This is a genomic window from Arthrobacter gandavensis (assembly GCF_015355785.1).
Classification (GTDB): Bacteria; Actinomycetota; Actinomycetes; order Actinomycetales; family Micrococcaceae; genus Arthrobacter_B; species Arthrobacter_B gandavensis_A.
Window position 1 is genome coordinate 491,685 of sequence record NZ_JADKYW010000006.1, and the last position, 57,671, is coordinate 549,355.

Annotated in this window: 52 protein-coding genes (2 of these 52 cut by a window edge); 11 read left to right on the forward strand and 41 right to left on the reverse strand. The window is 66.1% G+C overall.

The genetic code is table 11. From position 1 onward, the window contains the following. From ITX31_RS14065 to ITX31_RS14100, 8 genes are all read right to left on the reverse strand, one after another. A protein-coding gene (locus ITX31_RS14065) for an isoprenyl transferase (RefSeq protein WP_228529354.1) crosses the window boundary here: on the reverse strand, positions 1-445 show its 5' portion. The gene continues 353 nt to the left of window position 1, outside the view; 445 of the gene's 798 nt are visible here — the first part of the coding sequence; its start codon is at positions 443-445; its stop codon lies off the left edge, out of view. Positions 446-447: 2 nt separating this feature from the next. After that, positions 448-1,200 (reverse strand): DNA repair protein RecO, encoded by a 753-nt coding sequence (gene recO / locus ITX31_RS14070; RefSeq protein ID WP_194784019.1) that lies wholly within the window; start codon positions 1,198-1,200, stop codon positions 448-450. A gap of 119 nt (positions 1,201-1,319) precedes the next feature. After that, positions 1,320-3,068: a 2-isopropylmalate synthase gene (gene leuA, locus ITX31_RS14075; RefSeq protein WP_194784020.1), complete on the reverse strand. Its 1,749-nt coding sequence runs from the start codon at positions 3,066-3,068 to the stop codon at positions 1,320-1,322. A 178-nt stretch (positions 3,069-3,246) separates the two neighbouring features. Continuing rightward, the gene (locus ITX31_RS14080) at positions 3,247-4,776 is read right to left on the reverse strand and encodes an LCP family protein (RefSeq protein WP_194784021.1); all 1,530 of its coding nucleotides are present in this window, start codon (positions 4,774-4,776) and stop codon (positions 3,247-3,249) included. A gap of 112 nt (positions 4,777-4,888) precedes the next feature. Continuing rightward, on the reverse strand, positions 4,889-5,818 hold the full coding sequence (era, locus tag ITX31_RS14085; RefSeq protein ID WP_194784022.1) for a GTPase Era: 930 nt from the start codon (positions 5,816-5,818) through the stop codon (positions 4,889-4,891). Further along, positions 5,811-7,118: a hemolysin family protein gene (locus tag ITX31_RS14090; RefSeq protein WP_416354832.1), complete on the reverse strand. Its 1,308-nt coding sequence runs from the start codon at positions 7,116-7,118 to the stop codon at positions 5,811-5,813. Before ITX31_RS14090 ends, era begins: the two co-directional genes overlap by 8 nt. 20 nt (positions 7,119-7,138) lie before the next feature. After that, complete coding sequence (gene ybeY / locus ITX31_RS14095) at positions 7,139-7,612, reverse strand: rRNA maturation RNase YbeY (protein WP_194784024.1); 474 nt, start codon at positions 7,610-7,612, stop codon at positions 7,139-7,141. Next, the gene (locus ITX31_RS14100; protein ID WP_194784025.1) at positions 7,609-8,646 is read right to left on the reverse strand and encodes a PhoH family protein; all 1,038 of its coding nucleotides are present in this window, start codon (positions 8,644-8,646) and stop codon (positions 7,609-7,611) included. Before ITX31_RS14100 ends, ybeY begins: the two co-directional genes overlap by 4 nt. Positions 8,647-9,033: 387 nt before the next feature. Between ITX31_RS14100 and ITX31_RS14105 the strand changes: the two genes are divergently transcribed. Next, the gene (locus ITX31_RS14105; RefSeq protein WP_194784026.1) at positions 9,034-9,954 is read left to right on the forward strand and encodes a GerMN domain-containing protein; all 921 of its coding nucleotides are present in this window, start codon (positions 9,034-9,036) and stop codon (positions 9,952-9,954) included. Between the two features lie 10 nt (positions 9,955-9,964). Here the strand turns inward: ITX31_RS14105 and ITX31_RS14110 are convergent, their stop codons facing one another. From ITX31_RS14110 to hrcA, 3 genes are all read right to left on the reverse strand, one after another. Continuing rightward, positions 9,965-10,747: a 16S rRNA (uracil(1498)-N(3))-methyltransferase gene (locus ITX31_RS14110; RefSeq protein ID WP_194784027.1), complete on the reverse strand. Its 783-nt coding sequence runs from the start codon at positions 10,745-10,747 to the stop codon at positions 9,965-9,967. Positions 10,748-10,762: 15 nt separating this feature from the next. Beyond that, positions 10,763-11,902: a molecular chaperone DnaJ gene (gene dnaJ, locus ITX31_RS14115; protein WP_194784028.1), complete on the reverse strand. Its 1,140-nt coding sequence runs from the start codon at positions 11,900-11,902 to the stop codon at positions 10,763-10,765. A gap of 92 nt (positions 11,903-11,994) precedes the next feature. Beyond that, positions 11,995-13,008 carry a heat-inducible transcriptional repressor HrcA gene (gene hrcA, locus ITX31_RS14120; RefSeq protein ID WP_194784029.1) on the reverse strand — a complete coding sequence of 338 codons (1,014 nt, stop codon included), beginning with the start codon at positions 13,006-13,008 and terminating at the stop codon, positions 11,995-11,997. 172 nt (positions 13,009-13,180) lie between these two features. Between hrcA and ITX31_RS14125 the strand changes: the two genes are divergently transcribed. Continuing rightward, entirely contained in the window at positions 13,181-14,023 is an 843-nt protein-coding gene (locus tag ITX31_RS14125) for a DUF3097 family protein (RefSeq protein WP_194784030.1), read from the forward strand. Positions 14,024-14,177: 154 nt separating this feature from the next. After that, positions 14,178-14,603, forward strand: a complete 426-nt coding sequence (locus tag ITX31_RS14130) for a DUF4870 domain-containing protein (RefSeq protein ID WP_194784031.1) — start codon at positions 14,178-14,180, stop codon at positions 14,601-14,603. A gap of 86 nt (positions 14,604-14,689) precedes the next feature. Here ITX31_RS14130 and hemW read toward each other — a convergent pair whose 3' ends face one another. Beyond that, positions 14,690-15,919, reverse strand: coding sequence for a radical SAM family heme chaperone HemW (gene hemW / locus ITX31_RS14135; RefSeq protein WP_194784032.1), 1,230 nt, complete (start codon positions 15,917-15,919; stop codon positions 14,690-14,692). Further along, positions 15,916-17,769, reverse strand: coding sequence for a translation elongation factor 4 (gene lepA, locus ITX31_RS14140; RefSeq protein WP_194784033.1), 1,854 nt, complete (start codon positions 17,767-17,769; stop codon positions 15,916-15,918). Before lepA ends, hemW begins: the two co-directional genes overlap by 4 nt. Positions 17,770-17,989: 220 nt before the next feature. On the opposite strand from lepA, the gene ITX31_RS14145 reads away from it, so the two are divergent. Continuing rightward, positions 17,990-18,562: a type II toxin-antitoxin system PemK/MazF family toxin gene (locus ITX31_RS14145; protein ID WP_194784034.1), complete on the forward strand. Its 573-nt coding sequence runs from the start codon at positions 17,990-17,992 to the stop codon at positions 18,560-18,562. Between the two features lie 187 nt (positions 18,563-18,749). Beyond that, the gene (gene rpsT, locus ITX31_RS14150; protein ID WP_055241021.1) at positions 18,750-19,010 is read left to right on the forward strand and encodes a 30S ribosomal protein S20; all 261 of its coding nucleotides are present in this window, start codon (positions 18,750-18,752) and stop codon (positions 19,008-19,010) included. 196 nt (positions 19,011-19,206) lie between these two features. Here the strand turns inward: rpsT and holA are convergent, their stop codons facing one another. Then, entirely contained in the window at positions 19,207-20,214 is a 1,008-nt protein-coding gene (holA, locus tag ITX31_RS14155) for a DNA polymerase III subunit delta (protein WP_323745693.1), read from the reverse strand. Between the two features lie 252 nt (positions 20,215-20,466). Between holA and ITX31_RS14160 the strand changes: the two genes are divergently transcribed. Then, positions 20,467-21,777 (forward strand): TetR/AcrR family transcriptional regulator, encoded by a 1,311-nt coding sequence (locus ITX31_RS14160; protein WP_194784036.1) that lies wholly within the window; start codon positions 20,467-20,469, stop codon positions 21,775-21,777. Between the two features lie 42 nt (positions 21,778-21,819). On the opposite strand, the gene ITX31_RS14165 is transcribed toward ITX31_RS14160, so the two are convergent. From ITX31_RS14165 to ITX31_RS14210, 10 genes are all read right to left on the reverse strand, one after another. Beyond that, complete coding sequence (locus ITX31_RS14165; protein ID WP_194784037.1) at positions 21,820-22,458, reverse strand: ComEC/Rec2 family competence protein; 639 nt, start codon at positions 22,456-22,458, stop codon at positions 21,820-21,822. Further along, positions 22,455-24,206 (reverse strand): ComEC/Rec2 family competence protein, encoded by a 1,752-nt coding sequence (locus ITX31_RS14170; RefSeq protein WP_194784038.1) that lies wholly within the window; start codon positions 24,204-24,206, stop codon positions 22,455-22,457. Before ITX31_RS14170 ends, ITX31_RS14165 begins: the two co-directional genes overlap by 4 nt. Positions 24,207-24,593: 387 nt before the next feature. Next, the gene (locus ITX31_RS14175) at positions 24,594-25,616 is read right to left on the reverse strand and encodes a ComEA family DNA-binding protein (RefSeq protein ID WP_194784039.1); all 1,023 of its coding nucleotides are present in this window, start codon (positions 25,614-25,616) and stop codon (positions 24,594-24,596) included. Positions 25,617-25,720: 104 nt separating this feature from the next. Then, positions 25,721-26,854: a DegV family protein gene (locus ITX31_RS14180; RefSeq protein ID WP_194784040.1), complete on the reverse strand. Its 1,134-nt coding sequence runs from the start codon at positions 26,852-26,854 to the stop codon at positions 25,721-25,723. A 2-nt stretch (positions 26,855-26,856) separates the two neighbouring features. Further along, entirely contained in the window at positions 26,857-29,358 is a 2,502-nt protein-coding gene (gene leuS, locus ITX31_RS14185; RefSeq protein WP_416354833.1) for a leucine--tRNA ligase, read from the reverse strand. A gap of 275 nt (positions 29,359-29,633) precedes the next feature. Then, positions 29,634-30,587, reverse strand: a complete 954-nt coding sequence (locus tag ITX31_RS14190) for an SDR family oxidoreductase (protein WP_323745695.1) — start codon at positions 30,585-30,587, stop codon at positions 29,634-29,636. Between the two features lie 11 nt (positions 30,588-30,598). Beyond that, the gene (locus ITX31_RS14195; RefSeq protein WP_194784042.1) at positions 30,599-31,525 is read right to left on the reverse strand and encodes a bile acid:sodium symporter family protein; all 927 of its coding nucleotides are present in this window, start codon (positions 31,523-31,525) and stop codon (positions 30,599-30,601) included. After that, a complete protein-coding gene (locus ITX31_RS14200; protein WP_194784043.1) occupies positions 31,525-32,940 on the reverse strand; it encodes a flavin-containing monooxygenase in 1,416 nt (471 codons plus the stop codon). Before ITX31_RS14200 ends, ITX31_RS14195 begins: the two co-directional genes overlap by 1 nt. A 142-nt stretch (positions 32,941-33,082) precedes the next feature. After that, the gene (gene glpK / locus ITX31_RS14205) at positions 33,083-34,606 is read right to left on the reverse strand and encodes a glycerol kinase GlpK (RefSeq protein ID WP_194784044.1); all 1,524 of its coding nucleotides are present in this window, start codon (positions 34,604-34,606) and stop codon (positions 33,083-33,085) included. Between the two features lie 45 nt (positions 34,607-34,651). Next, complete coding sequence (locus ITX31_RS14210; RefSeq protein WP_194784324.1) at positions 34,652-35,395, reverse strand: MIP/aquaporin family protein; 744 nt, start codon at positions 35,393-35,395, stop codon at positions 34,652-34,654. Positions 35,396-35,657: 262 nt separating this feature from the next. Between ITX31_RS14210 and ITX31_RS14215 the strand changes: the two genes are divergently transcribed. From ITX31_RS14215 to ITX31_RS14225, 3 genes are read left to right on the forward strand one after another with little or no spacing between them, the layout of a single operon-like run. Beyond that, positions 35,658-36,494 carry an aldo/keto reductase gene (locus ITX31_RS14215; RefSeq protein ID WP_194784045.1) on the forward strand — a complete coding sequence of 279 codons (837 nt, stop codon included), beginning with the start codon at positions 35,658-35,660 and terminating at the stop codon, positions 36,492-36,494. Continuing rightward, positions 36,494-37,417, forward strand: a complete 924-nt coding sequence (locus ITX31_RS14220) for an alpha/beta fold hydrolase (protein ID WP_194784046.1) — start codon at positions 36,494-36,496, stop codon at positions 37,415-37,417. The genes ITX31_RS14215 and ITX31_RS14220 overlap by 1 nt, the downstream gene beginning before the upstream one ends. Continuing rightward, positions 37,414-38,520, forward strand: coding sequence for a glycosyltransferase family 4 protein (locus ITX31_RS14225; protein WP_194784047.1), 1,107 nt, complete (start codon positions 37,414-37,416; stop codon positions 38,518-38,520). The genes ITX31_RS14220 and ITX31_RS14225 overlap by 4 nt, the downstream gene beginning before the upstream one ends. Here ITX31_RS14225 and ITX31_RS14230 read toward each other — a convergent pair. Further along, positions 38,517-39,530: an NADP-dependent oxidoreductase gene (locus ITX31_RS14230; RefSeq protein WP_194784048.1), complete on the reverse strand. Its 1,014-nt coding sequence runs from the start codon at positions 39,528-39,530 to the stop codon at positions 38,517-38,519. The two genes, ITX31_RS14225 and ITX31_RS14230, sit on opposite strands and share 4 nt — an antisense overlap. A gap of 166 nt (positions 39,531-39,696) precedes the next feature. Here ITX31_RS14230 and ITX31_RS14235 point away from each other — a divergent pair, with 166 nt between their 5' ends. After that, positions 39,697-40,206 carry an Hsp20/alpha crystallin family protein gene (locus tag ITX31_RS14235; RefSeq protein ID WP_228529357.1) on the forward strand — a complete coding sequence of 170 codons (510 nt, stop codon included), beginning with the start codon at positions 39,697-39,699 and terminating at the stop codon, positions 40,204-40,206. 3 nt (positions 40,207-40,209) lie between these two features. Here ITX31_RS14235 and ITX31_RS14240 read toward each other — a convergent pair whose 3' ends face one another. The 13 genes from ITX31_RS14240 to pyrR form a co-directional block, all read right to left on the reverse strand. Further along, positions 40,210-42,357, reverse strand: a complete 2,148-nt coding sequence (locus tag ITX31_RS14240) for a primosomal protein N' (protein WP_194784050.1) — start codon at positions 42,355-42,357, stop codon at positions 40,210-40,212. Between the two features lie 4 nt (positions 42,358-42,361). Continuing rightward, entirely contained in the window at positions 42,362-43,588 is a 1,227-nt protein-coding gene (metK, locus tag ITX31_RS14245; RefSeq protein WP_323745696.1) for a methionine adenosyltransferase, read from the reverse strand. Positions 43,589-43,630: 42 nt separating this feature from the next. Next, complete coding sequence (coaBC, locus tag ITX31_RS14250; RefSeq protein ID WP_194784051.1) at positions 43,631-44,890, reverse strand: bifunctional phosphopantothenoylcysteine decarboxylase/phosphopantothenate--cysteine ligase CoaBC; 1,260 nt, start codon at positions 44,888-44,890, stop codon at positions 43,631-43,633. A gap of 33 nt (positions 44,891-44,923) precedes the next feature. Next, positions 44,924-45,184, reverse strand: a complete 261-nt coding sequence (gene rpoZ, locus ITX31_RS14255; protein ID WP_055241005.1) for a DNA-directed RNA polymerase subunit omega — start codon at positions 45,182-45,184, stop codon at positions 44,924-44,926. A gap of 39 nt (positions 45,185-45,223) precedes the next feature. After that, positions 45,224-45,793 (reverse strand): guanylate kinase, encoded by a 570-nt coding sequence (gene gmk / locus ITX31_RS14260; RefSeq protein WP_194784052.1) that lies wholly within the window; start codon positions 45,791-45,793, stop codon positions 45,224-45,226. A 64-nt stretch (positions 45,794-45,857) separates the two neighbouring features. Further along, complete coding sequence (mihF, locus tag ITX31_RS14265) at positions 45,858-46,175, reverse strand: integration host factor, actinobacterial type (protein WP_194784053.1); 318 nt, start codon at positions 46,173-46,175, stop codon at positions 45,858-45,860. Positions 46,176-46,318: 143 nt separating this feature from the next. Beyond that, the gene (pyrF, locus tag ITX31_RS14270) at positions 46,319-47,182 is read right to left on the reverse strand and encodes an orotidine-5'-phosphate decarboxylase (protein WP_228529358.1); all 864 of its coding nucleotides are present in this window, start codon (positions 47,180-47,182) and stop codon (positions 46,319-46,321) included. Beyond that, a complete protein-coding gene (carB, locus tag ITX31_RS14275) occupies positions 47,175-50,471 on the reverse strand; it encodes a carbamoyl-phosphate synthase large subunit (protein ID WP_194784054.1) in 3,297 nt (1,098 codons plus the stop codon). Before carB ends, pyrF begins: the two co-directional genes overlap by 8 nt. Beyond that, positions 50,471-51,607 carry a glutamine-hydrolyzing carbamoyl-phosphate synthase small subunit gene (carA, locus tag ITX31_RS14280; protein WP_194784327.1) on the reverse strand — a complete coding sequence of 379 codons (1,137 nt, stop codon included), beginning with the start codon at positions 51,605-51,607 and terminating at the stop codon, positions 50,471-50,473. Before carA ends, carB begins: the two co-directional genes overlap by 1 nt. A gap of 38 nt (positions 51,608-51,645) precedes the next feature. After that, positions 51,646-52,161, reverse strand: a complete 516-nt coding sequence (locus ITX31_RS14285) for a hypothetical protein (RefSeq protein ID WP_194784055.1) — start codon at positions 52,159-52,161, stop codon at positions 51,646-51,648. Then, entirely contained in the window at positions 52,149-53,492 is a 1,344-nt protein-coding gene (locus ITX31_RS14290) for a dihydroorotase (RefSeq protein WP_194784328.1), read from the reverse strand. The genes ITX31_RS14285 and ITX31_RS14290 overlap by 13 nt, the downstream gene beginning before the upstream one ends. Positions 53,493-53,542: 50 nt before the next feature. Further along, positions 53,543-54,541, reverse strand: coding sequence for an aspartate carbamoyltransferase catalytic subunit (locus tag ITX31_RS14295; protein ID WP_194784056.1), 999 nt, complete (start codon positions 54,539-54,541; stop codon positions 53,543-53,545). After that, positions 54,538-55,119 (reverse strand): bifunctional pyr operon transcriptional regulator/uracil phosphoribosyltransferase PyrR, encoded by a 582-nt coding sequence (gene pyrR / locus ITX31_RS14300; protein ID WP_194784057.1) that lies wholly within the window; start codon positions 55,117-55,119, stop codon positions 54,538-54,540. Before pyrR ends, ITX31_RS14295 begins: the two co-directional genes overlap by 4 nt. A gap of 112 nt (positions 55,120-55,231) precedes the next feature. On the opposite strand from pyrR, the gene ITX31_RS14305 reads away from it, so the two are divergent. After that, on the forward strand, positions 55,232-56,425 hold the full coding sequence (locus ITX31_RS14305; RefSeq protein ID WP_194784058.1) for a PrsW family intramembrane metalloprotease: 1,194 nt from the start codon (positions 55,232-55,234) through the stop codon (positions 56,423-56,425). Between the two features lie 79 nt (positions 56,426-56,504). On the opposite strand, the gene nusB is transcribed toward ITX31_RS14305, so the two are convergent. The 3 genes from nusB to aroB form a co-directional block, all read right to left on the reverse strand. Continuing rightward, entirely contained in the window at positions 56,505-56,915 is a 411-nt protein-coding gene (gene nusB, locus ITX31_RS14310; RefSeq protein ID WP_091604577.1) for a transcription antitermination factor NusB, read from the reverse strand. Beyond that, positions 56,912-57,475 (reverse strand): elongation factor P, encoded by a 564-nt coding sequence (gene efp, locus ITX31_RS14315; protein WP_055240995.1) that lies wholly within the window; start codon positions 57,473-57,475, stop codon positions 56,912-56,914. The genes nusB and efp overlap by 4 nt, the downstream gene beginning before the upstream one ends. A gap of 71 nt (positions 57,476-57,546) precedes the next feature. After that, positions 57,547-57,671, reverse strand: partial view of a 3-dehydroquinate synthase gene (aroB, locus tag ITX31_RS14320; RefSeq protein ID WP_194784059.1) — the 3' end only. 997 nt of this gene lie beyond the right edge of the window; the window shows 125 of its 1,122 coding nt (coding positions 998-1,122); its start codon lies beyond the right edge, outside the window; its stop codon occupies positions 57,547-57,549.

Here is a 57,671-nt window from a genome sequence, read left to right on the forward strand (position 1 = left end):
TGCAGGCGGTGTTGTTCCGAGTTTGCTCTTCGGCGGCTTCGAGTTCCTTGATTACCGAGCCCCAGAGTCGGGGCCTGCGGCCTGACCAGCGGATGCGCACACCCCACTCGTCCAGCTGGTCCCGCTGCCGCCGCAGGACATCCCGGCTGAAGCCCATCAGGAATCGGACCTCTTCCGGGGAGCGTTTCCAGTTCTCCGTGGAGAAGGCATATACGGACACATGCTTGATGCCAATTTCGACGGCGCCCGCCATGACGTCAAGGAGCGCTGCTTCGCCTGCCCGGTGCCCTTCGGTGCGCGGCAGGCCGCGCTGGTTGGCCCACCGGCCATTGCCGTCCATCACGATCGCGACGTGTGCCGGAACCAGGTCACGGGGAACCGGCGGCGGGACCGCGCCGGACGGATGGGGCCACGGAGCAGCCGGAGAGTTGCGGGGAGGAACCAAAACTATACACGCTCCACATGTTGAAGGGACTTGACTACCCGTTCCAGGTGCCACTGCAGGTAGCTGGCCACCAGACCTGCGGACTCCCGCCGGGGCTGCGGACCGGAGGCATCTGCGTACGCCCAGTTGCCGCTGAGCAGTGCGGCAAGCAGCAGCATGGTCTCCGCTGACGGTGACGCCGAGCCCGGAGGCCGGCATGCCGGACACACGGCTCCGCCCAGCGGCGCGGAGAATGCGCTGTGCGGACCCGGTGCCCCGCAGCGGGCACAGTCGGTGAAGGACGGTGCCCAGCCGGCGGTGGACAGGGCCCGCAGCAGATATGAATCGAGAATCAGTTCCGGCGCATGGGCACCGCGACTCAGGGCGGCCATGGCTCCAATAACCAGATGATAGTGCGCATTCGCGGATTCGCCGTCGACGTCCGTCAGCCGTTCGGCCGTCTCTGCCACGGCCGCGGCCGCCGTATAGCGGGCGTAGTCGGCGGCGATGCCCGCACCATAGGCGCCCTTGGTCTGGACCTGGGTCACGATGTCCAGGTTGCGTCCATGCGAAAGCTGGAGGTCCACGACCATGAATGGTTCAAGGCGTGCCCCGAATTTGCTGGACGTGCGGCGCACGCCCTTGGCGACGGCCCGGACCTGGCCGTGGCTGCGCGTCAGGAGGATGACGATCCGGTCCGCTTCACCCAGCTTGTGGGTGCGCAGCACCACGCCCTCGTCACGGTAGGTCCGTGAAGCGAATGATTTAGTGGCCACGGACCCATTTTCCCACGCCGGGCTGCTTTTTCCTGCAGCACGGTGTTCCTGCAGGCCGGCACGCCCGGTACGCGGCTGCGTACCGGGCGCATTCGCCGGCTGGTCGCCGCGCGGGGACGCTAGTCTCCTGAAGCGTCGCGGATCGCCCGGTTCACGGCGGAGATGACGGCCTTCAGCGCCGAGAGGGTGGTGTTGGAGTCGATGCCAACGCCCCACAGCACGCGTTCGCCCACGGCGAGTTCAACGTAGGCCGCTGCCATTGCCTTGCCGCTGGCGGACAGTGCGTGCTCGGAGTAGTCCAGCAGGCGTACATCCACTCCGTCCTGGCTCAGGATCTGCAGCAGCGCATCGATGGGACCGGTACCGGAGGCCACGCGGCGCTGCTGCACGCCGCCGGCCCGCAGACTGGCGGTCAGCAGGAACGAACCGTTCTCCGCGGTATCCGCAGTGACAGAGGTGAGGGCGTAGTGGCCCCAGGGCTCGGCGCCGGTGGCCGGCGTGGTGGGCAGGTATTCGTCCTGGAAGACACGCCAGAGCTCGGCACCGGTGACTTCGCCGCCCACGGTGTCCGTGCGCCGCTGGATGACTCCGGAGAATTCGATCTGTGCCCGGCGCGGCAGGTCCAGGTTGTGCTCGTTCTTGAGCAGGTAGGCAACGCCGCCCTTGCCGGACTGCGAGTTCACGCGGATGACGGCCTCGTAGCTGCGGCCGATGTCCTTCGGGTCGATCGGCAGGTACGGCACGCCCCATTCCAGCTCGTCCACGGACTTCCCGGCAGCTGCGGCTTCCTTCTCCATGGACTCGAAGCCCTTCTTGATGGCGTCCTGGTGGGAGCCGGAGAAAGCTGTGAAGACAAGGTCTCCGCCGTACGGCGAACGCTCGGGCACGGGCAGCTGGTTGCAGTACTCGACCGTCCGGCGGATTTCGTCCATGTTGGAGAAATCGATCTGCGGGTCAACGCCCTGGCTGAACATGTTCATGCCAAGGGTGATCAGGTCCACGTTGCCGGTGCGCTCTCCGTTGCCAAAGAGGCAGCCTTCGATCCGGTCAGCTCCGGCGAGGTAGCCGAGTTCTGCCGCCGCGACGCCGGTTCCACGGTCATTGTGCGGGTGAAGGGAGAGGATGATCGCCTCACGGTTGGCGAGGTTGCGGTGCATCCATTCAATCGAGTCGGCGTAGACGTTTGGTGTTGCCATTTCCACGGTTGCCGGCAGGTTCAGGATCATCTGCCGGTCGGTGGACGCTTCAAGGACTTCTGCAACCGCATTTGAAATGCGCAGCGCAAAGTCCAGCTCCGTGCCGGTGTAGGACTCCGGTGAGTACTCGTATGTGACGTCGATGCCGCGCAGCTGTTCTTCATACTTCTTGCACAGGCGCGCACCGGTCAGCGCAATGTCCACGATCCCGTCCTGGTCGGTGTTGAAGACGACCTTGCGCTGCAGCACCGAGGTGGAGTTGTAAAGGTGGACAATCGCGCGGTCTGCACCTTCGAGGGCTTCGTAGGTCCGTTCGATGAGGTGCTCACGGGACTGGGTGAGGACCTGGATCGTGACGTCGTCCGGGATCCGGTCGCCCTCGATCAGCTGGCGGACAAAGTCGAAGTCCAGCTGGGAGGCGGAGGGAAATCCAACTTCGATTTCCTTGTAGCCCATGGTGACCAGCAGGTCGAACATCTTGTGCTTGCGCTCGGGCGTCATCGGGTCGATCAGGGCCTGGTTGCCGTCGCGGAGGTCCACCGCGCACCAGCGCGGAGCTTTGGTGATGACCTTGTCCGGCCACGTGCGGTCCGGCAGATCCACGCTGATCTGGTCCTGGAACGGAACATACTTGTGGATCGGCATGCCGGAGGGCTGCTGTGCGTTTCGCATAATGTCTGGAGTGGCCTTTTCTTGTAGAACTTTAGAAATGGTGGCCGGGCAACACAAACTCCGCAGCGAGGGTTCGGCCTAAACAGTGGGTTGCGTGGCCTCGCCGCGGCAGCTAAGAAGGAGGATCTCTGCGCGCACGTGCCCAGACTAGCACGCACGCCCAGGGGCTACTGAAAACTCAGTAACCGAAGGCCGACTGGCACGTAACCTGCGCAGCGGTCTGTCCGGAGAGCCCGCCGAGGCTGCCCGTGTCCTCCATGACATCGCCCTCGGCGAAGTCGCTTCCAACCTGCACGACGACGCCGCTGACCGCGGAGCTCACGGCAATCTGTGATGCGGGAATGTTCAGCGCTTCGGCCACTTTGAGGGCCATCGCGTCGAAGCCCGGTGCGAAGAAGACCTGGGTACCCGGCGTAGTCGAGGCAGACAGGCCGCCGGCCAGGGCCTGGGTGAACCCTTCGCTGAGCAGGTACTCGGCGAGCTCGGCGTCGCGTCCGCTCTCACTTCCGCTGATGCCGTCCAGGATGGTCACCGGAACGGCCGACGGATCAACTTCCGGTTCCGCGGGCGCGGGGCTGGCGGTCCCGGGCGTCGCCGTGCCGGGGGTTTCCGCTGCCGGTTCCTCTTCCGCTTCGGCGCCAACCGGCTGGTCCGCAACCAGGGCGTCGAACAGGGGCCTGGCTGCGTCTTCGTCGAGGACGAGGCGGTTGGGATCGAGTTCGTAAGGGACCACCGGGGCTGTCACGAATGCAACGTTCCCGAGGTCCACGTCCTTCATCCGGCCTGCGAGGGCGATGAGCGTGGAGATGTCGGTGAGCCCCTCGTCCACGGTGAGGTTCTTCGTCACGGTGTCAGCGATGGAGTACAGGCGGGGAAGGTTGTTCAGCGTGCCCTCGCCCTGGACTTTCCTCACCATGGAGGCCAGGAAGCTCTGCTGTGCCTTGATGCGGCCTTCATCGCCGCCGTCGCCGAAGCCGTGGCGGGTACGCAGGAACGCAAGTGCCTGGTCGCCCTGGACGCTGGACACACCTGCGGGAATGTTCAGGCCGGACAACGGGTCGTCCACCGGCTGGTTCACGCAGACTTCAACGCCGCCAAGGGTGTTGGACAATTCCTTCACGGCGTTGAAGTCAGCCATCATGAAGTGGTCAATGCTCAGGCCGGTCATCTCATTGATGGCCGCCACGGTGCAGCCGGGGCCGCCGTTGCCCAGCGCTCCGTTCAGCTGGGCAAGGTCCATTGCCTGAAACTGCAGCCCGGATTCAGGGTCCGTGCAGGCGGGCAGCGGCACGAGCAAATCGCGCGGGAAACTCACCACAGTCACATGGGAGCGGTCTGCCGCCATGTTCACGAGCATCATGACATCGGAGTTGTTGGAGTCCTGGCCGTCGCGGTTGTCGGTGCCCAGCACCAGGATCTGCATCGAATCGGTATTGGTGTCCGCCGGGAACTGAGCCTGATCCTGCCCAATGTTCAGAGGCTTGGTGTCAAAGTTGCTCTGCAGCCGCAGAAGCTGCACTCCTGCGAACACCAGCCCGGATACCAGGGTCAGGGACAGCAGCACCGCAACGGCGGCCAGCACGGGGTGTCCCCCGCGGGCCTTTCCGTTTCCCAGATGACGGCCGCCGGGTACGGCCGAAGGCTGGCGTCGGCTGGTAGCGGCAGATCCGGAGGGACCCTGACCTGTTGCGGCACGGCGTGATGGCATAGCCGTTCCCTCCCGTGGATCTGGTGCTGATGGCTTGCGAAATTGGATGAACAAAGTGTACGGGCTGCTGCTGGAAAGAAGCTTGGGACCCGTTCAGATGCGGCCTTGGCCGCTAGAATCCAAGCTTTACCAGCTGCTTGGGGTCCCGCTGCCAGTCCTTGGCAATCTTCACATGCAGGTCCAGGTAAACCCGGGTTCCCAGCAGTGCTTCGATGCCGCGGCGTGCATTCGTTCCCACTTCACGCAGGCGAGAACCGCCCCGCCCAATAATAATCGCTTTCTGCGACGGACGTTCAACATAGAGATTGACCCTGACATCCAACAACGGGTTCTCCTCGCTGCGGCCCTCACGGGGAACGATCTCTTCGACCACCACGGCCAGGGAGTGGGGCAGTTCGTCCCGCACACCCTCGAGCGCGGCTTCGCGGACAAGCTCAGCTACCATGACAGCTTCCGGTTCATCGGTCAGCTCGCCGTCCGGGTAGAGCGGTGGAGACGCCGGCATGCGGGAGGCAAGGACGTCCGCAACGGTGTCCACCTGGAAGCCGTCGGCGGCGGACACGGGAACGACGTCCGCCCATCCGTCCTCCCCAAGCACTTCGTTGCCCAGCGCCGTTACGGACATCAGCTGCTTCGCGAGGGCGGCGCGGTCAACCAGGTCAGTCTTGGTAACCAGGGCAACCACGGGCTTGTGCTTCAGTGCTGCCAGCTGATTGGCGATGTAGCGGTCACCCGGGCCCACGGCTTCGTTGGCGGGGAGGCAGAATCCAATCGCATCCACCTCGGCCAGCGTGTCCGCTACGAGGTCATTGAGCCGCTGTCCCAGCAGGGTGCGCGGCCGGTGGAGTCCCGGGGTATCCACCAGGATGAGCTGGGATGTTTCCCGGTGCACGATTCCGCGGATGGTGTGCCGGGTGGTTTGGGGCTTCGCCGAGGTGATGGCCACCTTTTGTCCCACCAGGGCGTTGGTCAGTGTGGACTTGCCGGCATTCGGCCGGCCAACGAGGGACACGAATCCGGCGCGGAACGTGGGTTCAGTCATTTCGGGGTACCAGTTCTGTTGTTTTCGGGCGGTCCGGGTGGGCCGCCGCCGTAGTATTGTCTTCGCCGTTTTCCGGCTGCCGCCAGGCAAGTACGTGGGAGACCCTATTGCGCCGCCCTTCCAGCCGCTCGGCGTGGAGCACGATCGATTCGACAACCACTTCGCTGCCCACGATCGGCACGCGGCCAAGGGCCTTCGCCAGCAGTCCGCCCACGGTGTCCACCTCGTCGTCTTCGAGGCTGATGTCGAACAGTTCGCCGAGGTCATCGATTCCGGCCTTGGAACTGAGCCGGTAGCGCCCGTCCCCCAGGTCTTCGATGTCCGGCCGCTCGGAGTCGTACTCGTCGACGATCTCTCCGACGATCTCTTCGATCAGGTCTTCCAGGGTGACCAGTCCGGCGGTTCCGCCGTATTCATCGATCACGACGGCCACGTGGGTGGATTCGCGCTGCAGTTCCTGCAGCAGCTCCCCCACAGCCTTGGATTCGGGTACGTAGCGGACCGGCCGGCACAAGCCGTCAACCACCTGGCTGCCCGCCTCAGGATCACGCCCGTGCATTTGGGCGGCTACGTCCTTGAGGTAGAGGATGCCGACGATCTGGTCCGCGCTGTCCTCGATGACGGGCACACGGGAGTAGCCCGACCGCAGGAAGAGGGACATCGCCTGCCGGAGAGTTGACCCTGAATCGATGCAAACCATGTCAGTCCTGGGAACCATCACGGACCGCACCTTGGTGTCGCCAAGTTCAAAGACTGAGTGGATCAGCTCCGCCTCGGTGTTCTCGATCATGTCCGCTTCGGAGGCACGGTCCAGCAGTTCGCGGAACTCCTCCTCCGTGAAGAAAGCAGCATCCGGGCCCTGCGTCCCGGGAGCGACTGCAGAGCCGATCTTCACGAGCCAGCCCGGGATGGGGCCGAGAATTGTGCGCAGGACGCTCACGAGCGAGGCGGTGAGGACTACGACGCCGGTGACGTGCCGCCGGCCGATCTGGCGCGGAGAGACCCCCACCAGCACGAAACCGACGCCGGCCATGGTGACCGTGGCAAGGAGCCCGGCCAGCCACAGGTTTTCGACGACCAGCTGGAAGGCCATGGCGACGGACACCGCCGTCGCCATTTCGAACCAAACGCGCCAAAACCGCAGCGCGTGCATGTGCGCCACGGGGTGCTGCAGTATCCGCTTCAGCGGTTTTCCGGCACGGCCGCTAAGCAGCGCTTCGGCTTCGTGTCGCGGGAGGTAGCCGTATGCTGCCTCGGCGGCGGTAAGGAGTCCGGCCAGCACCACGAAGGCGAGGGCCATGACCACTAGGACGCCTACGCTCAACTGCGTGTCTCCTTCGGGGCTTCCCTGCCCGTGTAGTCCGACAGAAGCCGGCGCTGGAGGCCGAACATTTCGGCTTCTTCCTCGGGTTCCGCGTGGTCGTAGCCAAGCAGGTGCAGGATGCCGTGGGTGGTCAGCAGCAGCAGCTCGTCTTCCAGGCCGTGGCCGGCGGTTTCAGCCTGGCGTGCCGCGACCTGCGGGCACAGGACAATGTCCCCCAGGACACCTGCCGGGGCAGGACGGCCCGGTGTGCCGGGGCGCAGCTCATCCATCGGGAAGGAGAGCACGTCGGTGGGCCCGGGAAGGTCCATCCATTCGATGTGGAGCTTCTCGATGGCGTCCTCGTCCACCAGGATGATTGAAAGTTCAGCTTCCGGATGGACGTACATGGCATCCAGCACGAACCGTCCCAGGCGGGCCAGCGCTTCCTCGTCCGCCGGCATGGCCGACTCGTTGTTGACCTCGATGCTCATCGCTTTCTCTCCTGCCCGGTGCTGTGCGAACCGGTGCGTGGACGGCGTTCTTCATCCCACTCGCTGTAGGCGGTCACGATGTCGCTGACCAGGCGGTGCCGGACGACGTCGGTGGCGGTGAGTTCGGAGAAATGCACGTCCTCGATGCCGTCCAGGATCTCGTGGACGATCCGCAGGCCGGAGGTGGTGGAACCGGGAAGGTCCACCTGGGTGACGTCACCGGTAACTACCATCTTGGATCCGAAGCCCAGGCGCGTCAGGAACATCTTCATCTGCTCGGGCGTCGTGTTCTGCGCTTCATCCAGGATGATGAACGCATCGTTGAGGGTGCGGCCGCGCATGTAGGCCAGCGGAGCCACTTCGATGGTTCCCGCTGCCATGAGCCGGGGAATTGATTCAGGGTCCATCATGTCGTGCAGCGCATCGTAGAGGGGACGCAGGTACGGATCGATCTTGTCGTTGAGCGTGCCGGGCAGGAATCCCAGCCGTTCTCCCGCCTCAACCGCCGGCCGGGTCAGGATAATCCGGTTAACTTCCTTCTGCTGCAGGGCCTGGACCGCCTTGGCCATGGCAAGGTAGGTCTTCCCGGTGCCCGCCGGCCCAATCCCAAACACAACGGTATTGCGGTCAATCGCGTCAACGTAGTTCTTCTGGTTGAGCGTCTTGGGCCGAATGGTGCGCCCGCGCGTGGAGAGGATGTTCTGGGTCAGAACCTCGGCGGGGCGTTCCGCACTCTGGTCGCGGAGCATCGTGATCAGCTGTTCCAGGATCTGGGGGGTCACCCGCGTCTGGTGACGCGCAAGGACGCGGACCTCGTTGATGAGGCGAACGGTCCGGTCCACGTCGGGTGCGGGGCCGGAAACTGAGAGCTCATTTCCGCGGACGTGGAGGTTCACCTCCGGAAAGGCGTTCTCGATGACTTTCAGGGCCTCGTCGTTGGCGCCCAAAGACTGGACCATGTGCTCGGTTGAGTCGAACACAATCGTCTGCTGGTCCTCGTGGATAGTGCCGATTCCTGCTGAAGATTCGGTCATATATGCGGCCCCTCGGCCTCTCATCGCCCCTTATCGGAAAACTGGATGGTAAGTCTGCTGAAATTTATGGTGCTCACAGCCTCCTTAATTCTACTGGATACGGGCCCGCACGTGCCTATCAGGTTCCGGGGACCGGTATCGGTGTCCGGCGCATGCGGATCAGTTACGGATGATGTGAGCTGTATTACGCCGTTTATCTCGGCTTGGCATCGTCTGGGTCTCAATCAAGTATCAGTCCCGCTCCGAAGGCAGGAACCCCCGGTTTGGGCCGGTTCCGCTGTGCCAAGCTTGATGGGACGCTCCGGCCTGGACCCCTGTCCCGGACGGACCCCCACAGCATCGACCGGCGTTCGCGCCGGCGCAAAACCCCGGAAGGCAGGGACAGACATGATCGAGCAGCGAACTCGCCGCTCCGCCCGGTTCCGCCTCCTTCTGGCCGCCGCGGCAGCGCCGCTGTTCCTGGGCTCGTGCGGCGTGGTTGCCGAAATGCCCACCACCAGCATGCCCAGCTCCTTCAGCGCCGCGACGTCTCCCGAAGGGCACCCGATGGCAGTTTCGGCACCCGCGGAAGCCACGGCTTCAAAGGTGGTGATGCCGGTTTACTGGCTGGGCCTGAACGGGTCGGATGTCCAGCTGTACCGGGAGTTCCTGCCGTCGAAAAACACCGGCGACCCCATTGGCGAAGCCGTGATGACCATGACGACGGCGACGCCCTCGGATGATGACTACTTCACGCCCTGGGCGCCCGCTTCGAGGGTCACAGCCTCGATCTCCAGCAAAAACGTCATCACGGTGGACATCTCCTCCGATGCCTTCAAACCTTCCCTGGACGCAGGCATGGCGCACCGCGCCGTCCAGCAGCTGGTGTACACCGCAACCGCAGCAGCGGCCAATGCCGGCCTGACCACTGCGGGCTACAACGTCAGCGTTGCGGTGCTGGTGGACGGCAAGGCCGGCTATACGGCGTTTGGCCATGAGAATCTGGAACGCGACCTGGTGCGGGACAACACGATGCCGGCTCCAATCTGGATCGTCAGCCCCCAGGAGGGTGACGGCACTGAAGCTTCAGTGACCGTAACGGGCTCCGCCGTGGAACGCGATGAGCAGCTGTTCTGGAGTGTTGAACGAGTGGTCAACGGGCGCCCTGAAACTGCTGCCCTCAAATCCGGTGAGATCCGGCTTGATGCCGTCTCAGGCGAGACGGCGATGTTCGACGTCCGGATCGACCTGGAACCGGGGGATTACAACCTTCGGGTATTCCACGGTGAAGGCGAGAACGAAGACTCAAAGCGCTTCACGGTCTATTAGTCCCCCCGTCTCAGCCCCAGCGGCCCAACAGATGGTTCAGCAGAACCAGGGCTGCGGGTCCCGCGCTTGAGGAACGCAGCACGTGCGGACCCAGCCGCACGGCAACGGCACCGGCCTCTCGCAGGGCCTGGATTTCGGCGGGACTGATGCCGCCCTCGGGACCAACTACGACGGCGATGGACCGGATTCCGGTTTCCACACCGGTTCCAGCGGCCCGCGCCAGGGCGGTTTCCACGGCAGCAGACAGCGGAAGCCCGGCTTCTTCATGCAGCACCAGGACCAGGCCGGTACCTGCCAGGCGGGAGGCCAGCGTCCTGCTGTCGGAGACATCCAGTACCAGCGGAATCCTTGACCTGCGGGACTGCTTGGCCGCGGAGGTCACCACGGCACGCCATTTTGCCTGGCCCTTCGCCGCCTTGTCAGCCCGCCAGCGGACAATGCTGCGCTCAGACTGCCAGGGCAGCACTGCGTCCACGCCAAGCTCGGTTGCCGCCTCAATGGCCTGCTCGTCCCGGTCCCCCTTGGCCAACGCCTGCACGAGCGTGAATTCGCAGTCGCCACCCGGTTCAACCTCAACGTCGCGGACGTCGACTTCCAGCAGCGCCGGATCGGCGGAACGGACGGTTCCGCGCAGGCGCTTTCCGGCGCCGTCGACAATGTCCACGTCCTCCCCCGGGGCCAGCCGTTTGACTGCGACGGCGTGGCGCGCTTCCGGGCCGGTGAGCGCGAAGACGCTCCCCGGTGCGGCGGCAGCAACGAGTTCGGGATCGCCGAAGAAGATGGGGTTGGTCACCGTGGACTCCGGCGGCTAGTGGTTACCGAGGCGGTCGCGGAGCTTCGCGAAGACGCCGCTGCTGCTGTTGCCGCTGAGCCGGCCTTCGGCGAATTCCTCGCCGCGCAGCTCTGCTAGCCGGCGCAGCAGTTCCTCTTGAGCGGCGTCGAGCTTTTGCGGCGTTTCCACCTGGACGTGGACCATCAGGTCGCCGCGGCCGTAGCCGCGCAGGTGGGTTACGCCAAGGCCCTTGAGCGTGGTGACTTCGCCCGACTGCGTTCCGGCCTTGACGGTGATCTCACGTTCCCCGTCAAAGGTGTCCATGTTGATCACGGTGCCCAGCGCGGCAGCCGTCATCGGAACCGTCAGCGTGGCGTGCAGGTCATCACCGTCCCGCATGAATACGGGATCAGCGTTGACACGGATTTCGACGTACAGGTCGCCCTGCGGTCCGCCCGCCGTTCCGGCTTCGCCCTGTCCGCTGAGCTGGATCCGGGTACCGGTTGCCACGCCGGCGGGAACCTTGATGGTCAGGGTGCGGCGGCTGCGGACTCGGCCTTCGCCGGCACATTCGTGGCACGGATCCGGAATGACGGTTCCGAATCCCTGGCAGGATCCGCAGGGTGCGGTGGTCATGACCTGGCCGAGGATTGAACGGACGGCGCGCTGGACCTGGCCGCTGCCGTGGCAGATGTCGCAGGTGCGCGGCGAGGTTCCGGGCTGGCAGCAGGAACCCTCGCAGGTGGGGCAGAGGACAGCCGTCTCGACGTCGATCTTCTTGTTGGTGCCGAAGACGGCATCCTTCAGGTCGATCCGGACGTTGATCAGCGCATCCTGCCCGCGCCGGGTGCGGGACGCCGGGCCGCGTCCGCCGCCGGGAGCACCGCCGCCGAAGAAGGTGTCGAAGATGTCCTGGAAGCCGAATCCCTGGCCGCCGAAGCCGCCACCAAAACCGCTGTCCGTGCCGTTCTCCTGGCCGGTGGTGTCGTAGACCCGGCGCTTCTGCGGGTCGGAGAGAACCTCGTAGGCGTGGGTGACCGCTTTGAACTCGTCCGCCGCTCCGGGAGCGGTATTCACGTCCGGATGCAGCTTGCGGGCCAGCTTGCGGTAGGCCTTCTTGATTTCCTCGCCGGTGGCATCCCGGCTGACGCCGAGTACCTGGTAGTGATCACTCACTCGTGCACATCGCTTCCTGTATTGCGTCCCCCGCCTCGGGGGTGGTTAGTCTTCCGCAGGGCACCGTGCGGCGCGCCTGCCGGTCTGGTGGGTCAGTTGTTCAGGACCCGGGAAAGGTAGCGGGCAACGGCTCGGACCGCTGCCATGGTGTTGGGGTAGTCCATCCGGGTGGGACCGAGGATTCCAACCATAGCGGAAGCGTCCGGCCCATACCCAGTGGCGACGACGGATGCCTCGGAGAGGGAACCGTAGGGATTCTCGGATCCGATCCGCACCGAAACGCCCTTTGCATCCTGTTCCATTTCGGAGAGCAGCCGCAGCATCACCACCTGTTCTTCCAGGGCCTCCAGGATGGGTCCTATGGTCAGCGGGAAGTCCCCCGTGGCGCGGGCAAGGTTCGCGGTGCCCGCCATGATCATGCGGTCTTCGCGGTTGATGCCGGCCAGCTGTTCAAGGGCCCGCCCCAGCGCTGCGGCGGGTCCGCGCAGGTGTGCTGGAACGGTGGCCAGGGTGTCGGCGAGGTGGGAGGTGATACGGGTCAGCATGGTTCCGGCCAATGCCTGGAGGAAATGCTGGCGCAGTTCGTGCAGGTCCTGTTCAGTCACCGGAGCCGGGACCGCGATGACGCGCTGCTCCACCCGGCCGGTCGTTGAAATGAGCACTACCAGCACCTGTGCCGGCGCCAGCAGGACAAACTCGATGTGGCGGACCTTCGCGTTGCCCAGGTGGGGATACTGAACGACGGCGACCTGGTTGGTCAGCTGCGAGAGGAGCCGTACCGTGCGGTCCAGGATGTCATCGATGTCCTCTGCACCTTCCAGGAGTGTCTGGATGGCGCGGCGCTCAGCTGCGGAAAGCGGCTTGAGGTCCGAAAGCTGGTCCACGAACAGGCGGTAGCCCTTATCCGTGGGGATGCGTCCGGCGGAAGTGTGAGGTGCAACGATGAGGCCCTCTTCTTCGAGGACAGCCATGTCATTGCGGATGGTTGCGGAGGAAACCCCGAGGTGGTGGCGTTCAACCAGGGCCTTTGAGCCAACCGGCTCACGCGAGTGGACATAATCTTCGACAATGGCCCGGAGCACCTCGAGCCGGCGTGGTTCGCTCAATGGTTTCCTCCTTCGCTGACGGGCTTTCCGCTGGCGGCTGCCATCCGGCCAGACTTAGCACTCAATGTCCCTAAGTGCTAAGTCTAATACCATCCGCTCCCGTTGCTAGCATTGATTCCTGCGTGCCTGCAGCCAGCGCATGCCCTACACGCGCCGTCAGGAACGAGGTTTCATGCCCAGCTACGAGTGGGGCCCGCAGGACATCACTGCCCCGGCACGGAAGGCCCTGCGGAAGGTGGGTGCCGAGAAGGGCCTGGTGCTGGAAGAGGTGCAAACCGGATGGGTAGGCGCCGTGATCCGCACCGAGAAATCCGGCGGCATGCACCTGGTGGTGCTGGAGGATTACCACGGTCGGACACGTTCCTTTGAACTTGGCTTCGGCTTCCTGCTGGAAGGCGAACCCGTTGAAGTGGTCCAGGCCGTTCAGGCCAAGGCCCCTGTTGCCCGGCGGACGGCGTCGGGATCCGTCGCCGTGGCGAACGCCCGTGCCCGTACCGCCCGGGCGAGCCGCATCTGGGTTGAAGGCAAGCATGACGCGGAACTGGTGGAGAAGGTCTGGGGAGACGACCTCCGGATCGAAGGCATCGTCGTCGAACCCCTCCACGGCGTGGACGACCTCGCCGGCGCCGTGCGGGACTTCTCACCGGGTCCCGGCAGGCGGCTCGGCATCCTCGTGGACCACCTGGTTGCAGGGTCCAAGGAATCGCGCATCGCCGCCGAAGCGATGCGGGTGCCCGGAGCCGCGGGGAACGTGCTGATCGTCGGCCATCCGTACGTCGATGTCTGGCAGGCGATCAAGCCCCACGTGATCGGCCTGCAGGCATGGCCGGTGGTGCCGCGGCACGAGGACTGGAAAAGCGGAATCCTGAAGGGACTCGGCTGGCCGCACCGTGACCATACCGACGTCGCCATGGGCTGGAAGAAACTGCTTGGTTCGGTTCGCACCTACGCCGATTTGGAGCCGTCACTGCTGGGCCGGGTGGAGGAAGTCATCGACTTCCTCACCGTCCCGTAGGGATTACCGGAATGCCTGCGGGCACACCCGCGGCACGGCACGCTGGGGTGTCCCGGTGCCCGTTCCTGCCGCTGGAGCCAGTACCCTTGTCTAACAACAGGTACCCGCGGGGGGGCGATCCCTGCGTCATCTGAGAGTTAAAGGAATAGCCACCGTGCCCAACCCACGCCCGAACCACCCGCAACCGGATCACAGCGGTTCGCCGGCGCGCCCGGACTACCAGGGCGCCCCGGCCAACGCACTTCCCCTGACCGCGTCGGAAGACCGCCAGTGGGCAACCCTTTCCCACTTTGGCGGGATCCTGGGTTTCGTTCCTTCGCTCATCATCTACCTGGTTTTCCGTGACCGCGGACCCTTCACGGCCCAGGAGTCAAAGGAAGCCCTGAACTTCACGCTCCCTCCCACCATCCTTGCTCTCGTGGCCTGGCTGCTCTCCTTCATTCCGGTGGTGGGCGGATACTTCGCCATTCTCAACGCGCTCATCTGGATCGTCGTCGCCGTGTACTCCGTCATTGCGGGCATCGAATGCAACCGCGGCCGGCCCTACCGCTACCGCTACAACCTGCGCCGCTTCCGCTGACGCGCCAGCGTTGACGGCCGCTGCCGTGCATGAAAAGACCCGCTGTCCCCGGAGGGACCGGCGGTTTTTTCGGTTGTCCGGCCGGTTTACGGAAGCAGGCGCCGAACCACGGCGTCAGCCAGCAGCCGGCCCTTGAGTGTGAGCAGCACGGTTCCCCCAATGGCTGCCCCGGGTTCAACCAGTCCGTCCGCGATCAGTCCGGCAATTTCGTGACGTCCTTCGGGGCGCAGCAGCTCCCGCGGCAGGCCTTCGGCCAGCCGGGTGCGCAGCATAACGTCTTCAAGGTAGCGGGTGTCCGTGTCCAGGGTTTCGCGCCCGACGGCGGGTGACTCCCCCGCTGCAATCCGCTGCGCATAGGCCGTGGGGTGCTTGGCGTTCCACCAGCGCACCCCGCCGACGTGTGAGTGGGCGCCGGGGCCGATTCCCCACCAGTCATCACTGCGCCAGTAGGCAAGATTGTGCCGGCAGGCGTCCTGCGGGGTGCGCGCCCAGTTGCTGACTTCGTACCAGTTCAGGCCGGCGGCCGAGAACAGTTCATCGGCCAGCAGGTACTTGTCCGCGTGGTCGTCGTCGTCGATCGGCGGCACTTCGCCGCGGCGCATGCGTGCGGCGAGCTTGGTGCCCTCCTCGACGATCAGCGCGTAAGCGGAAATGTGGTCCGGCTGGTAGCTCAGGACCTCCTCGACCGAATGCTTCCAGTCTGCCAGGGACTCCCCCGGCGTTCCGTAGATCAGGTCCACGCTGACTTTCAGGCCTGCGTCGCGCGCCCACTGAACCGCCTGCGGCACCCGTGACGGGGTGTGGGTCCGGTCCAGGACCGCCAGCACGTGCGGCACCGCAGACTGCATGCCGAAGGAAACCCGGGTGAAGCCGGCGTCCTTCAGGAGCTGCAGGGATTCGGGGGTCACCGAGTCGGGGTTTGCCTCGGTGGTCACCTCTGCGCCGGGAGCCAGGCCCCACTGTTCGACGGCGGTGCCCAGGATGGCGGCCAGGTCTTCGGCGGGGAGCAGGGTCGGTGTGCCGCCGCCAAAGAAGACTGTCTCGATGGGCCGCCCCGGGATGCCCGACGCCGCCAAAGCAGCCGAGGCGAACCGGACTTCCTGCTGTGCCGTTGCGGCGTAGGCGTCCTGCGAGGCACCTCCGCCGAGCTCCGTAGCGGTATAGGTGTTGAAGTCGCAGTAGCCGCAGCGCACGGCGCAGAAAGGAATGTGGACGTACAGCCCGAACTTCCGTTCTGCAGCCGCGGCTGCTGCGTCGGACGGAAGAAGTCCGTCCTTTGGCGCGGGATCCCCGAGGGGCAGTGCGCTTGGTGTCACTTCTTGGATTTGTCCTTGGATTCGTCGGAGGACAGGGCGGCCACGAAGGCTTCCTGCGGAACTTCCACTCGGCCGACCATCTTCATGCGCTTCTTGCCTTCCTTCTGCTTTTCCAGCAGCTTGCGCTTACGGCTGATGTCGCCGCCGTAGCACTTGGCAAGCACGTCCTTGCGGATGGCACGGATGGATTCGCGGGCGATGATGCGGGAGCCGATGGCGGCCTGGATGGGCACCTCGAACTGCTGCCTTGGGATCAGTTCCCGCAGTTTTCCGGTCATCATGACGCCGTAGGCGTACGCCTTGTCCTTGTGGGTGATGGAGCTGAAGGCATCCACCTGCTCGCCCTGCAGCAGGATGTCCACCTTGACCAGGTCGGACACCTGCTCTCCGTCGGCCTTCCAGTCCAGCGAGGCGTAGCCGCGGGTCTTGGACTTCAGCACGTCGAAGAAGTCGAAGACAATCTCGGCCAGCGGCAGGCGGTAACGAATTTCAACCCGGTCCTCGGAAAGGTAGTCCATGCCCCCCAGCACACCGCGGCGGGTCTGGCACAGCTCCATGATGGCGCCCACGAACTCGCTCGGCGCCAGGATGGTGGCCGCAACCATGGGCTCGCGGACCTCTTTGATCTTGCCATCGGGATACTCGCTGGGGTTGGTCACGGTGACCACTTTGTTGTCCTCAAGCGTCACCTCGTACTCCACGTTCGGTGCGGTGGAGATGAGGTCCAGGTTGTACTCGCGCTCGAGCCGCTCACGGGTAATTTCAAGGTGCAGCAGGCCCAGGAAGCCCACACGGAAACCGAAGCCAAGCGCTGCGGAGGTCTCGGGCTCGTACACGAGTGCGGCGTCGTTGAGCATCAGCTTTTCGAGCGCGTCGCGCAGCACCGGGTAGTCGGCGCCGTCAATTGGGTACAGGCCGGAGAAGACCATGGGCTTGGCGTCGGCGTAACCGGGCAGCGACTCGGCTGCGGGCTTGGCCAGGTTGGTGACGGTGTCGCCAACCTTGGACAGACGGACATCCTTCACGCCGGTAATCAGGTAGCCCACCTCGCCGACACCCAGGCCCTTGGAGGGAGTGGGCTCGGGTGAGCTGACACCGATCTCCAGGAGTTCGTGGCTCGCGCGGGTGGACATCATCTGCACGCGTTCGCGCGGCGAGAGCTTGCCGTCGACGACGCGGACGTAGGTGACCACCCCGCGGTAGGTGTCGTAGACCGAGTCGAAGATCATGGCGCGTGCCGGTGCGTTGGGATCGCCCACCGGTGCGGGAATGTCACGGACAATCTGGTCCAGCAGTGCTTCGACGCCCACGCCGGTTTTGCCGGAGACCTTCAGCACGTCCGCCGGATCGCCGCCGATCAGGTGTGCCAGCTCCTCGGCATACTTTTCCGGCTGCGCCGCCGGCAGGTCGATCTTGTTGAGGACCGGAATGATGGTGAGATCGTTTTCCATCGCCAGGTACAGGTTGGCGAGCGTCTGAGCTTCGATGCCCTGGGCGGCGTCCACCAGCAGTACTGCACCTTCGCAGGCGGCCAGGGAGCGGGAGACCTCGTACGTGAAGTCAACGTGGCCAGGGGTGTCGATCATGTTCAGGGCATAGGAGGTGTTCTCGAGTTCCCACGGCATGCGCACGGCCTGGGACTTGATGGTGATTCCGCGTTCGCGTTCGATGTCCATGCGGTCCAGGTACTGGGCCTTCATGTCGCGCTGCTGGACCACTCCGGTGAGCTGGAGCATACGGTCGGCCAGTGTGGACTTGCCATGGTCGATGTGGGCGATGATGCAGAAATTCCGAATGATCGCCGGATCCGTCGCGGCAGGCACCGGTGAGAAGCGGGCCAGAGGTGACACTGTGGCGGTTCCTTTACTGTTTGCATGGCTTCGGCGCCGTGCCGGATGCACGACTGCAATCCGAAGCGCCGCTCGCACGCAGGGATTGTACGAAGTGGGACTGGTTTCTAAGTTAACAGTCTCCCACGTTTATCCCGCCGGCCCCGAACTGTCCGCGGCGCCCGTCGCCGGAACCCCCGGACGGCGCAGCGGCCCCGGACTGCGCGCCTAGGATGTCCGCATGGCTTTTTCTTCCCGCAACCTGCTCAGCCTCGCCCGGACCGCCCTGCGCGCAGCGCGCCATCTGGCCCGGCCGCCGGCGAAAGTTCCCCGGGCCCAGACCGGGTCCAGCCGCGGCCCCGGGCGGCAGCCTTCTTCTGCCCAGCGCATGTCCTCTGCGGGCTCATCTTCTGCCGGCACATCCCGGGGCGGCGTCTACGCCGGACACATCAGGCCGGTATACGCACCCAAGCCGGACGGCGCTCCGGACCCGGGCGAAGTCGTGTGGGCCTGGGTCCCGTATGAAGAGGATCCTTCCCAGGGCAAAGACCGCCCGGTCCTGCTGATCGGGCGCAGCGGCTCCGGCCTGCTGGGCCTGATGCTGACTACCCGGGACCGGAACAATTCCCGCGCGTCGGATCCGGCCTACCTGGATATCGGTTCCGGCGCATGGGACAGCAAGGGCCGGCCCAGTGAAGTGAAATTGGACAGGATCATCACCCTGGATCCTTCCGACGTCCGGCGCCAGGGCGCTGTGGTGGACCGTGCCGTCTTCGAGCGCGTTGCCAGACGGCTCGCCGGCCTGCGGGATTGAGCGGACGCAGGGAGAGTGCCGGGTTCCACACTGTCCGCGAAGTTCTGCTAACATTTATTGCTGTGTGTCCGCGCAGGTCGACGGGCACTTCAGGCCGGGCGCCATTACGGTATCCCCACGCCGCTCAGTCAATGTCTGGTCTGAAATCCCTCACCGACCAAGTCCGCAATACAAAGAGAGTTTATAAGTGGCCAATATTAAGTCCCAGAAGAAGCGCATCCTCACCAACGAGAAGGCGCGTCAGCGCAACAACTCGGTGAAGTCCGAGCTGAAGACGCTTATCCGCAACGTGGATAACGCTGTCACCGCTGCTGACAAGGAAGCGGCTCAGGCAGCCCTGCAGGCTGCTACCCGCAAGCTGGACAAGGCTGTCAGCAAGGGCGTTATCCACAAGAACAACGCTGCTAACCGCAAGTCGGCCATCTCTAAGAAGGTCAACGCGCTCTAAGCGGAAGCAAGACCCCTAGTTTTACGCAGAAACGGCTGGCCCTTCGGGGCCGGCCGTTTTTGGGTTGGGCGGTCACTCGGTCCTTCGGGGCCGGACGCATTCGGGATAGGCGGCTGGGCAGCCCCCTGCATACGAGTGCTGCCAGCCTCTGCAAAGGACCCGGGCTTCGACGCCCGGCTCTGGGGTACCGCGCGAATTACCGCCCGGAGGCAGCCAGTGCTATGACGGTAACCGCGCGCTCCACTGCGTACACCGGATCACGGCCTGCGCCCTTGACCTGCGCGTCCGCTTCAGCGAGAACCTGCACGGCTTTCACCAGCGATTCAGCGGAGAAGCGCTGCGCGTCGCGCCGCGCCTGGTCGACCTGCCAGGGAGCCATCCCCAGGTCCTTGGCCAGTGACGCGGAAGAACCCCGGAGATCGGCAACCCTGGCCACGCCCCGCACCTTCATGGCCAGCGCTGCCACCAGGGGAACGGGGTCAACCCCCGTAGCAAGGGCGTGCCGCAGCATTGACAGCGCCGCTCCGGCGCGGCCTGCCAGAGCCGCGTCGGCTACCTTGAAAGCCGTGGCTTCGACCCGTCCGCCGTAGTATTTTTCGACAGTTTCTTCGGTGACTTCCCCGGAGGTGTCGTTCATCAGCTGCTGGCAGGCCGACGCAAGTTCAGCCAGGCTGGAACCGACCGCACTGACCAGGGCACGGACCGCTCCGCCGTCGATCCGGCGCCTGGCCGCCTTGAACTCCTGGGACACGAAATCGGCTTTGTCGGCATCCTTCTTGAACGGCTGGCAGTCCACCACCGGGGCCTTGGCGGCTTTGACGGCGTCCAGCAGTTTCTTTCCCCGGTTTCCGCCGGAATGGTGCAGGACCAGAACCGTGTCCGGAGCAGGGTCAGAAAGGTAGGCCAAGGTGTCGTTCAGGAACTCTTCGCTCATGTGCGCCAGGTTGGCAGCCTCGATCAGCTTGGCCTCGCCGAACAGCGACGGGCTGGCGATCAGCGTCAGTTCACCGGCAGTATAGGCAGCGGCGTCGATCCGGATAACTTCGGTATCCGGAGCCTGGCTGCGCTGCTGCAGCCGGATGTTCTCCATCGCCCGTCCGGCGAGGTATTCCTCCGGCCCCGTCAACAGCACCACGGGGGCGGGCACTGCCTGCCGCCAGGAAACAGTCCCTGCCGCCGGCTTGGCGGAAGATTTCTTGGGCACGGCCGGATTCACGGATGCACTGCTCCTGGGAAGATGGACGGGGATCAATCACCCCCAACATTGCCACGGTGGACCCCGCCCGCCAACTTCCGCCGCCGTCGTTTTTGCCACACCGGACGGATGGCCGCCGCACCGTCCCAGCGGGATCGACCACACCTGGAGGAACCACCGGCGACGGCGGCAGCCCAGTTTGTGTGCATCGGCGGGTGCCGCTAATGTTGCGGAGGCATACGCCTAGAGGAGAGTGATTTCGTGGCCGCAGACGAGGGAACATCCTCCCGGCGCAAGCCCTCCCGCAGGCAGCCGCCTGCAGTTGTAGCGCGTGCCGCCGTGAGCGCGGCGCTGGAGCAGGGCTATGACCGCGTGACGGTCGAAATGATCTGCTCCCTGGCTGATATTTCCCGCAGCACGTTCTTCAACCACTTCCCTTCCCGGGACGCAGCGATCATCGGCAAGCCCCTGACCGTGCCCGGCCCGGAGGTAACCCACCCGATTCTCTCGCAGTATCCGGAGGACCTGGTGCGGGGACTGCTGGAAATGCAGGTTCCGGGCCTCGCCCACCGGACGGCCGATGCCGACGTCCTGCGGGACCGCACCCGGCTCATCACCGAACAGCCCGCCGCCATGAGCCAGTATTCAACCGGGCTCATCTCGGTGCAGAACAACCTCAGTGATGCCGTTGAGGGCTGGCTTCGTGCCAATCCGCAGCATGCCCGGCTCCCCGGCAAGCCCCGCACCGAAGCGGTCCTTGCGGTTACCTCGGGCTATGCCGCACTGTTCGCGGCCTCGCAGTGGTGGAGCATTCCGCTGCGGGACCTGCCTGAGCCGCTGGCCGCCTGCCTGGCCGCTGCCGATGCCCTGCGGAACGTGGTTGGCGTGAACGATCCCTCCCTCGGAGAGAGCGTTCCCTGCGTACCGAAGCCCAAACCCGCCGACGATTCCGCCCGCCCGCCCGGGCTGCGGGAACGCAAGCGGCGGGACACCGAGAAACGCATTGAACTGGCCGCGGTCCGGGGCGCCCTGGAACGCGGGTTTGAAGCCGTCACGGTAGACGAGATCTGCGAAAAAGCAGTGATTTCCCGGAGCACGTTCTTCAACTACTTCCCTTCCCGGGATGCGGCGATCGTTGGCCGGCCAATGAACGTACTGCCGCAGGAAGCCGCCAATGAAGTTCTCTCCCGGCATGGCCGGGACTCCGCTGCAGGTGCCATTGCGCTGATCTTTGGTTCGCTTCGGCCCGCCGACCCGGAAGTGGCCAAACTGCGGGCAGAGCTGTCACGCAGGCAGCCCGCCGCACGGGATGCCGGAACCACCACACTGGTGGATGCCGGCACGAGGATCATGGCGACGATTCGGGACTGGCTCTCCGCCAACCCGCAGTACTCAAGCATCGACGCCGACCCGGCCTATGAAGCCTCACTCGCCGCAAATGCTGCCTACGCCGCGGTTTCCGTCATGGCGGACGGGTGGCTGGGCGCTGCTGCCGATGTTCAGGCCAGCGCTAAGGAATTCACCGTGGCCATGGCTGACCTGCGGACGGTCCTTTCCAGTCCCGCCGCCTGAGCGGGCCGGCGGGTTCTGCCGCCGTCCTGGCTCCACCGTAGGTCAAGATCCGGCACCCAGCCCGCTGACCAGCAGTCTGCCGTCCTCAAGGTGCAGGAAGAAACTGCCCAGCTGATCCGTGCGGGCTATTTGCGATCCGGCCAGCTCAAGGTTTTTCAGCGTTTCAGGTGCAGGATGGCCGTAGGTGTTCTCCTTCCCCACTGAGATGAGTGCCAGCGGCGGCCGGAGCTCGGCCGGTAAAACCCCGCCGGAATTGCGTGCGCCGTGGTGCGCCACCTTGAGTACGTGCACGGTTCCAGCCCGAAGTTCCGGACTGGACCGCAGCATCTGCCGCGCCGCGTCTTCTTCCAGGTCACCGGTGAAGAGCAGGTTTATGCCGGCGGTCCTGACGAGCAGGACGGCGCTGGCATCATTTTCGGTCAGTCCGGCCGGGGTTCCGTTGCCGGTTGCCCCTGGAGCAGCTTCGGCAGGCGGCCAGAGGACGTCCCACCGCACTCCCCCGTGCTCGCCGTACCCGCCCTTCGCCAGGCGCCGGGGAAGGATGCCGAGCCGGTCGGCGAGGTCCGTGATTTCAGCCGGCAGGCCGGCTTCTGCAGATGAGTATGCCAGCGATTCCACCACCCTGCCGTCGTCGGCCGCAGCCGCCCCGGCGTAGTGGTCCGCATGGGCATGCGTGATCACGAGCAGTCGACGGTCTGGATACCCAGCCGGTCCAGACAGGCATCCAGTGCCGGAGGGTCCGGCCCGGCGTCGATCACGATTGCCGATTCCGGTCCCGTCCGTACTGCCAGTGCGTCGCCCTGGCCTACGTCGCAAGCCGCGGCTATCCACTCCCGGGTTGCCGTTTCCGGCTGAAAGAGACGGACGGCCGCGGCCGCCAGGGCCGCGGCTAGTATTGCCCCGGCCAGCACCACCCCGAACCGGACAGCCGGCCGGGACTCCCGGAGCCTGATGTTCCTTCGGGCGCCGGAAGTCCCGGAGAACATGGCGTTTGGACGCCCCTTGCGGCCGCCGAGTGTGGCATTGGGCCCGGGGTCCTGCCGGTCGCGCCCGAGCCGCATCACGCCGAGCGTCAGCAGAGCTGCCGCGCCCGCCATGGCGGCGGCACCGGCGGGACCGGGTAACCATGGCAGCAATGCGCCGGGGGCTCCGGCAAAGAACCGGGCGACTCCTGCGACCCATCCGGCACCCATGCCGGCGGAGAGCAGCAACGGAATGTCCAGCGGAGGTGCCGCGTGTCCAAGCAGGACCGCTGCCATGCCGGCGATCGTGACAAACGGAACGGCGGGCGCCGCGGCTATGTTGGCCGGCAGGGAGTAGGCGGGCAGGTTCGGCTGTAGCAGGATGAGCACCGGCGAACAGGCAACCTGCGCCGCCAGGGGAACGGCGGTGAGGACGGCCAGCGGCTGCGGGACGATGCGTCCCAGGCCTGCAGTCAGCCGCGGCCCCAGGAAGATCAGTCCAGCCGTCGCCGACACCGAGAGAATGAAGGCGTAGCTGCCGCTGAGCCAGGGATCCGCTACGAGAAGAATCACCGCGCACAGGCACAGCAGGGCGGCAGGAACCTTACCCCGTCCCGTCAGCACGGCGGCCGTTCCAATCGACCCCATGACGGCAGCCCGCAGCACGCTGGCATCGGGCCGGACCACCAGCACAAATCCGGCCAGTATCACGACGGCCGCCGCAGCCGCGGCGCTTCTGGGAAGCCGGAGAAGCCTCGAAACAAGAAATACGAAGGCCAGCAGGTAACTGCAGTTGGCGCCGGACACCGCGGTCAGGTGTGTGAGCCCCGTATCCTGCATCGCCGTCGTAAGGTCTTCCGGCGCAGCCGCCCTGTCCCCCAGGACCATGCCGGGCAGCAGTCCGGCCGCATCCCTGTTCCCGATGATCTGGGCACGGCTGGCGAAACCGGTCCGGAGGTCGGTGGCAAGGGCCAGGAGCCCGCCGGCGGATTGGACCACAGGCATTCGGGAGACACGAAGCACCGCGGCCGTGCGGTCTCCAGGGGCGGAGGCGCTGAGGGTCCCCGCTGTGCTGAACCTGTCCCCCAGATGGATACCGGCGTAGGCCTCGCCGCCGATGACCAGGACCGGCAGCCTGGCCGTTGAACGTTCACCGGCGAGGGTGAAGCTCTTCAGCTCTGCCTCCACGAGGTACCGTGCCTTGCCGCTGAACCGGTCCGGAGCGGCCGGGCGGGCGTCGCTGCCGGCCACCAGCTCGCCCGTGATTGAGGCTCCGGAAGCGACAGCCGTTCCGGCGGAACCGGCGTGCCGCGAAAGAACCGCTGTGCCCGCCGAGCTGGCCACCAGGGCCAGCACGGCCAGGGGAGCCAGCACAGCCGCCGCCGCGCTCCCAAGCCGTGATGGTCTCTTCCACGGGGACGCCAGGAGCAGGACCAGGAGCAGTACGCTTCCAGCGGCAGCGGCCAACAGGGTGACCGGACCGGGCAGCCGCACTGCAACGGCAGCAGTGGCCCAGGCGCAGGCAGCGACCGGAACCAGCCGCAGTTCTGTTTGCGGCCTGACGGCCGTGCGGGCCGTCCGGCGATCTACCCTGGGGCGGCTTCCCGCACGTCTTGCTGCGACCCTGACGGCCACCGACCCGGGCGGCCTCCCGACCGGTTTCCCAGCCGCCGTCCCCGCCTGCGTTCCAGCGGCATATTCGGCTGTTCCGCCGGTGACGGCGGCTGTCGTGTAACGCGCCCACCGGCTTTTACGGCCCATGGACCTGTTGCCAGTCGCGGAAGGGGCAGCGTCGGGGCCGGCCGTGGAGGAAGGTCGCCGTAAAGCGGTGTACCGGTCTCACACCCACCGTAGTCACACTGCTACCAGCGGCAGGAGGGCAGCCAGCATTGCTTCCCCAATCCCAGGCACGGCGTCCAAGTCCTCCGGCTGCTGGAAGGGACCATGCTCGGTACGCCAGGCGATGATTCTGGCCGCCAGCACGGGACCCACCCGAGGCAGGGTCTGCAGTTCGGACTCACCGGCGGTATTCAGGTTCACCGCAGGGCTCCCGCCACCGGTTCCCGGGCCCGCAGGTCCCGCCGACGGCATTTGCCCTGCGGCGCCCGTCGGTGCCGCGGGCACAGCCGCGTCCCCTTTCGCCGGGATCACCACCATGGATCCGTCCGTCATCGGCGCAGCGAGATTCACCCGGGTAAGGTCTGCGTCACCGGTGGCCCCGCCGGCTGCTGATACCGCGTCGGCCACACGGCCGTCCAACGGGACACGGACGAGTCCAGGTGTGGCGACGGCACCGGCAACGTGCACCACCAGCTCGTCACCGGCAGGTACCGGTGACAGTCCGCGCGCCGTGTCCGGTTCGGCCGGTTCGCGGATGTCCGCGCCGGGTCCTTCCGCCGCCGCGGACCCTCCGTCACCCGGATGCCGGGGCCCGCCTGTGGAGCGTTCGCCGGCGGTTTCCCCGGTTCCCTGACCGGCGCCAAGGTCCACTGCCAGCACGGCCTCGCGGTCGCGCAGGAGCGGCACGGCCGCGGCAGCCGCAAGCATCAGGCAGGCCGCAAGGATTCCGGCACGCAGCGGGAAGCGCCACCGCCGCCGGCCGCCGCCCAGGACTTCCGGTTGCGGGCCAGCCGCGAAGCCGTCGCCGCCAGGACCGGTTTTTGCATTCGGGGAATCGGCATCGATGCCCTCCCGAGAGGGAATCACCCACGCGTCGCCGTCGCCGGCAGCAGAGGGGTCTCCCCCGTGCAGCCCGGGTCCGGGCCACGGATCGCCGTCTTTCTGGCCGGTTTTCGCCTGCCCGGCGGCCCGACGCCGCGCGGCAAGCCGGGAAGGCAGCGTGTCAGGCGGTTCTGTATCCCAGCGGTGGTTGGCCATGGCGGGCAGCCTACGGGCCGGAAGGAACCACGCAGTTTCGCACGCAGGGCGTTGTGAACCGGCCCGCCATCCGGACGGTGCTGTGCAGGAGGACTGGACCGGGGTTAGTCAATATCCCCGTCGGGATCCGCTGGACGATGTGCGGGCTGGTCCCCGATACCCGACCCCTCGGCGGCCCTGCCTCCGGCTCCCGCCGGGCCGGCCGCCCGGATCTTGCCTGCTGCGCCGGCACCCCTGACCCTGCCTGCAGCGCCGGATGGCTGCACGTCAGGGACACCGGCCTCAGCACCGGATGCCGGCCCAGCCGGCGTACTGGGCGCAACGGCCACCGCGAGCACGCCCAGGCCGGCATGTGCGGCAAGCACTGCGGGCAGCGGACAGAGTATGACATCAGCTTCGGGCGCGTCATGGACCACCGCCGCAGCCAGACGTTCAGCTTCAGCTTCGTTGCCGAAATGGTGGACCGCCACGCGTACCGGACCGGGCCGCCGGGCCAGTTCTTCCCGGCAGAGCTCCTGCAGCCTGGCAAGGGCTCTCGGGGCGGTTCGTACGCGTTCGAGCGGCACCACCAGCCCGTCCCGGATGGCCAGGATGGGCTTGACGGCAAACAGCGTCCCCAGCCAGCCGGCGGCAGCCCCGATCCGTCCGCCGCGGCGCAGCTGGTCGAGACTGGGCACGTAGAAGAGGATGTGGGCAGCATCGGCACTGGCACGGGCGGCAGCAACGACGTCGTCCACTCCTGCTCCGCCCAGTGCCGCCCGTGCGGCCGCCTGCACCGCATACCCCAGCCCCATCGCGACCGAGGCGGTGTCCACCACCTGCACGGGAAGTGCGGCGGACCGGGCCGCGAGCCGGGCCGAGTCAACGGTGCCGGACAGCTTGGACGAAAGGTGCACCGAGACCACCGCTTCAAAACCGGCTGCAGCGAGCTCGGCGTAGACGGCCTCGAACGCTCCCGGAGACGGCCGCGAGGTGCGGACCTCCCTACCCTGGGCAAGGGCCAGCGCGAGGGCACCAATCATCTTGTCGGTGCCCTCGCCGTAGATCTGGTCCCCGATCATCACGGGCATTGAAACGACCCGCACCAGCGACGCAAGCGCAGGCGTCTCTGCCCACTGCTCGGGCAGCGAGCAGGATGAGTCGGTAACTACGGCGACGCGCGGACGGGACGCTGGCCCACTGCCCCCGGTTTCCCGGGAACGGAACCACCGTCCGCGCAGCGCCGCCCAGTCCATCATGGCTAGGCGGGCACGATGTTCACGAGCTTGGGTGCCTTCACGATGACGGTGCGGATGCCGGCGCCGTCGAGCGTCTTCTGCACCTGCTCCGAGGCCAGTGCCAGCTCACGCAGAGCGTCCTCCGTGATGTCCGCCGGCACTTCCAGGCGGTCACGGACCTTGCCCTTGACCTGAACGATCGCGGTGACCGTGTCCTGCACCAGCAGGGACTCGTCAACCGCCGGCCAACCCGCGTTGGCGACCGATGCCGGGTGGCCCAGCGCGTTCCAGAGATCTTCGGCCGTGTACGGCGCGAAAAGGCTCAGGATGACTGCAACGCTTTCGGCTGCTTCGCGGACCGCCGGGTCGGCTGCACCGGCGCCGGAGTCGATGGTCTTGCGGGTGGCGTTAACCAGCTCCATCAGCTTGGCAATCACCACGTTGAACTTGCCGGCATCCAGCAGTTCAGCCGCGTCGGCGATGGTGCGGTGCGTCACCGTGCGCAGCTTCCTGTCCCCTGCGGCAAAGTCGGCGCCCGGTTCGGAGGCTACGTCCTGGCCGAGGCGCCAGGCGCGGGCCAGGAACTTGGCGGAGCCCGACGGCGAGACGTCCGCCCAGTCGACGTCGTCTTCCGGAGGCGAAGCAAATATCATCGTCAGGCGCACGGCGTCCACACCGTACTTATCCAGCTGTTCGCCCAGATCCACGCCGTTGCCCAGCGACTTGGACATCGCCTTGCCGCCGTTGAGGACCTGGCCCTGGTTCAGCAGAGCGGTGAAGGGCTCATCCGCCTCGATCAGGCCCATGTCCTTGACCACCTTGGTGAAGAACCGGGAGTAGAGCAGGTGGAGGATGGCGTGTTCGACGCCGCCCACGTACTGGCCCACGGGCATCCAGTTCCGGACTGCCTCGGGGTCGAACGGCCCCTCGGTGAAGTGCGGGGAAACGAAGCGCATGAAGTACCAGGACGAATCCACGAAGGTGTCCATGGTGTCCGTGTCGCGCTTCGCCGGACCGCCGCAGGACGGGCAGGAGACGTTGACCCACTCTTCCACCGAGGCGAGCGGGGAGGTGCCCTTGGGCGCCAGCGCCTCACCCTTCAGCCCGGTGGGCAGGGTAACCGGCAGCTGGTCATCGGGTACCGGAACCTCGCCGCACTTTTCGCAGTGGATGATGGGGATCGGGGTGCCCCAGAACCGCTGGCGGGAAAGCAGCCAGTCGCGCAGGCGGAAGTTCACGAACTTCTCGCCGGTTCCCTTCTCCTCCAGGATGCGGACGGCAGCCGGAATGGCTTCGGATTTCGGCAGGCCATCGAGCCCACCGGAGTTCACCAGGGTGCCTTCACCGGTGGTCGCGGTGCCGGAAACGGCGGGATCCTCTTCACCGGTGTCCAGTACTGCGCGGACGGGCAGGTCGAATGCCTTGGCGAAGTCCAGGTCGCGCTGGTCGTGTGCCGGTACGGCCATGATGGCCCCGGTGCCGTAGTCGGCCAGCACGTAGTCGGCGGCCCAGACGGGCAGCTTCTCGCCGTTGAGCGGGTTGATCGCGTAGCGGCCGGTGAAGACGCCGGTCTTGGTGCGGTCAGTGGCCTGGCGTTCAATGTCGGAGAGCGCCTTGACGTCCTCGCGGTACTGCAGCAGCGCATCGCGGTGCTCGTCGGACACCAGGTCCAGGGCCAGCGGCGCATCCGCGGCCACGACGAAGAAGGTTGCTCCGTACAGGGTGTCCGGGCGGGTGGTGAAGACGGTGACCTGCTCTTCCGGCTTGTTTCCGGCGGCCTCGACGGCGAAACGGACGTGGGCGCCCTCGGAACGGCCGATCCAGTTCTTCTGCATGGCCAGCACGCGCTCCGGCCAGTGGCCCTTGAGCTGGTCCATGTCGTCAAGCAGCCGGTCAGCGTAGTCGGTGATCTTGAAGTACCACTGGTTCAGGGCCTTCTTGGTGACCTGGGTGCCGCAGCGTTCGCAGGCGCCGTTGACAACCTGCTCGTTGGCCAGCACGGTCTGGTCCTTCGGGCACCAGTTGACCGGGGAGTTCTTGCGGTAGGCAAGCCCGCGGTCGTAGAAGCGGGTGAACAGCCACTGGGTCCAGCGGTAGTACTCAGGGTCAGAGGTGTGCAGGCGGCGGGACCAGTCAACGCTGATGGCGTACCGCTTGAAGGAACCGGCCTGGGTGTCGATGTTGCGGTAGGTCCACTCGCTGGGGTGGGCGTTGTGCTTGATCGCGGCGTTTTCGGCGGGCAGGCCGAAGGAGTCCCAGCCAATCGGGTGCAGCACGTCGAAGCCGCGCTGGCGCCAGTAGCGGGCTACAACATCGCCCATCGCGAACGCTTCAGCGTGGCCCATGTGCAGGTCGCCGGACGGGTACGGGAACATGTCCAGGACGTAGCGGCGTTCCTTCGAACCGTCGTCGGCCGGGGTGAAAACGCCAAGGTCGTCCCAGACAGCCGGCCACTTCTTCTCCATGGCCGCGAAACTGTATACGGCCTCTTCCGACTGGTCAGTCTGTGACTGCGTGCTCACTATGCTTCGCCTCTGTCCTCAAGAAATCCTGGTGATGCGCGGCCTCCGGCGTGCCGCCGGTTCCGCGTGCGCTTGTGACTCTTCCCCAGACACACAAAAGCCCCTCGTCAAATGCAAGGGGCTGCCGCGTTGTAGTGCAAACGCGGCTATCTAAGGAGGAGCAAAGCGGTCATTCCTCCACTTTACAACAGGTTGCAACGGGTAACCTCCCGACGGCGGTGCCTGCCGCAGGCTTGCAACGGCAGCGATGCGGGCCTTCTCCGACAGCGACCCGTCCACTACACCGCCTGGCCGCGCTCCGCCTCCCTCGCCTTTCTAAATTCCAGGAATGCTTCCCGGCTGGTCCGGCTGGGCGCAAACCCGAACTCTTCCTTGAGCGCGGTGTTATCCAGCACCGGCCGGTAGCGCAGGAAGCGCAGCTGCTCCGGCCCGTGCACCGTCAGCCTGAGCTTCTGTCCCGCCCACAGGCCGGCAGCGAGCAGCGGAGCAGGTACCGTTGCTGTCCGTTTACCCATGAGTGCCGCGATCTCCCGAACCGTCAGCGCGCCGTCACCGGCCACGTTGAAGATTCCTGTGCGCCCGGTGACCACGGCCTGTGCCATGGCATCGGCAACATCCTGGTCCCAGACGAAAACGAATGGCGAGTCACTGCCGGCTACGCGCAGGAGCAGAGGGGCATCGAACAGGGCGGTGATCTGGTTCCGCACCCGCTCCCCCAGGATGGTGCCGATGCGGAAGATGGTCTGCCGCAGGTGGGGCTGCCCGGTGCGCAGCCGCGCCAGTTCTTCCTCGACCAGCCGCTTGTGCCTCGAGTAGGCAAACTCGTCATTGCCCCGCAGCGGGTGGGACTCGGTCAGCCAGGCCGCGTTGTCCGCATGGTAGCCGTAGGCGGCTCCGGAGGATGAGATGACCACGTGCTTCACCCCGGCCCGGACGCAGGCGGAGAGCACGTTCTGCGAACCGATCACATCCACCTGGTACTCCTGTTCCCTGGTGGTGTCCCTTCCGGGGTTCACGATCGCCGCGAGGTGGACCACCGTGTCTATGCGCTGATCCGCCAGGAGAGTGTCCAGGTACGGTGCGTTGATGTCCGCCAGCGCATATTCGACGCCGTCAACCTTCCGCTCGGGGACAGGCTCCCGGATATCCAGGCTCAGGACATGGCTGACGCGGGGGTCTGCGGCCAGCCGTGATACGACGGCGCTGCCCAGGAACCCGTTGCCTCCGGTCACGCAGACCCGGGTCAGAGTGCTGCCTCCCGCACCGCGGCGGCTTTCCGGGCATCCCGCCGGCGCCACCATGCTGCCAGCGCCAGTCCGGCCAGGATGTCCCAGATGCCCCACCAGGCGGCGACCATTGCCATTCCGCCGAGTCCGGAGAAGAAGGTCAGGGTGAGCCCCAGCCCCAGCCCGGTGTTGCGGGCGCCCACTTCGAAGGTCACCGCCCGCCGGCTGGCTTCGTCCAGGCGCACGGCGGCGGCTGCCCAGTACCCAACGGCGAGGGCTACGGCGTCGTGCAGCGCGACTACCAGGAAGATGGTGCCCAGATGCTCCTTCAGCGGGCCCAGGTTGCTGGCGGTGCCGGCGAGGATGAACGCCAGCAGGGCCACCAGCCCGATCCGCTGCACCCAGGGGCGAAGCCGGTCCGTGAGCCCGGGGAAACGCCGCGCCAGCGGCATACCCAGGGCAAACGGAACACCAATGATCAGCAGAACCTGGACCAGCATTCCGCCGCGGTCCAGGGAGAAATCACGCATCAGGGAGTCAGTGGAGGGGCTCAGCGCCGCCCAGAACGCCACATTGAGCGGCATCACGATGATCGCCACCAAATTGGAGACTGCGGTCATGGAGGCGGACAGCGCCACATCGCCGTGCGCACGGTGCGTCAGCACGTTGGAAATCCCGCCGGGCGGGCAGCAGGCCACCAGGATCATGCCCAGGGCAATGGATGCCGGAACCTGCAGGGCGAGGGCTATGCCGACCGTCACGGCGGGCAGGAGCAGGTACTGCGCGGTGATGCCCAGCAGGATGGCCCTGGGGCTTCGCGCCACTGTGCGGAAATCCGCGGGCCGCACTTCCAGGGCGATGCCCAGGATGATCACGGCCAGGACGACGTTCAGGATCACCAGCGAGCCCGGCGAAAAGTTCAGGACGACGTCGTCAATGGACATCAGCGCTGCACCTCCGCCGGTACCGGAACCGGTCCTCCGGCCGGCGCCTGCGCCGGGTTGGTGAGCCGCGCGAGATGCGCATCCAGTTCAGCCCGGTATGCATCCTTGTTGACGTAGTAGCTCATGCGGTCCAGGCCCAGGTAGCGGTAGCCGCCGGTGACGTCCGGGGACGGTCCGCGCACAGCGGCGTCGAACGCTGCGGCCCTGCAGGGATTCTTCTGCCGGGCGGCCAGGTACTCGGCCACCAGCTCAGCCTGGCGGTACCGGCCTTCCCATCCCAGTCCGGAGGCCTCCACCATGCCCACCACCATCAGGTTCCTGGCCTGGCGGCTGAAGATGTTCAGGTAGAGCTGCGGAGACGCACCTGCCCAGCCCAGCAGGTCCGGCGACAGGAACGGGTAGCTGAGCACGTAGCCGGTGGCGGAGAGCAGCAGGTCGTACTCCCCCGACGACCCGTCCCGGAAGTGGACAGTAGAGCCGTCCAGCCGCTCGATGTCCGGCTTCACGGACAGGTCGCCGTGGCCGAGGTGGTGCAGGATCAGCGAGTTGACCACTGGATGGGACTCATAGATCCGGTAGTGGGGCTTCGGAAAGCCAAAACGTACGGGGTCCCCGGTGAACATGCGCAGCAGGCGCTTGTCCAGGAACTGCTTCAGCGGCCGAGGCAGTGGCTTGCCCTGGTTCAGCGTGTCCGTGGGTCGGCCGAAAACATACTTCGGCACGAAGTAGTAGCCGCGGCGGACGCTGATGTCCACGGCAGCGGCGTGGTGCACCGCGTCAACCGCTATGTCGCAGCCACTGTTTCCGGCACCCACGATGAGCACCCGTTTTCCCGCCAGGTCCCCCGCCTGCCTGTACCCCGCCGAATGCCGGATCTCCCCGGCAAACTCCCCGGGAAATGTTGGAAGGTACGGAGTGTGCAGGGTTCCGGACGCAACCACGACGGCGCTGAACCGGCCGCTGCCCCCGCCGTCGGGTCCCTGCCAGCTGAGCTGCCACCCGCCGTCGTCCGTCTGTACCGCCGCGGTCACCCGGGTGCTGAACCGAAACCGGCAGGCTAGTCCAAAATGCTCGGCATAGCTTCGGAAGTACCGCAGCAGGTGCCGGTGCCCCGGATAGTCCGGCGTGCCCTCCGGCATGGGGAACTCAGCGAACTCAGTGGTGGTGCGGGACGAGATGAGGTGGGCGGACTCATACACGGTGCTGGCCGGATTCTCGATGTTCCACAGCCCGCCGACGTCGTTGTGCGCCTCAAAGCCGACGACGTCGAGCCCGCGCCTGGCGACGGCCCGCATAGCCGCCAGCCCGCTCGGCCCGGCACCGATCACCGCTACCGGCAGCGGATGTTTCTCCGTGCCGGCCCCGTCTGCACCTGCTGTTGCTTCCACTGCGACCCGCTTCTGTGTGATAGGCATCACCTTTGATGCTGCCAGCACGCTATCGGCAGGCGTTCCTGCTGGTCAAACGCAACACGCCCCTGGTCTGGACGCAGGAAAGCCGCACCCGGTCCGCAGATCCGGGAGCGGCTTTCCTTGATGGGCCTGACGGGGTCCGGTCCTACAGAACGTCCTCGTCCACCCAGTCGAAGGTGCGCGTCACGGCCTTGCTCCACAGCCGCATCTGCCGCTCACGCTCGGCCTGGTCCATGTTCGGCGTCCAGCGCTTGCCTTCGTTCCAGTTTGCTGCCACTTCGTCCGTGGAGTTCCAGTAGCCGACTGCGAGGCCGGCCGCATAGGCAGCTCCAAGTGCGGTGGTTTCCACGACCTCGGGGCGGACTACGTCCACGCCAAGGATGTCTGCCTGGAACTGCATCAGGGCATCGTTGGCAACCATGCCGCCATCGACGCGCAGTTCCGTCAGCGGAACACCGGAGTCCGCGTTGACCGCGTCCAGGACCTCCCGGGTCTGGAAGGCCGTGGCTTCGAGGGCAGCGCGGGCAATGTGGTTCTTGTTCACGAACCTGGTCAGCCCCACGATCACGCCGCGGGCGTCCGAACGCCAGTGCGGTGCGAACAGGCCGGAGAACGCCGGAACAATGTAGACCCCGCCGTTGTCTTCCACGGCGCTGGCCAGTGTCTCGATTTCCGGAGCGCTGTTGATGATGCCCAGGTTGTCGCGCAGCCACTGGACCAGTGAACCGGTGACGGCGATCGAGCCCTCCAGCGCGTAGATCGGGGCGGCGTCCCCAATCTTGTAGGCGACGGTGGTGAGCAGACCGTTCTGGGACATCACCTTTTCCTCACCCGTGTTGAAGATGAGGAAGTTGCCGGTGCCATAGGTGTTCTTCGCATCGCCTACACCGAAGGCGGCCTGGCCGAAGGTCGCGGCCTGCTGGTCACCGAGGATGCCGGCCACCGGAGTCTCACGCAGCAGCTGCGAGCCGTGGACCGTTCCGTAGATCTCCGAGGAGGAACGGATTTCCGGAAGCATGGATGCGGGAACGCCAAAGACGTCCAGGATCGACTGGTCCCAGGTGAGGGTATCCAGGTCCATGAACATGGTGCGGGACGCGTTCGAGACATCGGTGATGTGCACACCGCCGTCCGTTCCGCCGGTGAGGTTCCAGGTGACCCACGAATCGGTGTTGCCGAACATGAGGTCGCCGTTCTCGGCCTTCTCGCGTGCGCCCTCTACGTTGTCCAGGATCCATTTGATCTTGGTTCCGGAGAAGTAGGTGGCCAGCGGCAGCCCCACCTTGTCCTTGAAGCGGTCCAGCCCACCGTCCTTTGCCAGCTCGTCCACGATGGGCTGGGTTCGGGTGTCCTGCCAGACAATGGCGTTGTAGACCGGCTCGCCGGTATTGCGGTCCCACACCACCGCGGTCTCGCGCTGGTTGGTGATGCCGACGGCGGCGATGTCGTGCCGTGTCAGGTTCGCCTTGGACAGTGCGGTGCCAACAACTTCGCGGACATTGGCCCAGATCTCCATCGGATCGTGTTCAACCCAGCCGGCCCGGGGAAAGATCTGCTCGTGTTCCTTCTGTCCGGTTGAAACGATCTTGCCGTCGTGGTCGAAGACGATGGCCCGGCTGCTGGTGGTGCCCTGGTCGATTGCGATCACGTACTGCTTGCTCTCGGTCACGTGGGTCTCTCCTTTGAGGTGGTAAGTCTTGCGGACGTGGTAGTGCTAGATGATTTCCGGAAGCGGGATGAAGCCGCCGGCCCAGCCGCCGAGTGCTCCGCCAACGAGTGGGCCAACCACCGGAACCCAGGAGTAGGACCAGTCGCTGTTGCCCTTGTTCCGGATGGGAAGCAGTGCGTGGACTATGCGGGGGCCGAGGTCACGGGCCGGGTTGATGGCGTACCCGGTCGGCCCGCCGAGGGATGCGCCGATACCGACAACCAGCAGGGCGACGGCCAGCGGCCCGAGGCCCGTTGGTGTTCCGGCGAAGGCAACAATGACGAACACCAGCATGAACGTGCCCACAACTTCAGTGACCACGTTCCAGCCGTAGGAGCGGATGGCAGGACCGGTTGAGAAAACACCCAGGATGTTAGCCGGGTCTGCCTCGTCGTCGAACTGTTTCTTGTAGGCCAGCCACGCAACGAAGGCGCCGATCATGGCACCCAGCAGCTGTCCGGCGAAATAGGTGAGGGTGGAGCCGATCGTCACCGCCACGCCGGGGACGAATTCCTCTGCGCCGCCGGTGATGATGCCCACGGTCACTGCCGGGTTGATGTGTGCGCCTGAAATCGCTGCCAGGTAGACGCCGGCGAAGACGCCGAGCCCCCAACCCCAGTTGACCATCAGGAAGCCGCCGCCGTTGCCTTTGGTCTTGGCCAGGGCAACGTTGGCGACCACGCCGCAGCCCAGGATTATCAGTGCTGCAGTACCAAGCAGCTCACTGAGAAAGACCTCTCCTAAAGTCACCATCGACTACTCCGATCCTTTAGTTGTGCCATTTTGTTGGGGGAAATCAGGGATGCAGGTCCCGCCACGGGCACCGGCCTGGAACGGGGGCATTTTCACCTGCCGCAGCATGTCGGCGCACTGTAAGGCCCTATGCAATCAATCTTTTTCAAGAAACGCCATGGCTTTAAGGAAATGCTTGTCAGCAGGCGTTTACAAGCTCCTCACGCTACACGGGGCATGGAAAGCGCGCACGTCCAGCCAGCCTCGGTAGAGTTGCTCCATGGAACCGGCACCAAGACTGACTTTGAACAACGGCGTACTGATGGACCAGGCGGGCTACGGAACCTACAAGGTTCCCGCACCGGACGCAGCGCCGCTGGTCAGCAGTGCCCTTTCGCTGGGCTACCGGCATATTGACACCGCAGCACTGTACGGAAATGAAGAGGGAGTTGGCGAAGCGGTCCGCAGCTTCACGGATGCCGGCCATGTGGTCCGGGAAGACCTTTTCGTCACCTCCAAGGTGTGGAACACGGACCACGGCTACGACGCCGCGCTGCGGGCCTTCGATACGTCCATGCAAAGACTGGGTTTTGACTACCTGGATCTTTACCTCATCCACTGGCCGTGCCCGGACCGGGGCCTGTATGTGGAGACGTACAAGGCACTCGAGACCCTCTACGCCGAGGGACGAATCCGCGCGATCGGTGTCTCGAACTTCAACCGTGAACACCTGGAGGTCCTGATGGACGGGGCCTCTGTTGTTCCTGCCGTCAACCAGGTGGAGCTGCATCCCTGGCTCGCCCAGCGGGAGCTGCGGGCCTTCCACGAGGCCAGCGGCATCCGCACCGTGGCTTGGAGCCCTTTGGGGCGCGGGGCACTCCTCCAAGATCCAGAAGTGCGGCAGATCGCCGCCGAATTGGGGCGTTCTCCGGCCCAGACCGTACTGCGCTGGCACGTCCAGTCCGGGCACACGGTGATTCCAAAGGCCAGCAGCGAGGAACGAATGGCTGAGAACCTGGACATCTTCTCCTTTGAGCTCGGGCCCGAACAGATGGCCGCGCTGGATGACATGGACTGCGGGCGCAGGACCGGATCCAACCCCAGCGAGGTGAACTGATGCTGCTGCGCCGCCGGGCCGCAGGGACAGGAGCTCCGGCTCCCTTCCAGCGCCGGGCCAATGTCCGGACCGTTGCCGTCCAGGGAACTGCCCAGCGCTTCTGGGACTTTCCCGCCGCATCCCCGGACACAGCCGGCCCCGCGGTCTTTATGGTCCATGGTTTCCGCGGCGATCACCACGGGTTGCTCCGGCTGGTGGAGGCCCTGCCGAACAACCGCGTCATCCTGCCGGATCTGCCCGGGTTCGGCCAGGCCGCCGCACTTCCCGGAACGCACGACGCCGCAGCCTACGCGGGTTTTGTGCGCGCCGGTTTCGAAGCGCTGGGCCTGGGCGCGGACACGGTTCTGCTGGGGCACTCGTTCGGTTCGATCATCGCGGCTCGCACGGCAGCCGCGAATCCGGAGCTCATCAGCGAACTGATCCTCGTCAACCCCATCAGCGAACCAGCGTTGAAAGGGCCCAAGGCGTTTACCAGCAAACTCGCGGAACTGTACTACCTCGCCGCGGCCAGCCTTCCCGAAAAACCCGGACGGGCACTGCTGGCAAACCCGCTGATCGTCCGCGGAATGAGCGTGCTCATGGCCAAGACCCGGGACCCCGCGCTGCGGCACTGGATCCACGGCCAGCATGACGCGTACTTCAGTGCGTTCGCATCCCGTGCCGTGGTACTGGAAGCGTTCCGGTCCTCGATTTCAGAGACGGTGCGGGATTCAGCTGCGCTGCTGAAGATGCCCGTGCTGCTGGTCGCTGCTGACCGGGATGACATCGGCTCGGTGCCGGCGCAGTGCCGGCTGGCGGAGCTGGTCCCGGATTCCGAGCTGGAGATCCTGACAGGAGTGGGACACCTGGTCCACTACGAGGCGCCGGATTCCGCCGCCGCCCTCATCACGGACTTTCTGAGCCGGAGGCACCGCGCAGCATGAGGATCATCTTTGACGCCCGCTTCACCCGCATCGACCAGCACGACGGCATCAGCCGCTACGGTGCCAGCCTGATCGAAGCTGTTTCCCGGCATGCCGACGTCCGCATGCTGATCAGCGATGAACGGCAGCTGGCGCTGCTGCCGCAACTGCCCTGGACCAAGATCAATTCTCCGCTCTCCCCCGCCGAACTGCTCGTGTCGCGGCACGTCAACCGGCTGGGCGCCGACGTCGTGGTCTGCCCGATGCAGACCATGGGCAGCTGGGGGCGGCGCTATCCGCTGATCCTGACCCTGCATGACCTGATCTACTACCAGAATCCGACGCCGCCGGGGTTCCTGCCGCTGCCGGTCCGCCTGTTGTGGCGGGTCTACCACCTGGCCTATTGGCCCCAGCGGGTGCTGCTGAACCGCGCCGACGTCGTTGCCACCATCTCGCATACGACCCGCGGGCTGATGGACCGCCACCGGCTGACCCGGCGTCCGGTACGGATGGTTTCGAATGCCCCCCAGCCCGGTACGGTGCCGCGGGACGCATCCGCCCTGCCGGAGAAAACCCTGGTCTACATGGGGTCCTTCATGCCGTACAAGAACGTCGAGACGATCGTCCGGGCAATGGACCGCCTGCCGGGCTACACCCTGCACCTGCTCAGCAGGATATCGTCCAGCCGGCGCAGCGAACTCGAATCCCTCTGCGCCGACCCCTCCCGGTTGGTCTTCCACAACGGGGTCACCGACGCTGAATACGATGCGCTGCTGCGCCGCGCCACCGCACTGGTGTCCCTCTCCAAGGCGGAGGGCTACGGGCTGCCCATCATCGAATCGATGGCAGCAGGCACACCGGTGATCGCGGCGGACACGCCCATCTTCCGGGAGGTAGCCGCCGGAGCGGCCTTGCTGGTGCATCCGGACAGCCCCGAGGAGGTTGTGCGCGCCGTGGACGCTCTCTCCGAACCGGAGCGGTGGCGGAAAGCCTCGCGGGACGGGCTGGCCCGGGCCGCGGCCTACGACTGGGAGGCTTCAGCCAAGCAGCTGCTGGACGCAGCAGCTGAAGCCTCCCGGGCCTTCGAGGCCCGGAGCCCGAAGGCCGCCAGGAAGAACTCCTAGCCGAGCCGGACGATCATCTTTCCCGTGTTGGCGCCCTTCATCAGGTCGATAAAGGCCTGCGGGGCGTTCTCCAGTCCGTCCACGAACGTCTCGTCGTAGCTGACGCTGCCGTCACGGAGCCAGCCGGCCATCAGGGAGGCAAATTCTCCGGCGTACTGGTTGTAGCTGCCGGCGATGAATCCCTTGAGCGTCAGCTCCTTGCCGATCGCCTGGAACAGGTTCCGGGGTGCACTCTGCGGCTCTGTGGTGTTGTAGGCGGATATCGCACCGCACATGGCAACCCGCCCGTACTTGTTCAGCACCGAAATGGCTGCCTCCAGATGATCCCCGCCCACGTTGTCGAAGTAGACGTCGATGCCGTCAGAACCGGCTGCTTCCTTCAGCTGCGCCTTCACCGGGCCGTCGTGGTAGTTGAACGCCGCGTCAAAGCCAAGCTCGCGCAGCCGGCGGACCTTTTCCTCCGAGCCTGCGCTGCCGATGACCCGTCCGGCACCGAGGGCCTTGGCGATCTGCCCGGCCATCGAACCGACCGCGCCGGCCGCGCCGGAAACAAAGACGGCGTCGCCCTCGTGCAGCTCCGCAACCTTGGTCAGTCCCGCCCAGGCCGTGAGGCCTGTGAGGCCCATGGCGCCCAGGTATGCGCTGGCCGGTGCGATGCCGGTGTCCACCACCCGGGCGCGCCCGGCGTCGAGGACCGCGTATTCGCGCCAGCCAAGATTGTGCAGGACGGTGTCGCCGGCCTGGTGGGTGGCCGCCCGTGAGGCGATGACCTCACCGATGGCGCCGCCTTCCAACGGGGCATCCAGCTGGAACGGCGGAACATAGGACTTCACGTCATTCATGCGGCCGCGCATATAAGGGTCAACCGACATCATGGTGTTGCGGACCAGGACCTGTCCGTCCTCCAGCTCCGGCACCTTTGTTTCCACGAGCCGGAAGTTCTCATCGGCGGGCCACCCCTTGGGGCGGGAGGCAAGCTGGATTTCGCGGCTGGTTGCAGGGTAGGACATGGAACTCCTTTCAAGCGCCGGTCACTGGCCGGCGCGGATGGAACATAAGCAACCTGTCTATCATGCACCTGCTCCCTCGCAGGCGCTCACCACCACGGCGAATCCCTTTGGGGTACAGGTCCGGTCCAGGACGCAGGGCGGGTTCCCGGTGTCAGGAATCACGGCCATGGCCCTGGCCACACTGCAGCGGAACCGGTCAGCAGCACCCCCTAGAATTGGGGCACTGGAAAACTATTTCTGCCAGGAGATGATGGTTATGTCGATGGGGTCTTCACCCCAGGACCACGAGCTGCTAAGAGCAGCCCTGGAAGCCCGGAGCCAGGCACGCGGCGGCACCGCCGTGGACGTCTACCGCCACGAGGGTTTCCTGGTCCTCAACGCGGACCTGCCCGGGATTGATCCGGGCTCACTGTCCGTGGAACTGGACGGCAATTCGCTGCTGATTCGGGCCCACCGAAGCCTTCGCGGGATGGACAGCTCGACACGCTGGGATGTCCGTGAAAGGGAGGACGGTACGATCCTTCGGCGCATACCCGTAGGCGAAGGCGTGGAAGTGTCAGCAGCTGCACCGCACTACGCCAACGGCGTGCTCAGCCTCCACCTCCCGCTTCGGCCAGCCGGGCAGCAGCGCAGCGTACCGGTGCAGTACAGCGAGCAGCCCGGCGAAGCTGCCTAGACACTACAGTCCGTCCGGAGCGTCCACCCGGATATAGACCGGATCACCGGTCCGCCGGGCAGACAGGGCAGCCCTGGCGGCGCGCATCGCCGGGGTGATGGCCGCCGCGTCGCCGTACGGAAAGAAGCACAGCGTGCGCCACCGCGGAACCGCTTCATGCGTGCCGTATTCCGGGAATTCCTCAACCGGCGCCGGTCCCACAATCCGCGCGCTTTCGGGCAGGCCGAGCCGGGACACGAATCCATCCAGGCCATCGCGTGAACCGGTGAGTTCGGCGTAGCGGACAGCGGGCGGCAGTCCCAGGTCCCGGCGGAGGGCGAGTTCGCGTTCGGCCGCTCCGGCCGGATCCCAGCGCAGCAGATGGCCCACAGTGGCGGTATCATCGGCGGTCACTACCACCACTCCCCCGTCGCCCGCGGGGCGGACCAAGGCAGCGGCGGTGAGCCAGCGGCGCAGGGTTTCTTCCTGCGCCCGCAGCGACTGCCGCGACAGCATGGCGGTTCCGTCCAGGAGCAGCGCAGCGGCATAGCCCGACGGCGCCACCGGTTCCGCGCCCGGGGTGGCGACTACCAGCGCAGGCGCGTCGGGAACCTCCGCCCGGACATGGTCCCCTGCCGAGGACACCACCGTCACGGACGGGAAGGCGCGGCCGAGCTCCTCTGCGGTGCGTCCCGCACCGGCGGTCGACGCCCGCAGCCGGAAGCTTCCGCAGTGGGAGCAGTGCCACCTCGGTTCCGGCCGGGCACACCAGCGACAGGCGGGCGGGGAGTTCCGCCCGGCCTGGGCGAGCGGTCCCTGGCATTGGCGGCAGCGGGCCGGCTCCCTGCAGTCCTGGCAGGACAGGGCCGGGGAGAAACCCGTTCGTGCCACCTGCACCAGCACCGGGCCGCGCTTCAGTCCGTCCTGGGCTGCTTTCCAGGCTGCATGAGGAATCCGGGCACGGGCGGCCAGCGGATCCCGTTCCATGTTGAAGGTGTCCGCGGTGCTCACCACGCGTGCCGTCGAGGCACGAACCAGTGCACGCTCGGCGTCCAGCGGTGCCGCCCAGCCGGTCTCGATCAGACGCTGGGCTTCGGTGCTCCGGGTGTGTGACGCGACGAGCGTCCCCGCACCGGACGCCTCGGCACGAAGCAGCAGAACGTCACGGGCATGCTGGTACGGAGCCCGCTGTTCGGCATGGAGGTCATCGGCGTCGTCCCAGATGCAGACAAGACCCAGGTTCGCCACCGGCGCGTAGGCCGCCGAACGGGTGCCCACCGCTACGGTGGCGTCACCGCAGAGCAGCTGAAGGAAGCTGCGGTATCTGGGAGTGGGGCCGTCCTCGCCGGTGAGCCGCACCGCGGCACCCGCAGGCACTCTGTCCTCCAGCGCATCCATGACGCGTGCCAGGTCCTTCTGGTCCGGAACGACCACTACTGCCCCGCGTCCGGAAAGCACGGTGGCTTCCACGGCCGCGGCAATCTCCTGCGGCCAGGCATCAGGACCATAGCCGCGCAGCGAACTCAGGACGGCGCGCGGGCTGTGACCGGCGGCGAGGTGGCTCAGGAAGCGCGGTCCGTGCTGGTAGCGGCGGAAGGGGTTCTCCGGCAGCACTGGTCCGGAGGCCGGTTCCGGAGATGCGACGTCCGACGGCGTGACTTGCGGGTTCGGCGTGCCCGGTACCGTGAAACGGTCCGCGAACTCCTTCTCCACCCGGGCTACCCGGGGCGGAACGGCAACCCTCAGCACATCGTGGACGGATCCGGCATAGCGGGCGGCGACGGACTGGGCCAGGCCGAGGACTACGGGACTGAGCACGGGAACCGGGGAAACCACCTTGCCAAGGTTCACCAGCCGGGCCGTCGTGTCCGTGGATGCCAGGCGCTCGATGAGGAAACCGGCGAGTTCCTGCCCGCCGAAGCGGACCTTGACGCGCACGCCGGGCACAGCGGCATCGCTGAGCTCGGCGGGCACCAGGTAATCGAAAGGACGGTCCAGGTGCGGCAGCGGCGAGTCCAGCAGCACCCGGGCGATTGGCAGTTCGGGTGCGGGCTGGGACTTCCCCACGGGCGCTGCAGGCGGACTGAAGCCGTGCAGCAGGGAGAGCTGCACGGCTACCTCCGCTGGAGCGTGCCCTTCCCGGGGCGCACGCTGCGGCGGATGCTCTCCCATGGGCCTAGGCGTTGAACCAGCGGCGCAGTTCCCCGACCTTGTCGAGGCGTTCCCAGGTGAAGCCTTCATCCTCGCGGCCAAAATGCCCGTGGGCAGCCGTCTTCTGGTAGATGGGCCGCTTGAGGTCCAGTGCGTTGATGATGCCCAGCGGACGCAGGTCGAAGACCTCGTTGATGGCCTGGGATATGCGCATCGGGTCTACGGTCTCCGTGCCGAAAGTCTCTACGTAGATACCCACCGGGTGGGCCATTCCGATCGCATAGGCGATTTGGATTTCGGCCCGGCGCGCGAGCCCTGCGGCAACTACGTTCTTGGCGACCCAGCGCATGGCGTAGGCTGCGGAACGGTCGACCTTGCTCGGATCCTTGCCGGAGAAGGCGCCGCCGCCGTGCCGGGAGAAGCCGCCGTAGGTGTCCACGATGATCTTGCGGCCGGTGAGGCCGGCATCGCCCACGGGACCGCCGATAACGAAGGGGCCGCCCGGGTTGATGATGTGGCGCACCGTGGAGGTGTCCAGTTCGGTTGCGGCCAGGACGGGATTGACCACATATTCGACCATGTCCCGATGCAGCTGGCCCTGGTCCAGGTCCGCTGCGTGCTGGGTGGAAACAACAACTGAGTCCACGGATACCGGCCGGTCGCCGTCATAGCCGATGGTGACCTGGGTCTTGCCGTCAGGACGCAGGTAGGGCAGTGTGCCGTCCTTGCGGACCTGGGTCAGGCGTTCAGAGAGACGGTGGGCCAGCCAGATGGGCGTGGGCATCAGGACGCTGGTTTCGTCGCTCGCGAAACCGAACATGATGCCCTGGTCTCCGGCGCCCTGGGCGTCAAAGGGGTCCACGGCATCTCCGGATCGATTCTCCACCGAATTGAAGACGCGGGAAGCGATTTCCGGAGACTGCTGGCCGATCGATACGGATACGCCGCAGCGCGCACCGTCGAAACCGTTGGCTGAGGAGTCGTAGCCGATCTCCAGGATGGTATCCCGGACCAGCTGCGGAATCTCCACGTAGCCCTCGGTGGTGACCTCGCCCGCGACGTGGACCAGGCCCGTGGTGACCAGGGTCTCCACGGCAACGCGGGATTCGGGATCCGCCTTGAGCAGGCCGTCGAGAATCGCGTCGCTGATCTGGTCGCAGATCTTGTCCGGGTGGCCTTCGGTCACCGACTCTGAGGTGAACAGCCGCAGGGCACTTGAATCGGCAGGGGCAGTCGTATTGCTGGAAGTCACGGGTTTACTCTACTTCGTTCCGGGGACAGTCCCCGTCTTGGGTCAGGAGGTGGGGTGCAGGCAGCCGGCCAGTTCTCCGGCGATCCGCTGGATCAGGTGCCGGGCAACCTCGGCCTTGCTCCCGGTGAGGGCAGGCGGTTCGGTGCCGGGATCATCCTGCGGGGAGAGAATGCGAACTTCGGTGCTGTCCTGACCGAATACCAGAGACCGGCCCACCTGGTTCAGGACCAGCAAGTCGCAGCCCTTGCGGATGAGCTTCCGGCGGCCGTACTCGAGCACCGATCCGCTGCCGTCGCCGGTCTCCGCGGCGAAACCGACAATCAGGGACGGCCCGGAGCCGGATGCGGAACGGTTCTGCACCGTTTCGGCCAGGATGTCCGGGTTGCGCACCAGCGTGATCACCGGGTCCGCGCCGTCGTCGCGCTTCTTGATTTTGGTGTCCGCGTTTTCGCCCGGCCTGAAGTCCGCCACGGCGGCGGACATGACCAGCACATCCGTTGAATTCACGGCATCGTGGACCGCATCGCGCAGTTCCAGGGCGGTTTCAACCTGTACCAGTTCCACGCCCTCCGGGACGGGAACCTCAAGGTGGGCTGCTATGAACCGTACCTGCGCCCCTTCGGCGACGGCAGCGGCCGCAATGGCTGCGCCCTGCTTGCCGGAAGACCGGTTGCCGAGGAAACGTACGGGGTCCAGTGGTTCCCGGGTGCCTCCCGCGGTAACCGTTACCCGGCGTCCGGCCAGCAGGCCTGGCGCCGGTGCGGAACCGGCTGCAGCTTCTCCGGCCGCAGCCAGGGCTGCCGCAAAGATATCTTCCGGCTCCGGGAGACGCCCCGGGCCGGAGTCCTTGCCGGTCAGGCGGCCGGATGCCGGATCCATGACGACGGCGCCGCGGGAACGCAAGGTGGCTACGTTGGCCTGTGTGGCGGGGTGGTTCCACATTTCCGTGTGCATGGCCGGAGCGAAGAACACCGGTCCGCGTGCCATCAGCAGCGTGTTCGTGAGCAGGTCCGAGGCGAGACCGGCCGCGGCCCTGGCAAGCAGGTCCGCGGTGGCCGGCGCCACCACGATCAGGTCTGCCTCATGGCCGAGCCGCACATGGTTGACGGTGTCCACGGCGTCGAACACCGTAGTGCTGACCGGGTGTCCCGAGAGAGCTTCCCAGGTGGCTATGCCCACAAAGCGGGTGGATGCCTCGGTGGGCACCACGTGGACGCTGTGGCCGGCTTCGGTGAACAGGCGCAGCAGCAAAGCTGCCTTATAGGCGGCAATACCGCCGCCCACCCCCAGGACAATGCGCACGCCTGTCCTACCTCCTAGCCGTGGATGAGTGCCTTACTCGGCGGTTTCGTTGGCGCGGACTACCAGCATGCCGTCATTGATCTCGCGCAGGGCGATGGACAGCGGCTTTTCGTTGAGCTTGGTTTCCACCAGCGGGCCAACGTACTCGAACAGGCCTTCGTGCAGCTGGGAGTAGTAGGCGTTGATCTGCCGGGCACGCTTGGCACCGTAGATGACCAGGGCGTACTTGGAATCAGCGGCCGTCAGCAGGTCGTCGATCGGCGGGTTGATGATGCCTTCAGGCTGGGTAGACAAAAGATCTCCAAAGTTTTCGTGCGGATCAAGAACAGCAGCTCAGCGTTGGCGAGGGCTGATCCCCATGAGTGAAACGAGCTCTGCTGCAGCCCGCTGAACGTCATCATTGATGACAGTGTGATCGAACTCGGGCTCGGCAGCAAGTTCCAGTTTAGCGGTTTCCAGCCGCTGCTGCTGCTCCTCGGGTGTTTCGGTGCCGCGCCCCACCAGGCGGCGGACCATTTCGTCCCACGACGGCGGTGCCAGGAAGACGAAATTCGCCTCCGGCATCGACTCCTTGACCTGGCGCGCACCCTGCAGGTCAATCTCCAGCAGGACCGAGCGGCCGTCAGCCATTGCAGCTTCCACGGTGCGGCGCAGCGTGCCGTAGCGGTTGCGTCCGTGCACCACGGCCCACTCCAGCATCTGGCCTTCGGAGACCAGGTCGTCGAATTCGTCCGACGTCACGAAGAAGTAGTGCACGCCGTTTTCCTCACCCGGGCGGGGGGCGCGGGTGGTAGCGGACACCGAGAGCCACACCTCGGGATAGTTATCCCGGATGTAAGTGGACACCGTGCCTTTGCCAACGGCGGTGGGACCTGCCAGAACTGTCAGCCGCGGTTGCGACACGTAGACCTCACTTGTTTAGGGAACAGGTCCGACGGCGCCGCAGCCGCCTTGCGCGGCAGCCGGCTTAGTCGGACTCCAGTAATTCGATCAGCGCCTTGCGCTGGTGGACACCAAGACCCCTCACCCGGCGGGTGGGGGCGATGCCCACGGTAGCCATTATTCCAGCTGCGCGGCGTTCCCCCACACCAGGCAGTGCGCGCAGCAGGTCCACGACCTTTAGCCGGCCCACTGCCTCCTCCGAAGCGCGGGAGACGATGACCTCTTCAATCGAGAGTTCACCTGTCTTTATCTTGGACTTGATCTCGGCCCGCACCGTGCGGGCGGCGGTGGCCTTTTCCCGCGCCCTGGTGCGCTCGGCTTCAGTCAGTGGTTTGAGGTTCAATTGGCTCTCCCGGGCGAAGACTGACCGCCCCGTCAAACTGGTTGTGACCGGCGGCTTTGCGGTTTCTTGGGCTAGGGTCCGAACCTATCCGCACTGTGCGGTCAATGCAATGGAAACCGGTACGTAAGCCGTACCGGTTTCCACTATGGCTGTGGGAGGCTGTCCAGTGTACGGACGGCGGCTTCCCGCAGTGCCGCACGGTCCGGACCTGCTTTGAGGATGTCCCGGCTGGAGGTAGCGAGTACGTTCGCGTACGCAGCGCCGAAAGTTCTGCGCAGGTCCTCCCCCGTGGCGCCCTGCGCGCCAAGCCCGGGAGCCAGGATGGGCGCGTTGGCTGCCGCCAGGTCAATGTCCAGGTCCGCCAGGGCAGAGCCGACGGTTGCCCCGATAACCAGCCCGGTGGAACCGAGGGTGCCGGCATCAGCATTCTCCGCAGCGGCCGCGTCCACAATCCGCGCTGCCACGGACCGGTCCGCACCGACATGCTGTACGGAGGCGCCCTCCGGGTTGGAAGTCAGCCCAAGCACGAACACTCCCCTGCCGGTGGCATACGCCAGGTCCAGGGCAGGACGCAGTGATTCGTAACCGAGGTATGGACTCAGGGTCACCGAGTCCGCCGCCAGCGGCGAACCGTCCCGCAGCCAGGCATCGGCGTAAGCGGCCATGGTGGAACCGATATCCCCGCGCTTGGCGTCGGCGACGGAGAGCACACCCGTCTCCTTGCACGCGACCAGCAGGCGCTCCAGCACGGCGATCCCGGCGGCGCCCTGGCGTTCGAAGAGCGCTACCTGCGGCTTGACGGCAGCAGCCTGCTCCCCCACCGCCTCCAGTACGGTGAGTGAGAAGCGTTCCAGCCCCGCGGCGTCGTCGTTCAATCCCCAGGCGGCCAGCAGGCCGGGATGGGGATCGATGCCGACGCACAGCGGGCCGCGCGTGTCCATCGCTGCCCGCAGGCGCGCGCCAAACGGCGCGCGCCTGCGGGCAGCGTCAGTGCCGCGCTCAGGCAACGCTGGATGCCTGAAGCTTGGCGGCGTACTCCTGGAGCGAGCAGACGTCCCATTCGTAGGAGCGCATCGCCTCGATGGCCTGCACCGCAGCGGTGAACTCTGACACGGTAGTGATGACCGGGCAGCCGATCGAGGTCGCTGCGGCGCGGATCTCGTAGCCGTCGCCGCGGGCCTGGCCGCCGGAGGGCGTGTTGATCACCATGTTGATGTCTCCCGCGGTGATCAGGTCCACCACGGTGCCTTCGCCGTCGGGGCCGGTGCCTTCGGCGACCTTGCGGACGGTGGTGGCCTGGATCCCGTTGCGGCGCAGGACGTCTGCGGTGCCGCCGGTGGAGAGAATTTCAAAACCGAGGTCGCTCATGAGCTTCACCGGCATGATGATCGAGCGCTTGTCCCGGTTGGCGACGGAGACGAAGATCTTCCCGGCCGTGGGCAGCGCCGAGTTGGCTGCGGCCTGCGACTTGGCGAAGGCGGTGTCGAAGTACTTGTCGATGCCCATGACTTCGCCGGTGGAACGCATTTCCGGGCCGAGCAGTGAATCCACCACGGTGCCTTCCGGGGTGCGGAAGCGGCTGAAGGGCAGCACGGCTTCCTTCACGGCTACCGGGGCGTCCAGCGGGAGCGCCGAGCCGTCGCCGGTTGCCTTGAGCTTCCCGGCGGCGCGGAGTTCCGCGATGGTGGTGCCGGTGCCGATCAGTGCCGCGGCCTTGGCCAGCTGGACGCCGGTGGCCTTGGAGACGAAGGGCACGGTGCGGGAGGCACGCGGGTTGGCTTCGATCACGTAGAGCACATCCGATGCCAGGGCGAACTGGATGTTGATCAGGCCGCGCACGCCCACGCCGGAAGCGATGGCGCGGGTAGCCTCGACCACGCGGCCAATGACGTCGGTGCCCAGCGTGATGGGAGGCAGCACGCAGGCCGAGTCGCCGGAGTGGATGCCGGCTTCCTCGATGTGCTCCATGATGCCGCCCACGTACAGGTCGGTGCCGTCGAAGAGCGCGTCGACGTCGATTTCGATGGCGTCCTCCAGGAACCGGTCCACCAGGACCGGGTGGTCCGGGGTGATTTCCGTGGCGTTGGCGATGTAGCGGGAGAGGTTGGCCTCGTCGTAGACGATTTCCATGCCGCGGCCGCCCAGCACGTAGGACGGGCGGACCAGGACCGGGTAGCCGATCTCGTCAGCGATCTTCTTGGCATCCTCGAAGGACACGGCGGTGCCGTTCTTGGGGGCGACCAGGCCGCCCTCGTCCAGCACGCGCTGGAAGGCGCCGCGGTGCTCTGCCAGGTCGATTGCCTCGGGCGAGGTGCCCAGGATCGGAATGCCGGCGTCGGCCAGTTCCTGTGCCAGCTTCAGCGGGGTCTGGCCGCCGAGCTGGACGAAAACGCCCAGCACGCCGCCGGTGCGCTGTTCGGCGTGGATGACTTCCAGCACGTCTTCGAGCGTGAGCGGCTCGAAGTACAGGCGGTCGGAGATGTCGTAGTCCGTGGACACGGTCTCCGGGTTGCAGTTGATCATCACGGTCTCGTGCCCGGCTTCGCGCAGCGCCATCGTGGCGTGGACGCAGGAGTAGTCGAACTCAATACCCTGGCCAATGCGGTTCGGGCCGGAGCCGAGGATGATCACCGACGGCTTGGCGTGCTGCGCCACCTCGTCTTCCTCGTCGTAGGAGGAGTAGTGGTACGGGGTGTACGCGGCGAATTCTGCGGCGCAGGTGTCCACCGTCTTGTAGACGGGGCGGATGCCCAGGACGTGCCGCACGCCGCGGACCACTGCTTCGGGCTGGTTGGTGAGCCGGCCGATCTGCGCGTCGGAGAAGCCGTGGCGCTTGGCCAGGCGCAGCACGTCCTCGGTGATCTGTGCGGCCGCACGGATTTCTCCGGCAACCTCGTTGATCAGTTCAAGCTGGTCCAGGTACCACGGATCTATTCCGGTGGCCTCGAAGAGCTGCTCGTTGGTAGCACCGCCCAGCAGTGCCTGCTGGACCTGAGCCAGGCGGCCCGTGGTGGGGCGCTTGGCTGCCTCGATGAGTGCCGGTACATCGGCGGGATCCACCGGGTCGAAGCTGAGCTGGGAGCCCTTCTGTTCCAGGGAACGCAGGGCCTTCTGCAGCGCTTCGGTGAAGTTGCGGCCAATGGCCATGGCCTCGCCGACGGACTTCATGGTGGTGGTCAGGGTGGGGTCTGCTGCCGGGAACTTCTCGAAGGCGAAGCGGGGAACCTTCACTACCACGTAGTCCAGGGTCGGCTCGAAGGACGCCGGGGTCTTCTTGGTGATGTCGTTCGGAATCTCGTCCAGCGTGTAGCCCAGGGAGAGCTTGGTGGCGATCTTGGCGATCGCGAACCCGGTGGCCTTGGAGGCCAGCGCCGAGGAACGGGAGACGCGCGGGTTCATTTCAATGACGACGACGCGGCCGGTGTCCGGTTCGATGGCGAACTGGATGTTGCAGCCGCCGGTGTCAACGCCTACCTCGCGGATGACGGCGATCGCGATGTCCCGCAGCTTCTGGTACTCGCGGTCGGTCAGGGTCATGGCCGGGGCCACGGTGATGGAGTCGCCGGTGTGCACGCCTACGGGATCGAAGTTCTCGATGGAGCAGACGACAACCACGTTGTCGTTCTTGTCCCGCATCATTTCGAGTTCGTATTCCTTCCACCCAAGGATGCTTTCCTCGAGCAGCACCTCGGAGGTGGGGCTGTACTGGATGCCGGCGCCGGCGATGCGGCGCAGGTCCTCGGCGTTGTAGGCCAGGCCGGAACCCAGCCCGCCCATGGTGAAGGACGGGCGGACCACCATCGGGTAGCCGAGCTCCTCGGCCGCGGCGAAGGCCTCATCCATGCTGTGCACAATGATCGACTTCGCGGACTCGGCGCCGCAGCGCTCGACGACGCCCTTGAACTTCTCGCGGTCTTCGCCGAGCTCAATGGCTTCGATGTTGGCGCCGATCAGCTCGACGTTGTACTTCTCCAGAACACCATTCTTGTCCAGGGCGATCGCCGTGTTCAGCGCGGTCTGGCCGCCCAGGGTCGGCAGCACGGCGTCGGGGCGTTCCTTGGCGATGATCTTCTCGACCACCTCCGGCGTGATCGGCTCGACGTACGTGGCGTCGGCGAACTCCGGGTCGGTCATGATCGTTGCCGGGTTGGAGTTGACCAGGATGACCCGGAGGCCTTCCTCCTTGAGCACGCGCAGTGCCTGCGTGCCCGAGTAGTCGAATTCGGCGGCCTGGCCAATGACGATCGGGCCGGAGCCGATCACCAGGACGGACTTGAGATCGGTTCTGCGGGGCATTAGCGGGATTCCTTGTTCTTGCTGGAGGCCATCAGGTCGACGAAGCGGTCGAAGAGGTAGGCGGAGTCGTGCGGGCCGGCGGCGGCTTCGGGGTGGTACTGGACGGAGAATGCGGGGATGTCCAGGCAGGCGAGGCCTTCCACCACGTTGTCGTTGAGGCTGATGTGGCTCACTTCAACCTTGCCGAAGCGCGATTCGGGGGCGGTGACGGGACCGTCCAGCGGTGCGTCGACGGCGAACCCGTGGTTCTGGGAGGTGATTTCAACCTTGCCGGTGCGGCGGTCCAGGACGGGCTGGTTGATGCCGCGGTGGCCGTAGGGCAGCTTGTAGGTGCCGAAGCCCAGGGCCCGGCCCAGGATCTGGTTGCCGAAGCAGATGCCGAAGAACGGGGTTCCGGTGTCCAGCACGCCGCGCAGCAGCTCGACCTGGTTATCGGCCGTGGCGGGGTCGCCGGGACCGTTCGACATAAAGACGCCGTCCGGGTTCAGGGCACGCACGTCTTCGAGGGTGGCGGAAGCCGGCAGCACGTGCACGCGGACGCCGCGTTCAGCGAAGCGCACCGGGGTCATGGACTTGATGCCCAGGTCCAGGGCGGCCACGGTGAAGAGCGGTTCGCCGTCCCAGCCGTGGGTCGAGGGCTCGACGACGTAGCTGGCCTCGATGCTTACTTCCTCGGCGAGGCGGGAGCCGGCCATGGATTCCTGGGCGCGCACTTCGGCGAGCAGTTCGGCGTCGCTGCGCAGCGCGGCTTCGCCGGAGAAGATGCCGGCCTTCATGGCGCCGCGCTCACGCAGGTGGCGGGTGATGGCGCGGGTGTCGACGCCGGAGATGCCGACCACGTCCTGGGCTGCGAGGTCCTCGTCGAGGGTGCGCTCGGAGCGCCAGCTGGAGGGCCTGCGGGCCGCGTCGCGGACGATGTAGCCGGCCACCCAGATGCGGCGGGACTCGGCGTCGTCGGCGTTCACGCCGGTGTTGCCAATGTGCGGGGCGGTCTGGACAACCAGCTGGCGGGCGTAGGAGGGGTCCGTGATGGTCTCCTGGTATCCGGTCATGCCGGTGGCGAAGACTGCCTCGCCCAGGGCGGTGCCGGCGGCTCCGTAGCTGCGCCCGCGGAAGCTGCGGCCGTCCTCCAGCATGAGGACAGCTGTTCTCGGGGCGGGGGTTTGGTTCACTGTCACAGTTGTTCCTCGCTAGATGTTGCTGATTCCGGGCCCAGCGCCTTGATCGCCGAAACCAGGGGGTTCTTATGGTCGGCCGCACGGGTGCGGAACCCGGTGTCGACCCGCTTGGGTCCGAGCTGCCAGGTCACCATGACCAGGCCTTCCTTCTCCACGAATTTTCCTGCCATCCCGCGCTCCAGGCGCACATCGCGCAGGTCTTCCCGCGGGATCCAGACGTCCGGTGCGCCCTTGCGTGCGAACAGCAGGCCTTCGTTGAAGACGGCTGCGGTGGCCACCGATTTGACGCCCATGCCGTAGACCGCCACACGGTCCAGCCAGTCGCCCGCCGTGGTGGTGGCGACGTATTGTCCGTCAACCTCGAACCGGGGCAGCTCCAGGTCTTCCGGCAGCGGCCGGGGCCTGGGAATGTCCCCCTGGCGCCGGCGGCGGCCGCGCCAGCCGACCGCGAACAGCGTGAGCACAATGGCCGCAGCGGCGAGGACTCCGAGGAGGAAGATCAGCCAATCCATGGTGTCTCCTCTGCTGCTGCGGCGCGGGGGCCGTTGAGTGCTCCGTCGAGGACGGTGGGATGGCCGGCGAAGAAAGCGGCACGGACCATTCCGGGCAGTTCCAGCCCCGCATAAGGACTGTTCTTGCCCATGGTTGCCATCTTATGGGGGTCCACGGTGCGCCGCGCAGCCGGGTCCACCAATATGACGTTGGCCGGTTCACCGGTTTTCAGCGGCCTTCCCTGGGTTGCCACGCGCCCAATCCGGGCGGGCGTGGCGGAAGTCACGCGGGCGAAGCCTTCCCAGTCCATCAGGCCGGTTTCGATCATGGTGGCCTGGACCACGGACAGTGCCGTCTCGAGTCCGGTCATGCCCATGGCGGCCTGCGCCCACTCGCATTCCTTGTGCTCGCTGGGATGCGGTGCGTGGTCCGTGCCAACGATGTCGATCGTGCCGTCGGCCAGCCCGCGGCGCAGCGCCTCCACGTCGGTTTCAGTGCGCAGCGGCGGGTTCACCTTATACACGGGGTCGTAGCTGCGGACGGCTTCATCGGTGAGCAGCAGGTGGTGCGGGGTGACTTCGGCGGTTACGTTGATGCCGCGTTCCTTCGCCCAGCGGATAATCTCCACGGAGCCCGCGGTGGACACATGGCACACGTGCAGCCGGGACCCGGTGTGCTGGGCCAGCAGCACATCGCGGGCAATGATTGATTCCTCGGCTACCGCGGGCCAGCCGGGCAGGCCCAGGACGGCGCTGACTTCACCTTCATGCATCTGGGCGCCGTCCGTCATGCGCGGTTCCTGCGCGTGCTGGGCCACCACGCCGTCGAAAGCCTTGACGTATTCAAGCGCGCGGCGCATCAGCACCGGATCATGGACGCACATGCCGTCATCGGAGAAAACCCGGACCCGGGCACGGGAGTCTGCCATGGCACCGAGTTCGGCCAGGCGCTCCCCCTTCAGGCCCACGGTGACGGCACCCACCGGGCGGACGTCCACCCAGCCGGATTTCAGGCCGAGGCTGTAAACCTGCTCCACGACGCCGGCGGTGTCCGCCACGGGGTTGGAGTTGGCCATGGCGTGGACGGCGGTGAAGCCGCCCAGGGCCGCTGCCCGGGTTCCGGTCTCAACGGTCTCGGCGTCTTCCCGGCCGGGTTCGCGGAGGTGGGTATGCAGGTCCACCATTCCGGGCAGGGCAACCAGGCCGACGGCGTCGATGGACAGCGCGCCCTCGGGCGCTTCAAGGCCCTGGCCGACGGCGGCAATGACGCCGTCCCGGATCAGCAGGTCGGCCTGTTCCCTGCCCAGCAGCGAGGCACCGCGGAGCAGGTAGGTTCCGGTGGAGGAGAGCACCGGGGAAACCGCGGGAGCGGGTTTGGCGGATGTGGCGGGGTGTGCTGTTGTCACTGGGCAGATACTTCCTGTGGTGTGCGCTGGGAGCTGCTTTCGCCGGAGAGCAGCAGGTAGAGGGCGGCCATGCGGACGGAGACACCGTTGCTGACCTGTGCCAGGACGGTGGAGCGCGGCGAGTCGGCGGCCCGGGATGAGATTTCAAGGCCGCGGTTCATCGGTCCGGGGTGCAGCAGGATGGTGTTGTCCATGCCAAGCGTGTCCAAGCGGTCCAGCCGGACGTCGTCGAATCCGTAGCGGCGGGAGTATTCCCGCACCGTGGGGAAAAACGCGGAGTGCATGCGTTCCGCCTGGACGCGGAGCATCATGACGGCGTCCGGTTTGGTTTCAAGCGTCTCGTCGAGCGAGTAGCTGACCTTGCAGGGCCAGGATTCGACGCCGAAGGGCAGCAGCGTGGGCGGGGCCACGAGGGTGACCTCAGCACCGAGGGTCTTCAGCAGCCAGAGGTCGGAGCGGGCTACGCGGGAGTGCAGGATGTCTCCCACGATTGCCACGTGCATGCCTGTGAGGTCAGTCCCGGCGGAGGGAACTCCGTGCAGCTGCGCCCAGTGCCGGCGCATGGTGAACGCGTCCAGCAGGGCCTGGGTGGGATGTTCGTGGGTGCCGTCGCCGGCGTTCAGGACGGCGGCGTCGATCCAGCCCGAGTTGGCCAGCCGGGCGGGGGCGCCGGAGGCCCCGTGGCGGATCACCACGGCGTCCGCACCGATGGCTGCCAGGGTTTGGGCGGTGTCCTTCAGCGACTCGCCCTTGGAGACCGATGATCCCTTGGCGGAGAAGTTGATGACGTCCGCGGAGAGCCGCTTGGCGGCTGCTTCGAAGGAGATGCGGGTGCGGGTTGAGTCCTCGAAGAAGAGATTGACCACCGTCCGGCCGCGGAGGGCGGGGAGCTTCTTGACTTCCCGCTCCCCTACTGCGGCCATGGCCTCCGCAGTGTCCAGGATGGAGATGGCGTCCTGATGGGAGAGGTCCAGGGTGGAGAGCAGGTGTTTCATGCGGCGCCCTCAATCACGACTTCGTCCAGGGCCGGCGAGTCAGTCTCTGCCAGCCTTACCCGGACCTTTTCAACGGCGGCGGTCGGCAGGTTCTTGCCAACATGGTCCGCACGGATGGGAAGTTCGCGGTGTCCGCGGTCCACCAGGACGGCCAGGCGCACGGCGCGGGGACGGCCGAGGTCGATCAGGGCGTCCAATGCGGCACGGATGGTCCGGCCGGAGTAGAGCACATCGTCCACCAGGACCACCACCTTGCCGTCGATGCCGCTGGGCGGAAGCTGCGTGGGGTGCGGGGGCCGGGTTGGCTGGTGGGCCAGGTCGTCACGGAACATCGTGACGTCCAGCTGCCCGGTGATGGCCTCTGCGTTGACGGTGGGATCTGCCGCTGCGATCTTGGCGGCGAGCCGGCGGGCCAGTGGATAGCCCCGGCGGGGAATGCCCATCAGCACCAGATCGGTGCCGCCCTTGTTTGCTTCAAGGATCTCGTAGGCGATGCGTGTCAGGACGCGGTCAATATCAGCTGAAGACAGAACGGTACGGGCAGGCAAATGCGCCTGCTGGGGATCGCTGGAATCCATATTCTGCTTCCTCCTTCCCCGCCTCACAGGACGGACTTAAAGGTTGAATGCTCCTCAAAACTATCACAGCAGCCCACGCGTATATTCTTGGGTCCATGACAGGCACCCGCCCATGACCCTCATGCCCGGCAACGGGCCGGCCACTCCCCCCGGACAGCCCTCCGAACCGCTGCCCGGACTCAGCGTTCCCACTGCGGGGCGCGGCGGCTCCGGGGCCCTGAACATCCTGCTGATCTCCGCAGCCGGCGTGGTGCTGGTCCTGGTGGGACTGTTCCTCTTCGCGGCCCTGGGCAGCGAGGCCTTTCTCCTGTGCGGGATCCTTGCACTGATCCCCCTGGGGATCTGCCTGCTGGGCCTGCACTGGATCGACCGGTGGGAGCCCGAGCCCCGCGGGGCGCTCATCTTCGCGTTCCTGTGGGGTGCAGGCGTTTCCGTGGCCATCACCCTGCTGCTGGGCGGCGCGGTCAACGAGGTCCTGGTGATGCTGCTGCCCCTCACACCGGCAGACGTGCTGACCACGGTGATCCAGGCGCCCCTGGTGGAAGAGACCGCCAAGGGCCTGGGCGTCCTGATGCTGGCGTTCGTGCGCCGCAGCCACTTTGACGGGCCGCTGGACGGGATTGTCTATGCCGGCGTCGTCGGCGCCGGGTTCGCGTTCACGGAGAACATTCTCTACTTCAGTGCTGCCCTGTTCGAGGCCGGCGGAGTGGGGCTGCAGCTCGGCTTCGTTTTTGTGCTGCGGGGGCTCCTGTCGCCGTTCGCGCACGTGCTCCTCACAGCGGCCGTTGGCCTTGCCCTGGGCATTGCAGTGAGCAAACCCGGTGCATGGCGCATCGTCAGCGGATTCGCGGCCGGAATGGCCGCAGCGGTGGCCGGCCACATGTTCTGGAACGGCGGAATGGCCCTTGTGTCCGACGACTTCTTCGCCTTCTACTTCCTGCTGCAGGTGCCGCTCTTCGCCCTTGCAGTGGGCGGCGTGACCTGGCTGCGGCGGCAGGAGCGGCGCCTCACCGGCCAGCGGCTGGGCGAATACGCCGCCGCCGGCTGGTTTACGCCGGCGGAGGTGAACCTGATCTCCACTCCGAGGGGACGCCGCCAGGCGCTGACCTGGGCCGGAGCATTCGGCGCGAAAACCTGCATGCGCTCGTTCATCCGTGAGGCCACGAACCTGGCCCTGACCCGGCAGCAGCTGGTCAACGGCCGGGATCCGCAGAAGAACACGGCGCGGGAACAGGGGCTCCTCGCAGAGTTAACGCGAACCCGTACCCAGCTGCTGGGTGCAGCCGCCGCCGGGCGCCGCTGGTAGGTGCACCCAAAACGTTCCCGGGCAGGCAAAAGCCCGGCGGGGGATTCCGCCGGGCTTTAGGCGCACGGTTCCTGCGAGGCTAGGCCAGCAGTGAATCCTTGAGCTCATGCAGACGGCTCAGCAGGCCGTTGATGAACGCAGGCGACTCATCCGTGGAGAGCGACTTGGCCAGTTCAACAGCTTCGCTGATGGCCACCTTGTCCGGCACGTCGTCGTTATAGAGCAGTTCCCAGCTTCCGAGGCGCAGGATGATGCGGTCAACCGCAGGCATCCTTTCCAGCGGCCAGCCCTGGGAATAAGTGCCCAGGAACTCATCGATCTGCTCCTGCTTGGCGATCACGCCTTCCACCAGGTCCATGGTGTAGGGGTTGATTACCTGGTCCGTCTTTTCCCGGCGGGAACGCAGGGATTCGAGCGGAGACATGGATCGCTGTTCCGCTTCGAAGAGCACCTCAAGTGCCCGAGTTCTTGCTTTACTGCGTGCACTCACTCGTTAACGCGTCCCAGGTAGTCTCCGGTGCGGGTATCGACCTTCACCTTGGTGCCGGTTTCCAGGAACAGCGGTACCTGGATTTCGTAACCGGTTTCAACGGTGGCGGGCTTGGTGCCGCCGGTGGAGCGGTCACCCTGCAGGCCCGGCTCGGTGTAGGTGATCTCCAGGACCACGGATGCCGGCAGTTCAATGTACAGCGGGGCACCTTCGTGCATGGCGATGGTGACCATCATGGACTCAAGCATGAAGTTGGCGTAGTCGCCGACGATCGAGCCCGGGACCGTGAGCTGGTCATAGTCCGAGGTATCCATGAAGACGTAGTCTTCGCCGTCCTTGTACAGGTACTGGTAGTCGCGGCGGTCAACCGTGGCGGTTTCGATCTTGATGCCCGCGTTGAACGTCTTGTCGACAACCTTGCCGGAGCGGACATTGCGCATCTTGGTACGGACGAACGCACCACCCTTGCCCGGCTTTACGTGCTGGAACTCGATGATGCTCCAGAGGTTGCCTTCAAGCTTCAGCACGGTGCCGTTCTTGATGTCGTTGGTCGTTGCCACAGTTTCTCTTTCGTCGTTTCGCTTCTGCTTCGAGTCTTGTCCGTCGACCATTCTACCTGTTCGGCGAATACCTACAGGCTGAGGCGAATCCCGGTCTGCGGTTCGGACGCGATCTCCTGGTAGGCAGCGAAGAGCAGAGACGTATCCGGGACCTCCAGGATGGACGGCTTGGCCAGCCCGTCCAAAAGCACGAAGC

Bases quoted from the DNA above. Each gene is read 5' to 3' on its own strand.
- ITX31_RS14235 (WP_228529357.1), top strand. From the start codon at position 39,697: ATGGCCCTGGCCACACTGCAGCGGAACCGGTCAGCAGCACCCCCTAGA.
- ITX31_RS14305 (WP_194784058.1), top strand. From the start codon at position 55,232: ATGACCCTCATGCCCGGCAACGGGCCGGCCACTCCCCCCGGACAGCCC.
- ITX31_RS14295 (WP_194784056.1), bottom strand. From the start codon at position 54,541: ATGAAACACCTGCTCTCCACCCTGGACCTCTCCCATCAGGACGCCATC.
- ITX31_RS14220 (WP_194784046.1), top strand. From the start codon at position 36,494: ATGCTGCTGCGCCGCCGGGCCGCAGGGACAGGAGCTCCGGCTCCCTTC.
- ITX31_RS14145 (WP_194784034.1), top strand. From the start codon at position 17,990: ATGGCTTTTTCTTCCCGCAACCTGCTCAGCCTCGCCCGGACCGCCCTG.
- ITX31_RS14230 (WP_194784048.1), bottom strand. From the start codon at position 39,530: ATGTCCTACCCTGCAACCAGCCGCGAAATCCAGCTTGCCTCCCGCCCC.
- pyrR (WP_194784057.1), bottom strand. From the start codon at position 55,119: ATGGATTCCAGCGATCCCCAGCAGGCGCATTTGCCTGCCCGTACCGTT.
- ITX31_RS14195 (WP_194784042.1), bottom strand. From the start codon at position 31,525: ATGTCCATTGACGACGTCGTCCTGAACTTTTCGCCGGGCTCGCTGGTG.
- ITX31_RS14285 (WP_194784055.1), bottom strand. From the start codon at position 52,161: ATGGATTGGCTGATCTTCCTCCTCGGAGTCCTCGCCGCTGCGGCCATT.
- ITX31_RS14105 (WP_194784026.1), top strand. From the start codon at position 9,034: ATGATCGAGCAGCGAACTCGCCGCTCCGCCCGGTTCCGCCTCCTTCTG.
- era (WP_194784022.1), bottom strand. From the start codon at position 5,818: ATGACTGAACCCACGTTCCGCGCCGGATTCGTGTCCCTCGTTGGCCGG.
- ITX31_RS14125 (WP_194784030.1), top strand. From the start codon at position 13,181: ATGCCCAGCTACGAGTGGGGCCCGCAGGACATCACTGCCCCGGCACGG.
- ITX31_RS14080 (WP_194784021.1), bottom strand. From the start codon at position 4,776: ATGCCATCACGCCGTGCCGCAACAGGTCAGGGTCCCTCCGGATCTGCC.
- ITX31_RS14200 (WP_194784043.1), bottom strand. From the start codon at position 32,940: ATGCCTATCACACAGAAGCGGGTCGCAGTGGAAGCAACAGCAGGTGCA.
- ITX31_RS14175 (WP_194784039.1), bottom strand. From the start codon at position 25,616: ATGGCCAACCACCGCTGGGATACAGAACCGCCTGACACGCTGCCTTCC.
- ITX31_RS14225 (WP_194784047.1), top strand. From the start codon at position 37,414: ATGAGGATCATCTTTGACGCCCGCTTCACCCGCATCGACCAGCACGAC.
- carB (WP_194784054.1), bottom strand. From the start codon at position 50,471: ATGCCCCGCAGAACCGATCTCAAGTCCGTCCTGGTGATCGGCTCCGGC.
- ITX31_RS14215 (WP_194784045.1), top strand. From the start codon at position 35,658: ATGGAACCGGCACCAAGACTGACTTTGAACAACGGCGTACTGATGGAC.
- ITX31_RS14180 (WP_194784040.1), bottom strand. From the start codon at position 26,854: ATGATGGACTGGGCGGCGCTGCGCGGACGGTGGTTCCGTTCCCGGGAA.
- ITX31_RS14100 (WP_194784025.1), bottom strand. From the start codon at position 8,646: ATGACCGAATCTTCAGCAGGAATCGGCACTATCCACGAGGACCAGCAG.
- ITX31_RS14090 (WP_416354832.1), bottom strand. From the start codon at position 7,118: ATGGCCCTCGCCTTCGTGGTGCTGGCCGGACTCCTTACCGCCGCCGAG.
- ybeY (WP_194784024.1), bottom strand. From the start codon at position 7,612: ATGAGCATCGAGGTCAACAACGAGTCGGCCATGCCGGCGGACGAGGAA.
- carA (WP_194784327.1), bottom strand. From the start codon at position 51,607: ATGCTGGAGGACGGCCGCAGCTTCCGCGGGCGCAGCTACGGAGCCGCC.
- leuA (WP_194784020.1), bottom strand. From the start codon at position 3,068: ATGCGAAACGCACAGCAGCCCTCCGGCATGCCGATCCACAAGTATGTT.
- ITX31_RS14240 (WP_194784050.1), bottom strand. From the start codon at position 42,357: ATGGGAGAGCATCCGCCGCAGCGTGCGCCCCGGGAAGGGCACGCTCCA.